Consider the following 57,424-nt stretch of genomic DNA (forward strand, 5'->3'; position numbering starts at 1 on the left):
AGGCTCGTAGAGAGGTTAGAAAGATTTACAAAGAAGCTCTCGGTCTCCTCGATCAAAAGGTCTTCATTGATATCGATCACGATCGCTTGAGTCTCCCCGTCATTCCCAACAAAAGTCAGTGTACCGGAAGCAGCATTGTAATCTCCATCAGCTTCAGCTGATCCATCAGCAGTAGCATAATCCAGGGTGAATCCACCTTGCACCGCACCACTAAGGGTTACGGTAAAAGTAGCCGTACCATCCGCCTCGTTCACGGTTACATCGTCACTGGCAAAATCGATCCCGGTTCCGGCTCCACCATCGTTATCGATGATGTTCCCCTTCGCCTGGTTATCGTTGATAGTGATCAGGGTCGTAGAGAGGTTAGAAAGATTTACAAGGAAATCTTCAGTATTCTCAATTAAAAGGTCTTCGTTAATGTCAATTACAATGTCCTGAGTCTCCCCGTCGTTCCCTGCAAAGGTCAGCGTACCATTCTTGGTGTCATAATCCCCGTTAGCTTCGGCAGAACCATCAGCAGTAGCGTAATCGATGGTGAATCCACCTTGTACCGCACCACTCAGGGTTACAGTAAAAGTAGCCGTACCGGCACCTTCATCTACCGTCACATCATCATTGGCAAAGGTGATCCCTGTAGATCCGCCTCCGTCGTTATCGATGATATTCCCGGTGGCCTGGTTATCATTGATAGTGATCAGGCTCGTAGAGAGGTTAGAAAGATTCACAAAGAAGCTCTCGGACTCCTCGATCAAAACATCTTCGTTGATATCGATCACGATCGCTTGAGTCTCTCCGTCGTTCCCGGCGAAGGTCAGCGTACCATTCTTGGTGTCATAATCCCCGTCAGCTTCGGCCGATCCATCAGCAGTAGCATAGTCGATGGTGAATCCACCTTGTACCGCACCACTAAGGGTTACGGTAAAAGTAGCTGTACCATCAGCCTCGTTCACGATTACATCGTCGTTAGCAAAGGTGATTCCTGTAGATCCACCGCCGTCGTTATCCAGGATATTAACATTAGCACTGGCATCAGCAATACTAAGGTTCCCGCTGCCAACGATATTAGAAAGCAGGACAAAGAAATTCTCGGTGAACTCGATTAAGTTGTCATTGATGATAGGAACAGCAATGGTCATCGCACTTCCATCAGTATCGTTAGCTCCCCAGTTTAATTGGGAATTCATAGCCGTATAATCTACATTCGGCGTAGCAGACGCGTCGCCGCTAGAAGTTTCATAATCGACGGTAAAAGGTTCCTGGACATTACCGGACAGGATCACCTGTACATTAGCAAAGCCGGCAGCTTCATCCACATCGATATCTGAAATACTTATAGTAGCGCTGTCATTATCCATGATAGTAGCAACACCTTCATCGTCATTGATCATTATTGCCGTGGTAGACAGGTTAGAAAGCTGCACTGTGTAGCCCTCTGTCATCTCAACGATGTTGTCATCATTGATGTCTACGATCAGGGTCTTGGTCTCTGCATGATTCCCGTTAAAGAACTGCGAGGTCAAAGGCAATGTCGTGTAATCTGCAGGGGCAACGGCCGTAGCATTTACAGTATTATAATCTACGGTAAAACCACCGCTTACTTCACCAACCAGGGTGATGGTGAATAGGGCAGAACCCACATTTTCATTAACCATCACATCACTGATGCTTAACCCGATCGGGTCTCCGTTCTCTGTTACAAAGATCTTCTGTACATGTTCCGTTGTATTACCAGCACAATCAGAAGCCGTCCATGTGCGTAAAATGGTATAGGTTGTACTGTTATTGTCTCCTATATAACTTTCTACCATATCCACCTGGGGGTTGTTGTCACAACTGTCCGATGCGGTAAGGAAATCTGCAGCAGGGATATTATCAAAAGCGGCTACCGTATCGGCAGGCAGAGTTCCATTGAATAATGGTGCCGTAGTATCTTCAACGGTAATTACCTGGGTGAAAGTTTCACTCTCCCTACCACAAGCATCCGTGAAAACAAAGGTATTCGTATAGGTTCCGATGGCGTCACATCCGGCAGCAGGTACAAAAGCACCGCTGGTTTTCTGTACGGTAAAACTACAATTGGCATAATCCGGTTCCAAGGCTTGGGCAGCATTCAGCCCCGCAGTATCATCACAAGAAACGGTTTGGTTCAGCCCATTGGCTGGGGTTACCCATTCTACCTGGTCCGGGGTGTTAATGGTCACAACGCTGGGGTCATGATTACCAAAACCACATTCGTTTAGAGTTCCGGAACTGTTGGTGGTCTGCAGATCGCCATTGATTTCCCCTGTATAGGTGGCCACCATCTGAATAGAGAAATCCGCGGCACAAGCGCCTTCGAGGAAATAGCATTGGTCTTTGACAACCATGTCAAATTGTATAGTATAAGGATCATCGTTAACGTCTGTATAACCATCTTCTACTTGGAAAAGAATTTCCCTTGACCCGGCATCATAGTCGTATGTGATCCATGAAGGCAGATTGATGGGCTCTACTAAATCGACCTCAGGTGGTACTATACCAACCAATTCCAGGCTTTTAATGTTATCATTCCCTGAATTCTTTACATTAATCTGCATCGTAGCAGTTTCCCCTGCATCATAAGTACTGTTTAAGGGGTTGGTCGTAAAGTCGAGCGAACCCAGGTTGGGCTCATAAACTTCTACCGATAGACCTACCAGGAATAATCCATAAGACTCTGAACCCGAGGTGGCCCTCAGTTCGGTATCAGTCTGGTTGTTCCCGATCAGTGTATTTCCAATATTATTGAGTTTAAAGATAGACGCGTCAAAACCAAGGGTATTCGTACTCGCTGGATTCCGGTCTATAAAATCATCTTCCAGTCCGGTTATAGGATCGGGTTTGGTGATCCTACTGTTAAAGAAATTATCGGCTCCACGTTTCAGTGAACTCAGTTTCTCCCAATTCCCGTCAGGTTTTTTTATCTCAAATTTATCACCGTTAAGCACACGGTCGCCTTCAATGACTCCCAGCACAAAATTGGCTTTCACTTCTCCTAAAGGAATGGTTTGGAAACCGTCTATCTTAAATTTCGTGGTCTGGCCATTCGCCACGTGTGCATAACCATCAAAGAGGGTAATATTACGTCTCAACAAATCTGGCGACTGGTAAACGAAAACGATCTGCCATCCACCGGCAACACCAAAATTTCCCCCATTGTGAGGATTCAGTCCGCCATGTGCAGCTTTAAGGTTACCGACCTGGTATTTACCGTAAGGATTACTAAGTGATGTGACATCGTTAGTAATGTCTTTCATACAGATATAAGGATCATTATAAAAATGTTCATCACGACCCCTGTAGATCACCTGGTCTGCAGTAACAGTAGAATAAGAAGACTGCCCCGGAAGCTGAAGTTTGATCTTGTCAAAATCCCAGCTTTCGTCATTCAAGGTTGAACCACCTGCTTCTTTATCCGAAGCGGCCCAATACAAATATACCTTTACGAACTCTAAACATCCTGCACCCGGTTCCGGGTTTACAAGGTTGGCACTACTCGAGTTAAAGGTAGTAGCATCACCATCAATATCAACATACACCCCGGTTCCGTCCTGGTTGTCTGTATTCCCGTGGTAGGAATTGGTCGGGTGTTGGTTTAATACGTTGTTGGCGATCATCGTTACATCCCCGGTAACAGTTCCGGAGTAACGGGGTTCAAATTTCGTTTTTTCCTGTGCCTGCATTAAAAAGGCGGCACAGAAAAATACCAGGGCGAAAAGAAATCGCACCGGGGCGTAGGTAGTTTTTTGCATGGGTTGGCTTTTAATCCGTACTGGAATTAATTGCGGAGGTCTCCCGATGGAAAAATCCATACGGTGAAAAAGCTTGGAGGATAGCGATTGGAATTGAACCAATAGCCTGTTGATCTTGAAGGTAGTTTTGTAATCCATAGCTTCGTCCGTTTTGGGGTTAGACTTTAAGCGTTAATTTTCAGTAGGTTAAACTGTTCATCAAATAAACGGCGAATAAGTTGCTGTGCTGGAAAACAGGCGATTAAGGCTGTAAATACTCGATATAGGACCAAAGAGTCGTTAAACAGCCTGCTTTTCCCGACATAGGATTTCGGAGATTTGTAAGAAGGTGTCGATTAACAGTCGGTATAACGGGATGAAAGGAAGGAGAGAAATTATGCTCCTGTTAGGTCTGTAGGAATTTGGAAGAATAAATTGGGTGATTTTAGCGGCTGAGAAGCTTGGCAAAATGGGGCTGAATTGTTTACATTTGAAACAAATAAATATCTACGATGAAGAGTAAGAAAAATAAAGTACAGGAAACTATTGACGAAAAATTATTAGAGGATAGAAAAGTGTTTCTCTGGGGAATGGTCAACGACGATTCTGCGAAGCATGTCATAGATCGCCTGCTTTATTTAGATATGCAGAATAACAAGGAGATTCAATTGTTTATCAATAGCCCGGGGGGATATGTAACTTCAGGATTTGCTATCTATGATACAATTACCTCGCTTAAAAGCCCTGTCAGTACCGTTTGCACCGGCCTGGCCGCATCTATGGGGTCTATACTGCTGTCTGTAGGGAAAAAAGGAAGACGGTTCATACAACCGCACGCGAGGGTAATGATCCACCAGCCCAGTGGAGGAGCCCAGGGACAGGCTTCCAATATAGAGATACAGGCGAGGGAGATCCTTAAAACCAAGGAGATCGGGGCACGTATTCTTGCAGAGAACTGTGGGCAGACCTTTGAAAAGATCATGAAAGACTTTAACCGTGATTACTGGATGGACGCCCAGGAATCTATCGAATACGGAATTGTCGACGGTGTCTGGCAAGAATAAGCCACACTGCACTTAATAAATGAAAGTCGGGAATGTCCCGGCTTTTTTTATAGCCCGAAACTACCTTAATAATCTCCCGGGTTAGCAATGATCTTCCGGGCTCGTTCCTGAATCGATTTTAGTTCGTCGGGCTCCATTTTATCGAGCAGGGAAAGCATTAAGGACATTCTCCGGTTATCCTGGAAATAGGATTTTTTTTCTGCGAGGAAGTTCCAGTAAAGGGCATTAAATGGGCAGGCATTTTCCCCGGTTTTCTTAGTATGCGAGTAGGTGCACTCGGAACAATAGTTGCCCATTTTATTGATGTAATTGGCACTACTTACGTAAGGTTTTGTTGCCAGTAAGCCCCCATCTGCAAATTGCGACATCCCCCGGGTGTTGGTCAGCTCTACCCATTCAATAGCATCGATGTAAATACCCAGGTACCACTGGTCTACTTCCGCAGGGTCTGTCTGCGTTAACAGGGCATAATTACCAGTGATCATCAGCCGTTGTATATGATGTGCATAGGCGTCTTCCAGGCTTTGTTTTATAGCGTGATGAAGGCAATTCATCTTGGTTTCGGCATCCCAATAGAATTGGGGCAGGGGATTTTTATTATCCAACTCGTTCTTATTCGCATAAGAGGGCATCTCTTTCCAATAGATCCCGCGCATATATTCACGCCATCCCAGGATTTGGCGTACAAAGCCTTCCACCTGCGATAAATGGACCTCGTTACTGTGTTCCCTGTAATAGTTCACTACCTTTTGCAGGGTTTCCCCGGGGCCGATCATCTTAGTATTTAAAGCAAATGAGATGCGGGAGTGGAAGAGGAATTTTTCCTCGCTGTGCATGGCGTCCTGGTAATCTCCGAAATGAACAAGGAGGTTCTTGCAAAAATAGTTAAGTACAGCAAGTGCGTCTGCCCTGCTGGTCGGCCAATTAAAGGAAGAGGCATTCACGGTCCCTATCGTTTTAATCTCCGCTTCCTCGATTTCGTGCAACAGTCCTGATAGATCTTTTCGAAACCCTCGCTCGTGGGGGATCTCCGGATCTCCCTTCCATTTTTTACGGTTGCTTTTATCGTAATTCCATTGCCCGCCTTCGGGTTCCTTTCCATTCATCAGGATGTTGTGCTTCTTACGCATATACCGATAGAAGCTTTCCATCAGCAACTGTTTTTTTCCTTCGAAAAAATCAGCCAATTCATCCCTGCTGCTCAGGAAATGTTCAGAATCTACCGCTGTGGTTTCAATATCCAGGTTCGCCGTGATCTCTTTCAATTGCCGGTCCAGGCGATATTCATCAGGGAGCTGGTATTGGAAGCATTCGGCATTCACTTCTGCGATGGTGTTGTCAATTATGACTTTAAGGTCTTGGGGATTATCCTGGTCACCAATCCTGAAATATCGAACGTGATGTCCTTTTTCTTCCAATTCCCCGGCAAAATTGCGCATGGATTGGAAGAAACCCAGGACCTTCTGGATATGGTGCTTTACATAGTCTGTTTCTTGCCGCATTTCGGCCATAAGGTAGGTTACATTGCCATCCGGTTTCCCGTGCCAACTGTGATTGAGATTTAACTGGTCTCCCAGGATAAGCCGTAGAATTTTCATATTAACTCTTGGTGTATTGTTGATTTTCCTCCAGGAAATCCTGTTTAAGCCAGAGGTTTCTATAGGATTCGTCCCTGTCATACTGTTCGGCCTGCCGGGCAATATTGAATTTTCGATCCCTGGGATCGTTACCCACCCCGCTATTGTACATCCAGTTCCCCCAGTTGCTGTGCACATCGTAATCGATGAGCATGGATTCAAAATAGGCAGCCCCTATTCTCCAGTCCTGCTGCCATTCCTTAGCCCAGAAACTGGCGACATTTTGCCTGCCACGGTTGCTCATAAAGCCCGTAAGGGCCAGCTCTGTCATATTGGCGTCTATAAAATCGTTCCCGGTATTTCCATTGATCCAGGCCTGCAGTTTTTCCTTATTGTTTCCCCAATCCATTTGGCGATGGTGTATCCCTTCTAAGCTGAAAATACGATTGCCGTGTTTCAGGGATATGTATTTAAAGAAATCCCGCCAGATCAGTTCAAAGATCAGCCAGTAGGTGCTCTGGTTGGCTCCCCGATCCGCTTCATAGGCTTTTACCTCCCAGTATATAGTACGTGGGGAGACGGATCCATTGGCCAGCCATGCTGATAACTTGGAACTGTACTCGGAACCGATAAGGCCGTTCCTCGTTTCCTTATATTGGGAAAGATTCCCTGATTTCCAGAAATAGGCATTGAGCCGCTCCAGGGCTTTGGTCTCCCCTCCATGGAATGGAAAGGCGGATCGCCTGTCATGTTCAAAAGGGGTAACGCCTAGCTGTCTCAGTGATGGAAAAGGGAGTAGGGTATGAACGAGGTTAGTTGCTGGCATTGGCTGGGGCAGGGGAATCTCTTTCCTCACTTCCGTTGTTTTTTCACAATCTTTTCGGAATGGAGTAAAAACGTCTGGAATATCTTTAAATGTTTTATAGGGAATGTCGCCCGGGTGATAGAGAAACTGGTCATAATATTCAATCCATTCGACATCGTCGCGGCTCCATTCCACCGCCCGTTGATAGATATTTTCCTCTTCAGCAGTCCATTCTTTCTGTGAAAATACCTTCTTAACGTCAAATGCCCGGATCAGGTCGGGGATCACATGTTCGGCGGGCTTATGAAATACCAGCAGGCTGATATTGAGATGAGCTAATTGTTGCTGTAGTTCTTTGACAGTCTGCCAGAGAAATTGGCTGCGGAAAGGTCCTGTTTTCGGAAAACCAAACTGGCCTAAAGCCCATTGACGCGGATCAAAACAGTAAACCGCGATCACGCGGTCGCCTTCACAGGCTTTGGAGAGTGAGATATTATCAGTGGTTCTCAGGTCATTCCTGAACCAAACCAAGTTGTTAGGCATAAAGAAGGTTTTTATGGTGATTTACTTCCCCGGCATCGCTTACTGCAATAGACAACCTCATCCCAGTTGCGTTCCCATTTCTTTCTCCATTGAAAGGGTTTTTTGCAAACCGGGCATAGCTTTGAAGGCAGGTTGACTTTAGAGTGCGCCATTTTTGTTTAATAAAAATACCCTTTAACGAAACAAAAAGTTGTTAAGAGTCTCGTAAAATATAGTCGTAATGCCGGGTATCGGCTAAGTTGAAGATGGTTTTACCCACTTTAATTAGTACATTTACCCCTTCACCCTGCTTAATTCATGACACAAACTCCAAAAAACATTGCTATAGCCGGATCTGGCCTTGTAGGCTCCTTACTGGCTATCTTCCTCAGGAGACTCGGACATACCGTTACGGTCTTTGATCGAAGGCCCGATATACGCACGATCAGGTTTTCCGGGAGGTCGATTAATTTAGCGATGAGCAACCGGGGTTGGAAGGCATTACGCGAGGTAGGCCTGGAGGATGCTATCAAACAGATCGCCATCCCACTGGACAAAAGAGCAATGCACCTGCTGGATGAGGATGAGACCTATTACCAGAAGTACGGGAAGGACGGAGAAGCCATCTGGTCAATTTCAAGGGGTGTACTTAATCGAAGGATGATCGACCTGGCCGAAGAAGCCGGGGTGAGTTTTCGTTTTAACGAGAAAGTATGGGATGTTAGTCTTCCTGAGGCCAAGTTATATACCGGGGAAACCGAGAAGGGCCAATGGGAAGAATATGAATTTGATATCATTTTTGGTTGCGACGGAGCATTTTCTCGTATACGGCACAAGATGCAGAGACGTAGCCGCTATGATTATTCCCAGCATTTTATCGATGTGGGCTATAAAGAACTTACTATTCCTGCTAATGAGGACGGGACACATAAACTGGATAAAAATTCTTTCCATATCTGGCCAAGGGGCAAGTTCATGTTTATCGCTATGCCTAACCTGGATGGCAGCTTTACCTGCACCCTTTTCCTGCCTTTTGAAGGAGAGGTATCTTTTGAAAACCTGAAAACAAAGGAAGAAGCACGAGCATTTTTTAAGACCTATTTTCCCAATGTGATGCAGGACATTGAAAACCTGACAGGTGATTTCTTAAGCAACCCTACCAGTGCCATGGTCACTATGAAATGCTTCCCGTGGACCTATTGGGACAAGGTAGCCCTGGTTGGTGATTCTGCACATGCCATTGTACCATTTTACGGGCAGGGAATGAATGCTGGTTTTGAGGACATCTACGTATTGAACCAATTGATACATGAATTGGGAGATGACTGGGAAACGATCTTTAAAACCTACGAAAGAAAACGTAAACCCAATGCTGATGCCATCGCTGAGCTCAGCTACAGGAATTTTATGGAGATGAGCAGTAAGACTGCAGATCCTATGTTCTTACTACAGAAAAAGATTGAAAAGCGATTTTCTGCCAAATACCCTGAAAAATGGATACCCGCCTATTCCAGGGTAACTTTCTCAGACAGGCCCTATGTTGAAGCATTAGAGATAGGAGACAGGCAGGAAGCCATTATGAAGGAGATCATGGCACATCCACGTATCGAGGAGGTATGGGATAGCGAGATGGTAGAAAAGATGATCCTGGAACGCCTGTAAGGCTTAGTCCGGCTTCTTTCTTTTCATTTCAGCCCGTCGCATAGGCATGCCGTCGATAAGCGTAAAAATAGTAGCGGGATCAGTGATGGTCTTCCGTTTTAATTTTACTCCTCCATCTTTTCCTACCAGGACAGTACCACCTGGCATAGGGTAATAATTTTCGGGGATTTCCAGTTCGTATTTCTCACCATTGGCATCATAGACGTGCTGCTCCCTGATATAGAACACCAATAAATCCCTCTCTGCTATGGCATCCGTTTCCAACTTGTATAAGCTGGCGGCTGTACTGGCAGTTAACGGCCCATCTTCGGTCACGGAAAGAAATAATAGCCGGTATTTCCACCGGTAATTCCCAATATGCTGTGCCTGTGTGTGCATACTAAGGAGCAGTAGCCCAAAAACCAGGAGAGTTCTCATCTGTAGAATATAATAAAAAAACCACCCTAGGAGGGTGGTTTTTATATATGATATGCCTGGATATTAGATCTTCCCGAACATCTTCTGCATTTTCTCCTGCTCTTCCTCGGCCAATACCGGGTCTACCAGTATCCTGCCACTGTGCTCGTCAGTAATGATCTTCTTTCTTGAAGCAATTTCAACCTGTACCTGTGGAGGGATGGTAAAGAATGATCCTCCGGAGGCACCACGTTCAATTGGTACAACTGCCAGCCCATTCTTAACATTGTTACGGATACGCTTGTAAGCTTTGATCAGTCTTTCTTCGATCTGCTCCTGGTATTCCTCAGACTTTGCCAGAAGAGATTTCTCTTCTTTTTCAGTTTCGGCAAGGATAGCATCCAATTCGCTCTTCTTGTGCTTCAAGTGTGTCTCCCGCTCACTAAGACGTTCTTTAGTCTCTGAGATCACTTCCTTCTTCTGTTCAATCTGGGCTTTAAACTCTTTTATGTTCTTTTCGGCCAATTGAATTTCCAGTTCCTGGAATTCAACTTCCTTAGCCAGGGAATTGAATTCCCTGCTGTTACGCACATTTTTTTGCTGGTCCGCATATTTCTTGATCAGCGTTTTAGATTCCTCGATGAGGTTCTTCTTGGCGGTAATCTCGTAGTTGATCGTTTCTACATCGGTCTTCAGCTTGTCGATCCTGGTTTTGAGGCCCAGTACTTCATCTTCGAGATCTTCTACTTCCAGTGGCAATTCGCCCCTTACATTCCTTATCTCGTCAACGCGGGAATCAATTAGTTGCAGATCATATAGTGCCCTTAATTTTTCCTCTACTGTCGCTTCTGTCTTTGTTGCCATACTTTAAAAATACTTGATGGGATTTGTTATACTCTCGGATAAAGAGATTGCAAAATTAGGAATTTTTTTTGTAAGATAGTCAACCAAGAGGGTTTTTGTAAACTGCTCAGATTCAAAGTGTCCGATATCGGCCAGCAAGATCTTTTTTTCCGCTTCGTAAAACTGGTGATATTTAAGGTCTGAAGTAACCAATACGTCTGCACCCGCAGCCTTGGCAGCTCCTATAGCGAAGGCGCCACTGCCCCCTAGCACTGCCACTTTCCTGATTTTTTTACCCATAAATTCTGTATGTCTCACGACCTTAGCGTGCATACGGTCTTTAAGTAGCTGTAAAAAAGCCTCTTCTTCCATATCTCTTTCCAACTCGCCTATCATTCCCATGCCCATTTCCTGGTGCAGGTTTTCTGTAAGGAGTACTTCGTAGGCTACTTCTTCATAGGGGTGGTTTTCTTTTAGTGCGGTTATGATACGCTCCTGCAGGTTGTCCTGGAATACCACCTGTACCTGAACTTCTTCTTCAAGATGCGTTGATCCAATTTCTCCCAAGGTAGGGTTGCTTCCTTCTTCGGCCCTGAAACTCCCGGTTCCATGGATGTTAAAACTGCAATGACTGTATTTCCCGATATGCCCGGCACCGGCTGCGAAAAGAGCTTGACGAACGCCCTCTGCACTGTCTTTGGGTACATAGGTCATCAGCTTACGAATGCTTCCTTTCTTAGGGATGAGTATGGCTCTTTCACCAAGGCCAAGTACCTCGCATATCTTGGCATTAACACCTTCCCAGGCATTGTCTAGTGCCGTGTGGATCGCATATATATTAATGTCATTGGCAATGGCTTTCATCACCACACGCTCTACATAGGTCTTACCGGTCAGCTTTTTTAATCCCCCGAAAATGATGGGGTGAAAACTTACTACCAGGTTGCACGACTTTTCAATAGCTTCGTCAATAACGTTCTCTAAAGTGTCCAGGGTTACAAGGATCCCGGTGACTTCGGCCTTGGCATCGCCGACCAGCAGACCGACGTTGTCAAAGTCCTCCGCCTGCGACAGGGGGGCGAGTTCCTCCAGAATATCAGTTACATCTTTTACAATCATTTGAGGATTTTAAGGCCTTCAAAGATAAAATATTATAATTTCGCTGACGATGCAACTGCTCAGAAAAATAGCGTTTCCCATCTCCCTGCTGTATGCATTGGTGGTGATCCTACGAAATTTTCTCTTCGATATCGGTGTTTTTCCTTCGGTCCGATTTAGGACCCCTACCATCTGCGTGGGCAACCTCAGTGTTGGGGGGAGTGGTAAAACTCCTATGACAGAGCTCCTAATCCGCATGTTGCAGCCCTCAGTGCGACTGGCAGTACTCAGCCGAGGTTATAAGCGGAAGACCAAGGGTTTTATACTGGCTGACCGTAACAGCACAGCCGCTGATATCGGGGATGAACCCATGCAAATTCATAAAAAATTCCCGGACATCCATGTAGCTGTGGATGCAGATCGCCGAAGGGGAATCCGAATATTGGAAACCCTGGTAAAGCCCGATATGATCATCCTGGACGACGCTTTCCAGCACAGGCGTGTAACTCCGGACATGTCAATATTACTCACACCCCATGATCAATTGTATGTCGATGACTGGTACTTGCCTACAGGGGATCTTCGCGATAGTAAATCAGAGGCTAAAAGAGCCGATGTGATCATAGTAACCAAATGTCCGCCTGGGCTGAATGCTGAGGCACAGCATGAAATAAAAGATAAGCTGGCCCCCGCTGAGAACCAATTGCTTTTATTCACCTGCCTGGAATACGATACCCGATTAAAGGGAGGTGAGAAGGACTTAATACTGGATGATCTGGCGGATACAGAGGTTACCCTGCTTACCGGGATCGCCAAACCGGAACCGCTTATGGAATACCTGGGCCAAAACGGGATAAGATTTAAACACCTGAGATACCCGGATCACCATAATTTCAGCGAGGTAGAACTAACTCCCCTCAGGGAAGCATCTGTAGTGCTGACTACGGAGAAAGACTATATGCGAATAGGTGATAGGATTCCGGCTATGTACTTTATAGCCGTAAAGCATCGTTTTTTGTCCGGTGGGGAGGAATTGCTTAAAAGTAAGCTAATGCCTTTATGAGGCGGGATTATTCAGTTTCTTATCCAGGATATTCTCACCGATCTTCTGATAGAATACTTCGGGCTTAAAGGGTTTAGTCACCACATCATTACAGCCGGCTGCATAGAAGGTTTCCAGGCTGTCATCCAAAGAAATAGCAGTTAAGGCTATTATAGGAATATCCGGGTTGAATTTCCGGATTTGTATGGTGGCTTCCACACCGCTGATCCCGGGCATATGTATGTCCATCAGGATTCCGTCGTATGTATTGCTTTCAGCCATGGCTACAGCATCGGTACCATTTGAGGCGATATCGCAATCAACACCCCTCTTATTCAGCATTTTCTTGGTGATCACCTGGTTGATCTTATTATCCTCTACGACGAGCAAATGCAATCCATCCAGGTCGTAGTCTTTCTGAGAAGGTTCTAGTGCCAATTCTTCTACTACGCTGTCCTTACTCTTCATTTCCAGTTCAAAGAAGAAGGAACTTCCTTTACCTTGTTGACTTTCCAGGTAGATCTTACTGCCAAACAGGCCTAACAAACTCTTCACAATGGTAAGTCCAAGCCCTGTTCCACCGTATTCCCTGTTGATCTGAACCGATCCCTGTTCAAAACTATCAAAGATATTTTCCTGTTGTTCCGGAGATATGCCGATCCCGGTATCACGCACTTCAAAATAGACCCTGACATCCTCTTCGGACTTTTCTTTTAGTTTGGCGATAACCGTTACCTCACCATCTTTAGTGAATTTAAGGGCGTTACCTACCAGGTTCATAAAGACCTGTGATAATTTGATCGGGTCACTGAGCAGGGTAGGAGGGATCTCGGGATCAAAATCCAGGATCAGTTTGGTCTTATTGGCTTTAGCGGACTGCTGAAGCGAGTTGAGCACTTCGTTCAGTACTTTCTTAAGATTGAATTCAATATGCAATGCTTCCAACTTATCGGCATCGATCTTATTGATCTGTAGTATGTCATTGATAAAATTCAGCAGGTAATCCCCGGAGAATTTCAGGGATTTAAGATGTTCTTTCTGGCTTTCTGTTGGATTTTCCTCCAATAGTAAGTGGGTGAGTCCGGTTACTGCATAGAGCGGTGTCCGCAATTCATGGCTAACCGTAGAAAGGAAATTGGTCTTAGCTTCCATGGCGGATACTGCGGCGTCCCTGGCCGACTGCAATTCTTTATTCTTGGTGTGCAGCAGGTCATTGGTCTTTAATTTTATCTGGTTGTTCCTGTACAGGGATACCGCCAATAAAGAGATGATGGTCAGGAATGCAGAGGTAAGAATGGCCGTGATCTCTGATCTGTTAGCGGAGGCACTCAGATCTTCGATCTTGGCATCCTGCCTTTTGATCTCTTCGTTCATGAAATCGAACTGTATCCGGTCTGCCGTCCTTGTCTCGGCCTGTAATTTATTGACGCTAAAGATAGAATCGCGGATCTGTAATAAGTTCTGGTTATGAACCAGGGCCATATCGTATTGTCCTCCTGCTTCGTATGCCCGACCCAGTAATTCGTTCGCAGATACGATTTCCTTGCCAAATTTATTGTCGACGGCCAGCTGCAAAGCCTCTTTCCCGTTCTTGATGCTTTCTTCGTAAGCTTCCTGCTCCAGGAACATGCGTGCAAGACTCATATGAGCCCTCATTTTCAGGTATTGCTTCTCGTAGAGGTCATTGTTTACAATCAGTGCATTCAGGTTGGTGGCAGCTTGCTCATAGCGTTTCATACTGACCAGGATATCCGCTTCAAGCAGCAGGATATGGTTGAGTAAATTCCGGTCATTGCTCAGTTTTTTAGCCTCTATCAATGCATCGATGGCCTGGAAGCTGTTTCCATTATTGAATTTAAGCAAGGCATCGATGTATTCATGAACCGCTTGCCCGTAAGGGTATGAGCTATTTTTCAGTGTAACCGCTGCGCGCTGCCAGAAGAAGGTGGCATTTTCAGTTTTATCCAGATCCAGGTACAGGAGGGCAGATTGGTGAAAGGCGTCTACCAGGGATTTAAAATCTTCCTGGGATTCGGCCAGTAGTGCTGCCTCGTTCAGTGCTTCAAGAGCTACGTCCAGTTTGTTCTGGTTCTTAAGGCTTTTAGATTTGAGAAAAAAGGAATCTATATCCTTATCAGGGAGGGTATCCTCCTGTGACAGGACTGTACATGCAAACAACAATGCAAAGACCACAGTAAGTAAGGGGCGCATTGGTCTATGTAGGTTAATGTATCTCAAATGTAATTTTTCTGCATCAAATATTTGATAACATCGATCAGGCGACTGCTGTAGCCGGTCTCGTTATCGTACCAGCCGATAATCTTGACCATTTTGCCAATTACTGATGTCATCTGAGAATCAAACGTACAAGAGTGATAACTATTGTTTATATCGATAGAAACTATCGGATCTTCAGTGTAAAATAAGATATTTTTCAGAGAATTATCTGATGCATCCTGGAAAGCGCGATTCACTTCCGCTATACTGGTCGATTTTTTGACATTCAGGGTAATATCGGTCAGGGAACCATTAGGTACCGGGACGCGTATCCCGCAACCCCCGATAACAGGGGCAAGGTGTGGGAAGACCCTGGTGAGCGCCTTAGCCGCACCCGTGGTGGTAGGAACAATAGATTGTCCTGCAGCCCTGGCGCGCCGAAGATCCCTGTGAGGTTGGTCGTGCAAGCTCTGGTCAGAGGTATAAGAATGTATAGTCGTGATATAGGCCTGCTCTATCCCGCATAATTCGTCCATGACCTTCAGCATTGGAGCTGCATTATTGGTCGTACAGGAAGCAGCAGAAATAATATGGTCTTCCGCTTTTAATTCCGATTCATTGACGCCGAAGACGGTCATCGGGATATCGTCATCCGCAGGGGGAGCAGAAAGGATCACCTTCTCAGGGCCGTTGAGCAGGTGTGCTTGTAATTCATCTGCAGTTTTGAATTTCCCACTGCACTCCACAACCAGCCTGACGCCATGTGAGCCCCAGTTGATCGCGGCAGGGTTTGTTTCGTGCAAAACGGCAAATCGATGTCCTGCCGCTGTGATGGAGTCGGCATCGTGAATTATGGTGTCGTGGAAGGGGCCGTGGATACTGTCGTACTTTAGTAAATGGGCTAGGGTAGGGGTCTCTGCCGGATCATTTATCGCGACAACCTCTATACCGGGCTCCTTTTCCAATAAACGAAATAAAGTACGGCCAATCCGCCCAAATCCGTTAATTCCTATTTTTAGTGATTCCATCTATAAAAAACCCGCTAAAACGGGAATCAGACTTTGTTGATCGGGTTAGTTGATGTGCTTATGAGCTTTATATGAAGAACGTACCAGGGCGCCACTTTCTACGTGCCTGAAGCCCATTTCCAGGCCAAGGGTCTCGTATTTTTTAAACTGCTCCGGGGTTATAAACTCTTTCACCGGAAGGTGCTTCTTGGAAGGCTGCAGGTATTGTCCTATGGTGATCACATCGACCCCGGCATTCCGAAGGTCCTGCATGGTCTCTATAACTTCTTCTTCCAGCTCCCCGAGGCCTAACATGATGCCTGATTTGGTGCGTTTGGCTCCGTTTCTTTTCAGGTAGGCGAGTACTTCCAGACTTCGGTCATATTTAGCCTGTATACGGACCTCGCGGGTCAGGCGCCTGACGGTTTCCATATTATGAGAAACCACTTCCGGAGCTACTTCGATGATCCTGTCCAGGTGTGCCTCTATTCCCTGGAAATCCGGGATTAGAGTTTCCATAGTGGTACCCGGGTTCATCCTGCGTATGGCTTTTACCGTTTCTGCCCAGATAATGGAACCCATATCTTTAAGGTCGTCTCTGTCTACTGAGGTTACCACGGCATGTTTAATTCCCATGATCTTTATAGACCTAGCTACTTTTTCAGGTTCTGCCCAGTCTACCATCTGGGGCCGCCCCGTTTTTACACCACAAAAACCACAAGAACGTGTACATACATTGCCCAGGATCATGAAGGTGGCGGTACCTTCACCCCAGCATTCCCCCATGTTGGGACAACTCCCGGAGGTGCAGATGGTATGCAAATCATATTTCTCTACCAGGCCACGGATTTGAGTGTATTTCTTCCCTGTTGGGAGCTTAACCCGTAACCATTTTGGTTTCTTTTTATGCGGTTCGGCAGTTGCCGGACTGGCAGTGGCTGTACTCATAAGCAAAATTTAGAGCAAATATACAAACAAATACTGGGGATAAATAACGGTAGACCTCCTCAGATTTTTTGGATGGAGAGGTGATTATCGACAACACCCGAGCGGAATAATCACGGCTGATTCTTGATGCTTTCGGCAAGCAGTTTTTTGGCCCTGAGCAACTTTACTTTAACATTATTGATGGGTTCTCCTAACTTATCGGCAATTTCGGCATAAGGGAGTTCGTGAAAGTAGCGGAGGTTGATAACTTCCTGGTAATGTGGCTTAAGAGATTTAATGTGCTGTAGCAGGTTGGCTAATTGCTGTTCGGTTATGAGACGATCCTCCGCACTTGGTGCATCGTCCAGCACACTCTTGACAGCGTCGTGGTTAGCATAGCTCGAATTTTCAAAAATGTTCCGTTTCTGCTTTCTCAGCAGGTCTACATGCAGATTTTTGGAAATGGTAAAAAGCCAGGTTTTAAACTCGAAATTCTCCTTGTAGGTGTCTATTTTATCAAAAGCTTTGGAAAAAGTCTGTATGGTGATGTCCTCGGCATCATTCTCATTTTTAGTTCTTTGCAGCTGGAATCCATAGACCTCGTTCCAGAATCTATCCAATAGTTGGCTGAAGGCCTTTTGGTTGCCCGATTTGGCCTCTTGGATAATCGATTTTAATGACTTCTCTGTATACTGCAAATTGTTGTTTTCGAAGCTGTGGACAGGAGGGTTTTCCTAATCCAGGACGGTATCTTTTTTGCATTCCTGTTCTTCGGGAAGTTTTCCGCAAAAACCACAGGCTTCACCATCCTTGTTAAGGAATGGGCTCTGGCTGGCACAGGTGCCTGCGAATTCACCGTCTTTTTTTGACCATATCTTAATGGCTATACCTGCAAATGCTACTGCTAACAGGCCTATAGTAAGAAATATCAATTCCATAGTCAGACTTTATGCAAAGATATAAAATAAAAGGCCCCTTGCGGGGCCTGTAAATTCATTATTGTTGCCTTAATAACTAATATTGGCAACGATATTCTGTACGGTTGGGGCAATATTCCCGCCTTCCGGCTCTATAGTGATATAGCTTACCGCATTTTCCGCATAGGGAAGGGCTCTTAATTTTTCTTTGTCATCTGCACTTTCAATAACCCCCAGGTTCAGCATCTCGCCATTTACCTCGGCCCACATCTGGTAGCACTGGTTCTCAGGGAGTTGCGGAAGACTCTGTACATTGATGTACGAGAGTTTTTTTACCGGGTTAATATAAGCCATGGCCTTCAGGTCTTTGGCCTTTTTGTTACCCTTGATAGAAACCTTGCGTGTCTGTGGATTGTTGAGAACGATGAATTGGTTCCGCACATCTTCCAGTTGCTGTTTCATATCGGCTTCCAGGTCCTGGATCTTGGTGTTCACGATCGCATTTTCCTGGTGTAAGTTCTGGTTCTGGTTGTAGAAGAAATAAGCAGAGGCTGCGAACATCACGGCAGATATACTGGCTGCGATTGCGAATCTCCTGAATTTTCTCCTGCCTGCATCCTGGGCTTTGATTTTCTGTAAGATCCGGGCTTTTAAGCCTTCCGGAGCCTTTAATGCATGCATTTTGGCGTATGCCTCTAAATTGCTCTGCAATTCAGCATAAGTCTCCCTTACTTCCGGGTACATGGCGATGTACCGCTCTACTTGTAAAGTCTCCTCTGTGGTGGTGTTGCCAAGGAGGTAACTTTCCAGTAGGTCAGTTTCCAGGAAAAGGCGAATTTTCTCTTTCATCAAATTGGTTTTAAAACGTACTACATATAACTATGATCAGGGCCATGCTGGTACCGTACAACTTCTTAAGTTCTCTTAAGCCGATCTTAAGCCTGGACTTGATCGTACCTAGTGGAATATCCAATTCGTCACTGGCTTCCTGTTGGGTCATACCTTGAAAAAACAAGGCATCCAGTACGATCTGGTATTTGCTTTCGATTTTGTCAAGATTCTCACGGACATCCATGAGATCGGGGCGTAAGCTGTGGACTCCTAGGTTATATACGTCAGAAACATCAATTTGGATCTCCTTATCATTTTTTGTGTTTACGCTCCTCAGTTTATCGATGGCCGTGTTACGTGTAATCCGGAATAGCCAGGTGAAGAGTTTGGCTTTAGAGGCATCATAGGAGTCTGCTTTTTTCCAGATTTTCACAAAACTTTCCTGTACAACGTCCTGTGCCATTTCTTCGTCACGTACTACCTTGTGAGCAACTCCGTAAAGGGTATCACCATAGTGTTCATACAACAGGGAGATGGCTTTATCGTTGCGCTCCTGCAGTAGTTCTACAATATGTTTTTCCAGTAGTGTGCTCATTCCTCGGTACGGTCTCTAAAAAAAATGCCAGAGATGGCATCCAATATCATCTTTGGCGTCGTATATAGGGTAACGCTAATTTATAAAATTGATTGTTATTAAACTGATATCTCAATTTTTAATTAGAAGAATGTGCAACTGGTAATTGTACATTTAGTTTTTGGTTAGTTTGGTTTGGTATAACCCCCGGAAGATAATTTCGGGGGTTATTTTGTTTATACCGTAGCCATACCTCCTACTTATGATATTGCTGTTCCCGGGCTAAGGTCAGCATCAGTCACCAATAATATTGACTTCCGGACTTATGCAGATACCAAAACGGTCTTTGACGGTGTCTTGTATCTTATGGGCCAGGTCTATGATCTCTTTACCGCTGGCATTACCATGGTTCACCAGGACCAGTGCCTGGTTCTTATGAACCCCGGCATCCCCATATCGCTTCCCTTTAAAACCACACTGCTCTATCAGCCACCCGGCAGGAATTTTATAGGCGGTTTCTGAAACTTTGTAGAAAGGCGCATCCGGGTGCTTTTGATGAAAGCCCTTAAAAACATCCGCGTCAATGACCGGGTTCTTAAAAAAACTTCCGCTATTGCCTAATTCTGCAGGATCGGGTAGCTTCTTACGCCTGATGGCGATAACGGCCCTGGAAATGTCCTGTATACTGGGATCAGTAATACCCATAGCCTCTAACTCGGCCTCTATGGCCCCGTAAGAAGTATTTAAGCGGTGGTTGCGAACGCTCAGCTCAAAATTAACCGAGGTGATCACAAATTTTCCTTTGGCTTTATTCTTAAAGATAGATTCCCTGTAGCCAAACTCGCAATCTTCTTTTGAAAATCGCTGAAGTTTCCCCGTCTCTATTTCTATGGCTTCACAGCTGTGAAAGACATCCTTCAATTCTACCCCGTAGGCGCCGATATTCTGGATGGGCGCCGTTCCTGTATTGCCGGGAATCAGCGAGAGGTTCTCAAGGCCGCCCAGATCGTGCTGCATGGTCCACAACACCAGATCATGCCAGTTCTCGCCCGCCATGACCTTTAGGACCAGCCGATCTCCTTGTCGTTCAACTTCGCTAACACCCTTCAGGTTTATATGCAGGACCAGGGCCTCCACATCAGAGACCAGCAGCATATTACTGCCTCCCCCGAGAATGAATTTATCAGGATATTCGTCCAGTGCCAGGGCAAGTTGTAATTCCTCGACAGAATTGACCGAGATAAAATACCTGGCCTTGGCATCTATCCCGAAGGTATTGTATGGTCGCAGGGATATGTTTTCTTGTGGTCTCAAGATTTTTTATAAACGTTCAGAGCCTCTTTCAGAATGTTGACCGCCTTGAGCAGCTGTTCCTTTTCCAGGACATAAGCGATCCTGATCTGGTTCTTGCCAAGGCCCGGGGTCGCATAGAACCCGGCTGCCGGGGCCACCATAACGGTTTCCCCACTTAACTGGAAAGATTCCAGTAGCCATTGGGCAAAATCGTCAGCATCCGCTATAGGCAATTCGGCTATACAGTAAAATGCACCCTGTGGTTTTGCTACCTTGATACCCTCTATATCTTTCAGGGCATCCAGCAATAGGTCACGGCGTTCTACGTATTCTTCGATCACATCATCAAAATAGCTTTGAGGTGTATCTAAAGCTGCCTCGCTGGCTATCAACGCAAAAGTTGGCGGGGATAACCTGGCCTGGGCAAATTTCATTGCAGTTTTAATGACCATGGTATTCTGGGAGATCAGGCATCCTATCCTGGCGCCGCACATACTGTATCTTTTAGACACAGAGTCGACCACTATAGCATGCTCCTCCAGCCCTTTTTCCTGTAGTATGGAATGATGCTTTTTACCCTCATAGGTAAACTCCCTGTAAACTTCATCTGCGATGAGATAAAGGTCGTGTTTCTTGACCAGGGCAGCCAATTGTTCAATTTCTTCCTTGCTGTAGAGATAACCGGTAGGGTTACCCGGGTTGCAGATCAGAATGGCCTTGGTCTTCGGTCCTATCGCTTCTTCAAAAGCCTGGATAGGAGGTAGAGCGAAATTGGTGTCTATCCCTGATACAACGGGAACAACTTTGACCCCGTTAGCCGTTGCGAAACCATTATAATTGGCATAAAACGGCTCGGGGATGATGATTTCATCACCCATATCAGTGACTGTTCCCAAGGCAAAGGCTAAAGCTTCAGAGCCCCCGGTGGTCACAATGATCTCCGAAGCATTAATATGTACTCCTTGTTTCTTATAATACCCTGCCAATTTTTCCCTGTAGGTGTCCGAGCCTTCTGTCCGGCTGTATTCCAGCACTTCAAGGGTATTATTCTTTACAGCATCTAGTGCAACTTTGGGCGTCTTGATATCTGGTTGACCGATGTTGAGGTGTATCACCTTGACCCCCTTCTTTTTAGCGTTTTCCGCGTATGGGACCAATTTACGTATAGGGGATTCCGGCATAGACTGCCCTTTCCTGGAGATGGAAGGCATAGGTATATATTTTAGGCAAAAATGAGAAATCATTACCTAATGGGCAACAGTACCTCCCAATAATTTGACCATTCATCCGGAATGTTAAATGTCTACCCTTCGTGAGCGTAAATTGCTTATATTTAGTATGTAACACCCTAATATTTAAACGGTTGCGATATTTTTCTCTATCTGGACTGCTGATGGCACTTCTGCTCCCGATCCTGGTTTTCGGGCAGATTTTTTCTTTGCCTGATGGGGACCAATCGTCAAAGGTGAAATTTGAACTGATCAACAATCTTATTGTCGTTCCTGTCGAAGTAAACGGTACCCCCTTGTCCTTTATCCTGGACACAGGGGTGAACAAGCCAATTATATTCAGTATTACGGACCAGGATTCCGTTTCCTTGAATAACGTTCGTGCCATCACCATCAGGGGGCTTGGCGAAGGTGAGCCCATCGAGGCACTGAGTTCTGTCGGGAATGAATTTCGCATAAAAGACATAGTAAATCCCAATCAGCAGGTCTACGTTGTCCTGGATCGCGACCTCAATTTTAGTACAAGCCTTGGGATCAATGTACACGGGATCATAGGTTATGATCTTTTCCGTGATTTTGTGGTGGAGATCAATTACTCGGCACAACATATAAAATTCCACGATCCCAGGTATTACCAAAAAAAGAAGTCGAAAAGAAGCGAAACACTTCCGCTGACCATTATAGATAATAAAGCCTACCTGGATGGGGCAGTTGTTTTTGCCAATGATAAGGAGGTTGCTGTCAATTTGCTGGTAGATACCGGGAGTAGTGATGCCGTATGGTTATTCCAGGACCTGGAAAAGGGCCTTGGAGTGCCCGACTCATATTACGAGGATTTCCTGGGTAAAGGTCTGAATGGAGATATTTTTGGCAAAAGGACTAAGGTAGAGAAGGTGAGAATCGGGAGTTTTGTACTGGCAGATGCTAAGGCGGCTTTCCCGGAAATGAATTCCTTTTCTTCGATCAAAGATCTCGGCAACAGGAACGGCAGCCTGGGAGGAGAGATCCTCAGGCGTTTTAACGTGGTATTCGATTACCGGGCCGGGGAAGTGACCCTGAAAAAAAACAACCTGTTCCGGGAACCCTTCCGCTATAACTTAAGCGGTATAGAAGTGCAGCATAACGGTATGCGCTATGTAGCCGAAAGCCTGGCAGATGCCAGTGGTGTCGCATACCAGGAAGACGATTCTTTTGGAAATGTACAGTTATTGCTGGAAAACAGGACACGACTGAGCCTGGTTCCGGAAATTATTGTTTCCACCATTCGTGCAGGTAGTCCTGCCGCTGAAGCGGGGTTGCAAGAAGGAGATGTCATACTGGCCGTGAATGGAAAACCGGTGCACCGGTATAAGATACAGGAGATTATACAAATGCTGAATGAAAGAGAAGGAAAACAAGTGCGTGTACTCATAGAACGATACAATAAAGACCTGCTATTCTCCTTTGTTTTAAAAAAGTTGTTTGAATAGAAAAACCGGCCCAATGGCCGGTTTCGTTTTATATATATAATTGTAAGTTTACTTGCTGCCTTCAGGCATAACTTCCCCTTTGATCTTCAGAACTTTTGTGGGGGTGTCTGCATTAGAAATCACCGTTACAGCTTTCCTGATAGGGCCTACACGGTTTGTGTCGTACTTCACCTGGATCTCTCCTGTTTTCCCTGGCATAATTGGTGCTTCGGGTTTCTTTGGGATAGTACATCCGCAACTGGAACTCACTTTAGAGATGATCAGTGGAGCCTCTCCTGTATTGGTGAATTCGAACACTCGGATCCCATCACTGCCTTTTGCGATTTGGCCATAATCCACAGTCTCGGCTTTAAATTCGATTTTTGCGGTTTTTTCCTGCGCCTGAACGGCAAAGGTAAGTAGGCTGACAAAGGCAAGAATAACTACTTTTTTCATCATATTTCGTTTTGGGTGAATTTCAAATGTATATGTTTTGCTATGAACATCCAAAATTCTTTTGTTATCTACTAACGTTACTTATTTTTGTTTCGTATTTCAAAAATGGGATAATTCCCATGTTTTCCCGCCATCCTTGCGATGAAACGGAAAATTTTGCGTCATACGCAGGTCATTAAAACAAAAACCATACCGTAAACATGGATATCCCTTCAAAATATGAGCCGCAGCAGGTAGAAAATCGCTGGTACGACTACTGGATGCAGCATCGATTCTTTCATTCAGAACCGGATGAAAGAGAACCTTATACCATTGTAATTCCCCCTCCTAATGTTACAGGCGTGCTGCACATGGGGCACATGCTCAATAATACCATACAGGATGTGTTGATCAGGCGGGCCCGCCTGCAAGGCAAGAATGCTTGCTGGGTCCCGGGGACAGACCACGCCTCTATTGCTACGGAAGCTAAGGTAGTGGCCAGGCTGAAAGAACAGGGAATTCCCAAATCCAGTTTAAGTAGGGAGGAGTTTCTTGAACACGCCTGGGATTGGACCCACGAGTACGGGGGAGTCATCCTTGAGCAGCTAAAAAAACTGGGCTGTTCCTGTGATTGGGAACGAACCCGGTTTACTATGGATGACGATATGTCAGCATCGGTGATTAAGGTGTTTGTCGAGTTATATGACAAAGGATTGATTTACAGGGGTCACCGGATGGTGAACTGGGATCCCGAGGCCCAGACTACGCTGTCTGACGAGGAAGTAATTCACGAAGAAAAGCAGGGGTTGCTGTATTACCTGGCATACCCAATAGAAGGTTCGGATGAGAAGGTGACCATTGCTACAACACGGCCCGAAACCATCCTGGGAGATACGGCGGTATGTGTGCATCCGGAGGACGAACGCTATACCCACATGATCGGTAAGCAGGTGATAGTTCCTATATGCAACAGGAAAATCCCTGTAATTGCCGACGAATACGTCGACATGGAATTCGGTACCGGCTGCCTGAAAATCACACCGGCACATGATGTCAATGATCAGCAGATTGGGCAGAAGCACGGGCTGGATATTATCGATATCTTTAATCCGGATGCTACTCTAAATGCCTATGGGTTGCACTACGAGGGCCAGGACCGATTTGCAGCGCGCAAAGCGATCTCAAAGGAACTTGAAGAAAAAGGCTTCCTGGTAAAGACCGAAACTCACATGAATAAGGTGGGAACCTCGGAGCGAACCAAGGCAATTATTGAACCACGCCTTTCAGAGCAGTGGTTCCTTAAAATGAAAGACCTGGCACAACCCGCCCTGGATGCTGTCCTGGAAACCGGGGATGTAGTGATCTTTCCCAATAAGTTCATCAATACCTATAAGCATTGGCTGGAGAACATAAGAGACTGGAACATATCCAGGCAGCTATGGTGGGGTCAGCAGATCCCGGCCTATTATTACGGCGAAGGACAGGGCGACTTCGTAGTGGCGGAGAGCCCGGAAGAGGCCCTGGAAAAAGCAAATAAACGCCTGCAGGGTAAACATGTACTCACTGCAGCAGATCTGAAGCAAGACGAAGATGTCCTGGATACCTGGTTTTCTTCCTGGTTATGGCCGATGAGTGTCTTTGGAGGCATCCTGGAGCCCGAAAACGAAGAGATCAATTATTACTATCCGACCAGTGACCTGGTGACTGCGCCGGACATCATGTTTTTCTGGGTAGCCCGTATGATTATGGCCGGATACGAATTCCGGGATAAAAGACCTTTTAAGAATGTATATTTCACCGGCCTGGTACGAGACGGACAAAGGCGTAAAATGTCTAAATCCCTGGGGAATTCGCCGGATGCCCTTAAGCTGATCGAAGAATACGGTGCCGATGGTGTCCGTGTTGGCCTGCTCTTGAGCTCGGCAGCGGGGAACGACCTGCTTTTTGATGAAAACCTTTGCCAGCAAGGAAAGAACTTTGCCAATAAAATTTGGAATGCATTCCGTCTTGTAAAAGGTTGGGAAGTGGCCGAATTTGAGCAGCCCGAATCTGCGGCTAAAGGAATACAGTGGTATGACGCAAAATTCCAGCAGACCCTAGAACAGATAGAAGATCACTTTTCCAAGTACAGGATCTCTGATGCGCTGATGGCCATCTATAAGTTGGTTTGGGACGATTTCTGTTCCTGGCTACTGGAGATCGTAAAACCTCCATACCAACAACCGGTAGATGCCAAGACGCTGAAAGAGGTTAGCCGTCAGTTTGAAGAGACCCTGAAATTACTTCACCCGTTTATGCCATTCCTCACCGAAGAGATCTGGCAGCATATGGCAGAGCGCAAGACAGATGAAGCCCTGATCGTTGCACGCTGGCCGGAATTCGGGGGAGCTGATACGGCGCTGACAGGTGGATTTGAATTTGCTGCAGAGGTGATCTCCGGTATTCGGACCATCCGGAAAGAAAAGAATATCCCGATGAAGGAATCTCTGGTATTACAGCTGATCGATACCGAAAAAACAGGTGATTTCTGGAATGGGATCATTGCTAAGCTGACCAACGTATCATCGATCAAAACTATTGATAAGGCCCCTGAAGGTGCCCTGTCTTTCCGGGTAAAAAGTAATGAATACTTTATTCCTGTAAGTGGAAAAGTGGATATTGCCGCCGAGATCGAGAAAATACAGGAAGAACTGGCCTATACCAAGGGTTTCCTTAAGTCGGTTCAGAAGAAATTGTCCAACGATCGATTTGTGAATAATGCCCCGGAGCAGGTGGTGGCGATGGAGAAGAAGAAAGCTGCCGACGCTGAAGCCAAGATTGAAACTTTGGAAAAAAGCCTGTCTAGCCTGGAATAAAGAATCAGGATTGACCATACATTGAAAAGGGTGCCTGTCAAGGCACCCTTTTTTTGTCAATTAGAGGCTGGGACTATTACCATTTAGCTCAGATTCTTATCTTTATGAAAAGAACCATCCCATGAGATATATAATCACCATATGTTTAGGACTTTTATCCTGGGTGGGCTGTGCCCAATCCGAGGAAAGTAAAATCTTGTCTAAAGAGATACAGATTAAAACAGCTGTTCTGCCCCTTCCGGACGGGGAGAAAGAGGGCGCAATGGTCTATGGCTATAACGAGGAGGGATCCTTGGTGGTGTTCCGTGAGGGCACTAACAATATGGTTTGCCTGGCCGATGATCCCACAAAGGAAGGCATAAGTGTATCTTGCTATTCCAAAGCCCTGGAACCGTTTATGGCAAGGGGCAGGGAACTCAGTGCCCAGGGTGCCGATTTTAATGAAAAGACAGAGATAAGGGGAAAAGAGGTGGCTGAAGGAAAACTTAAAATGCCTGAAGCTCCAAGCATGACCTATATTTATTACGGGAAAGACGAGGATTATGACAAGAGTACCGGTGAATTGGCCAATGGAAAATTCCGATACGTGATCTATATCCCGTTTGCCACGACAGAATCTACTGGTTTGCCGGATAAGCCACATGCCCCGGGAATGCCATGGTTGATGGATCCGGGCACACACCGGGCTCATATCATGGTAGGACCATTCTGAAAACCGATTTAATCTGCAAATAAGACCTGCAATACAGTAATATGGAGCAATATGCCAATGCCTTACTCTACGCCATCCCTTTCTTTATAGTTTTACTTTTAATAGAAATTGGGTACGGTCATTTTGTGAAGGACCAGAAACACAAAATCCTGGATAGCGTCAGCAGTATCAGTTCCGGGCTTACCAATGTAATCAAGGATTCCCTGGGACTTGGACTGATCATTTTTTCCTACCCTTTCTTATTGAATGCCCTCGCGCTCACGGAAATAAAAGCGACATGGGCAGTCTGGCTCATTGCTTTTATCGCTATTGATTTTGCAGGCTACTGGAACCACCGCCTAAGTCATCATATTAATGTTTTCTGGAACCAGCACGTCATCCACCATTCCAGCGAAGAGTTTAACCTGGCTTGCGCATTAAGACAGCCTATTTCTAACTTGTTGGGTTATTTTGCCCTGCTTTTGGTTCCTGCAGCGGTACTGGGAGTGCCTGCGCAAGTGATCGCCATTCTTGCGCCCATCCACCTGTTTGCACAATTCTGGTACCATACCCAGCATATTGGCAAGCTAGGTTGGTTTGAATATGTTTTTGTCACCCCCTCACAACACCGCGTACACCACGCGATCAACCCGGAATACATTGATAAGAACCTGGGGCAGATACTGTCTGTATGGGACCGTTGGTTTGGAACATTCCAGGAAGAGTTAGCCGAGGTACCCCCGCAGTACGGGGTGCTTAAACCGGCCGGCACATGGAACCCCTTCCTGATCAATTTTCAGCACTTCTGGAGGTTGACCCAGGATGCCTGGAGGACCAAAAATGCCTGGGATAAAATCCGGATCTGGTTTATGCCTACAGGCTGGCGCCCCGCAGATGTCCGGGAGAAGTATCCTTATACGGTAATTAAGGATGTTTACAATTACGACAAATATGAAACCGAAGCCTCGTCCTGGTTTAAGGGATATATCCTCCTGCAGATGCTGGTAACTCTCGGCTTGCTCTTGTTTATGTTCTACAATTTTTCGGCCATAGGGTATGAAGGTCTGCTGGTTTATGGAGGATTTCTGTTCCTGGCCGTTTTTGGTTACAGCAGCTTGATGGACCGGCAGCGATACGCGCTGTATGTAGAAGCTTTCAGGGCTGTAGCAGGTGGGGTATTCATACACCTCAATGGGGACTGGTTTGGGATAAACACTTATTATGAGCAGGCAGGCTTGTTTCTGCAATGCTATTTTCTGATTACACTTTTTGCCGCAGTATACTTCACCTTTTTCGAAAAAGAAACCGTTTCTTCTAATCTTGCTGTCTGATATATGGAACCTAGGCCTTATGTACTCGCCGAGACGAATTATAAATTATTAAAGGATCAGAAAATTGAATTGGCAGTGCTCCCCTGGGGGGCAACTGAAGCCCATAATTACCATTTGCCGTACGGCACGGATAATTACCAGGCTGAAGCTATCGCTGCCGAAGCTGCGAAAATAGCCTGGTCTGAAGGGGGGAAGGTGATGGTACTCCCCGCTGTCCCCTTTGGTGTTAATACCGGGCAACACGATATTTACCTGGATATTAACCTGAATCCATCTACCCAGCTTGCTATATTGAAGGATGTAGCGGCCACGCTGAAAAGACAGGGCATACCCAAATTATTGATCTTTAACGGTCATGGGGGTAATAATTTTAAACCCCTGGTAAGGGAACTGGGCCTGGAATTCCCGGAACTCTTTATTTGCTACGCAGACAGTTTCAGAGCCCTGGATAAAACCCTTTATTTTGATAATGAGGGTGACCATGCCGATGAAATGGAAACATCGCTAATGCTCTATTTACAAGGAGGGCTGGTCTTGCCAAAGGAAGAGTGGGGGAGTGGAGCACACCGGCAATTCAGGATAAGTTCCTTTTCTGAGGGTTGGGCCTGGGCAGAACGTAAATGGAGCGCAGTTTCGGAAGATACCGGTATCGGGGATCCGTCTATGGCCACCGAGGAAAAAGGGGAGCGGTATTTTAAGGATATCAGCGAAAAAATGGGGGCCTTCATGCTAGAGCTATGCCAGGCGGACCCAAAAGATATGTATACCGGTAAATAAGCTTCTTAAAGGTTGGGGTGGATTTCACTTTTCACCAGGTCTACATAGAGCTTCATGGCATCTTCACTAGTGATATCCCTGGCCTGTATAAGTGCATTGGCCTTAAACGCATTGATCAACGGGGTCTTACTCCCAGGATGGTCAAAATTGCGATTGGCTATCTTGTAGTAGGCATAGAGTTTAAGAAGGAGATCGGCAGGTAGGGGATCGTTGAAATTGTTGACGATCTCAACGGCTTTAGTGAATTTCATATGTAATTGCTCAGTCTTCATCCTTCTTAGGTGTGGTGGCAATACAGGTCTTTGCTCCTTTTACTTTCTGGTTAAGCTTTACCGTGACAACACTGTTCAGCGGTAGGAAAAGATCTACCCTCGACCCAAATTTGATAAAACCGGCGTCTTCACCTTGTACCACACTTTCACCAACTTCGGCATAGTTAACAATCCGCCTTGCCATGGCTCCGGCAATTTGCCTGTAAAGGACATCGCCGAATTTCGGCGTATTGATAACCACGGTGGTCCGTTCGTTCTCTTCGCTGGATTTAGGGTGCCAGGCCACCAGGTATTTACCGGGATGGTATTTAGAAAACTTTATCTGGCCACTGGCCGGGTACCGGGTAACGTGTACGTTTACCGGGGACATGAAAATGGATACCTGCAATCGCTTATCCTTAAAGTATTCATTTTCTTCCACTTCCTCGATTACCACCACCTTTCCGTCTACCGGGGCAAGGATCTCATCGAAGTTTTTAACCGCCACCCTCTTTGGGTTCCTGAAAAATTGTAAAATCGCCACCAGGAGAACAAGGGAAGCTAACTGAACTGCTGTTTTTACCCAGGAAATGCCCACGTAAAAATGTGCTAACACGATAATGGTGCTCAGCAGGAAAAAAGTGATCAATATTATTTTCTGGCCCTCTTTATGAAACATTGGTCAAAAGGTTAAGTGTTAAGTAGGCAAATGGTGCAGCAAATATAAGACTATCCAACCTATCTAACATGCCACCGTGACCAGGAAGTATAGCTCCACTGTCCTTGACCCCTGCTTCACGTTTCAGTTTAGATTCCACCAAATCGCCCAAACCACCAGCAATTACAATAACTACGGCAAGGATCACCCATTGAGCTGGGTTAACAATAGGCTCATATCTGGCCATAAAATATGCAGCGGCCACGGTAAAAACCAATCCACCTAAACTTCCTTCTACCGTTTTTTTTGGAGAAATGGCGGGGTATAATTTTGTTCTGCCGATCGTTTTTCCTACCAGGTAAGCAAAGGAGTCATTCACCCAGATAAGAATAAAAATACCCATGATCAGGAATTTGGCGAAGGCGTCGTCCTTATAAGGGATCATCGTTAAGAAGATACAGCCGCCTCCTATATAGAAAAGGCCTATCAGGAATTTCATCACACCGTTATCCTTAGGTTTCTTATTGCAGAACAGGTAATACAACAAAACAATGTTAATGGAAATGGTGACAAACATTAGGATGTTGATCAGCATTTTGTCATGTATGAGGTAGATAAACGCCCACCATAGCACCAGGTACGCCATAAAGATGTAATACCCTTTTAGCGCCGTAAGCCTCTTGTATTCATAAAGACAGGCAAGGCCAAATATCATGAAAAGGAAATCGAAGGCATCCGTGCTAAGGAAGACAGCCGATAACAATAGTGCCACATACACTAGCCCGGTAATGGATCTCCTGAGAACTTCCTTCATAATTACAGGTCTTCCAGTAATAATAAGTACAGATGCTTGGAGCTACTGCCATAAGTTAGGAAATCATCCTTGTTTTCTGCGGAAGCCTGAAAATGTTTAATGGTGGTAATATTGGCAGGAATGCCTTGTTTATATTTTTTCTTGATGAGCTTAAGTCCTTCCCCAATCGATTCGACCAGTTGGCTGGTCGTTGCAAAAACAATTACGTTATCGGGTACTTCGTGAAGCTTCTTCTCCTGAAGTTGGTTAGAACAGACCAGGATAGAACCGTTCTGCGCTATCAGGTGTTCACAGGTCGTAAAGAATACTTCACTCTCCTTGGATTTATCAGTAAAGCTAAGACCCTCCTTTTTAAAGCGTTCTTCCAGCTGGGGATTCATGCTGAAGAAAGGCTCCTGTTGCCAGTTATTCTCCAGTATGATATTCTTCAGTGCTTCGGAGACCTCCCCGAAGGAATCACAGTATAGGAATTTCCCCCCGTTCTTTTTAAAGTGTATGGTGAATTTTTCATCAACCGGAATATTCAGGTCAGGCATATGAACGCCACGGGTTTCCGCAGTTTCTTTGGAAACCTTTTTCTTGCCCCCCCCGAAGAGTTTGTCTAAGAGACCCATGAATATCTTTGTGATTCAAAAACATGTCCGGTTGCTACATGGACAACGTTTAAATTCGATTATTTATTTTCCTCGGTCGATTCTTCTGAAGCGAGTTTCTCAGTGGCGACCTCTTCCTGCCCCTGCTCATCGAACTTTTCCTCGAAAGGACGCTTACCGAAAATCTTCTCTAAATCTTCCTTAAAGATAACTTCTTTGTCCAATAATCGTTCAGCTAATTCAGAAAGTTTGTCCTTGTTCTTCTGAAGCACATCGATAGCCCTCTTGTATTCGGTTTCGATGATCTTGGAGATCTCTTCATCTATCCGCTGTGCAGTCTCCTCGCTGTAAGGCTTAGTAAAGCCGTACTCGTTCTGACCGGAAGAATCATAATAGGTAAGGTTTCCTATAGATTCGTTCAGACCATAGATTGTTACCATGGCTCGCGCCTGTTTGGTTACTTTTTCCAGGTCACTGAGTGCACCGGTAGAGATCTTGTTAAAAATGACCTTCTCTGCGGCCCTACCTCCAAGGGTAGCGCACATTTCGTCCAGCATCTGTTCCGGACGTACGATCAGTCTTTCCTCCGGCAGGTACCATGCAGCACCCAGGGATTGCCCCCTTGGTACAATAGTAACTTTAACTAGTGGAGCCGCGTGTTCCAGCATCCAGCTTACCGTGGCATGCCCTGCTTCGTGGTACGCAATAGTCTTTTTCTCTTCCGGGGTGATGATCTTATTCTTTTTCTCCAGACCCCCGACGATACGGTCTACTGCATCCAGGAAGTCCTGTTTAGTAACAGCTTTCTTTTCTTTCCTGGCTGCGATAAGTGCTGCTTCGTTACATACGTTGGCAATATCAGCCCCCGAGAAACCGGGAGTCTGCCTGGCAAGGAATTCCAGGTCCAGCGTTTCTGCAGTTTTTATCGGGCGTAAATGCACCTCGAAGATCTCTTTTCTTTCCCTGATATCCGGCAAATCCACATAGATCTGGCGGTCAAACCTTCCGGCTCTCATCAGTGCTTTATCCAGTACATCGGCCCGGTTGGTGGCTGCCAATACGATCACGTTGGTATTGGTGCCAAAACCGTCCATCTCTGTCAGCAACTGGTTCAATGTATTCTCACGTTCGTCGTTAGAGCCCGTGAAGTTGTTCTTACCCCTTGCACGCCCAATGGCATCGATCTCATCAATAAATATAATGGCAGGAGATTTATCCTTAGCTTGTTTAAACAAGTCCCTAACCCTGGATGCACCAACACCGACAAACATTTCTACGAAGTCTGAACCGGAGAGCGAGAAGAACGGAACCTTGGCCTCTCCTGCTACTGCTTTGGCAAGGAGGGTTTTACCGGTACCCGGAGGTCCTACAAGAAGGGCTCCTTTAGGGATTTTACCTCCTAATGAAGTATATTTTTCAGGATGTTTCAGGAATTCTACGATCTCTTCCACTTCTTCCTTAGCACCTTCTAAACCGGCTACGTCCTTAAAAGAAGTCCTGGTATCTGTCTTTTCGTCAAAGAGTTTAGCCTTAGATTTCCCAATATTAAAAATCTGGCCTCCTGCGCCTCCTCCGGCTCCTCCAGACATTCTGCGCATCAGGTAAATCCAGATCCCTATGATCAATACAAATGGGAGTATGGTTAGCAGTAACTCCATGAACACGTTAGACTCCGTATCGTAATCCACGATAGTGTCCAGGTTATTCTCCTGCTTTATCTTCTTGATATCATTCTCAAAGTTCTGCAAGTCACCGTAGTCCAACACATATTGGGGAACCATGCCTGTTGAAGGGATCAGTGGCTGATCTACCACATCCTTATGCACATCCTTACTCATGGCTTCCTCGGTAAGGAATACCTTGGCCTGGCGTGTATTGGTGATGATGAGGATCTTATTGATGTCCCCGTTTCGCAGGTATTCCTGCAACTCGGATGTTGTGGTCTTCTGTGTTGTTGAAAGGCTTCCCGATCCGAAGAACTGGAACCCGATTAACAGAATTGCGATCAGTCCGTAGATCCACCATGAACTGAACTTAGGTTTTTTTTGGGGTGTTTTGTTATCTTTTGACATTGTCCTTTTTTACTGATTAAAGCTACTTTCTACCAAGGTTACCTTGGCATCGCCCCAAAGTCCTTCAATATCATAAAACTCTCTGGTTTGCTTCTGGAAAACATGAACTACAACATTGACATAGTCCATAAGGATCCACTCTGCATTATCGGATCCCTCAACATGCCAGGGCTTGTCCTGGCTTGCTTTACTAACGGTTTTTTGGATGGAATTCACAATGGCATTCACGTGAGTATTGGAAGTACCATTACAAATTATAAAGTAGTCACAAACAGTATTTTCTATATCTCTGAGGTCCAGTAAGTTAATCTCCAGACCCTTTACTTCTTCAATTCCGTGTAAGATTAAGGCAATCAATTCATCTGCGCTCGTTTCCCTTTTCTGCATTCAATTGTTTTAGTTTTTACAAAGTTATTGTTTTTTTGTTTTTTTTGCTAATGGTTTTAACATAACATTGTACATCAAATACCTAGGCTTCACCATGCATTTAATCAAACTTGATGCCACGGATTCTACCAATACTTACTTAAAAGAAATCCTGGCGCATGGCCACCCGGAGGATATGACGGTCGTGCAGGCTGATCGGCAGACGATGGGCAGGGGGCAAATGGGGACTAGCTGGACATCAGAGCCTTATAAAAACCTGACTATAAGTGTGTTAAAGAGATTTGACGCGTTGCCGGCAGGGCAGCAATTCCGTGTCAATATCGCTACCTCCCTGGCGGTATATCGTACCCTGAAAAACTTTATGATTCCCGATCTGCATATCAAATGGCCTAACGACATTCTGTCAGGAACCAAGAAGATTTGTGGAATCCTCATAGAAAATTTGGTTGCAGGGAGCGGCATATCTGCCTCTGTGATCGGTATAGGACTGAATATTAACCAAGTTAATTTTGACGGACTCCCCCAGGTTACCTCCTTAAAACTTGAAAGTGGTCGGGATCACGATATTGGAGAGGTCCTTAACAGCCTTATGAATTCCTTAGAAACAGCTTTCCGTGAGCTATCAGACATGGAGGAAGGAGAACTTTTCGCGAATTACGAGAAGCATTTGTTCCGCAAGGATAAACCTTCAACTTTTGAAGATGAAGAGGGAAAGATGTTTATGGGATTTATCAGGGGGGTTACCCGTGATGGTCAACTCCGGGTAGAACTTGAAGACCGGGTAGAACAGCATTATGGTCTAAAAGAGGTAAAGCTGTTATATTGAGTAATACGGCCTATAGTTCTCCCAGGTTCTTTGAAAGTGTATTCAAAAAATTGGTGATCGGTCCTTTGATCATCATCGCCATCATGGCGTTGAAATCTCCATCAAAAGCCAGGGATATTTCACTTTGGTTCTCGTCAACTGCGGTAATGTGAGCAGTCAGGGTAAAAGGTAATTTGTCGCTGGCAGCACCGAGCACAAGTTTTTGATTAGGCAACTGTTCCTTTCTTTCCAGGACAATTTCCGGCATTCCCTTCAGCCCGAAAAGAAAGCGGTTTTCGTTGATGAGCTGAAATTTATCCAGGTTATCGGGCATGATCTCCTCAAAATTTTCCAGCTTGGTGAGAAAATCATAGAGTTCTTTTGCACTTTTGTTTACGGTTGTAGGTGTAGTGTTTATCTGCATATGCTAAGAGGGCCATTTGGAAGGAGCAGTTCTCCATTCCATAAGCAAGTTTTGTTGTTCTTCTTTTATATAATTGGTTTCCGAGGCCTGTTCTATCAGGTGTTGGTAATCGCTCAGGGTGTGTAATTCGACCCCTTTTTCTTCAAACGCCTTCTCGGCTTGCTCAAATCCATAAGTGAAAATGGCGAGCATTCCCTTCACCTGTGCACCTGCCTTAAGTAGTCCATCTACGGCATTCAGGCTGCTTTTTCCGGTGCTGATCAGGTCTTCAATCACAACGACAGTCTGCCCGGCTTCGAGTTGTCCTTCCACCTGGTTCTGCCTTCCGTGTGCCTTAGGCTCAGGACGAACGTAAATAAATGGAAGTCCCAACTGCTCGGCAACCAGCATCCCAATACCGATAGCCCCGGTGGCTACACCTGCAATGACATCTGGTTTCCCATAGAGGGATTCCAGCTGTTTGGCGATTTCCTGCCTTACAAAATTCCTGATTACAGGGTAGGACAGAATAATGCGGTTATCACAGTAAATCGGTGATTTCCACCCGGAAGCCCACGTAAATGGATTTTCTGGTTTCAACTTAATTGCATTAATTTGCAGCAATAGCTCGGCCGTTTTCTTTGCGGTATCTTTGTCTAAAACCATGGCGCAAATGTATAAAGTTTTTGTTAATGATTCGCCTCTGATTTTAACGAACACCTTAACAGAAACGGTGAACGGAAATTACTTCTTGCTAAATGGGAGATCAATTAAGAGCGCCATCAAGGCATTGTCCAAGAAGGAGCTAAGTGAAGCCTATATCTACCATCCCAATACCGAGGAAATCCTTAAAAAGTTTGCCAAGAAGATTCCGCTCGTAGTAGCCGCCGGTGGTGTGGTCACCAATAAAAAAGGAAAAGTACTGTTTATCTACAGGAATGATAAGTGGGACCTTCCCAAAGGAAAACTTGACAAAGGGGAAACGATAGAAGAATGTGCCCTCCGCGAGGTGGAAGAGGAGACCGGGGTACAGGGACTCGTCATCGAAAACTACCTGAAGACTACTTACCATGTGTTTAAACGGAAAGGGAAATTTAAGCTAAAAGAGGTGCACTGGTATGCCATGAAAACCAACTACAAGGGTCCTCTGAAGGCAGAAAAGAGCGAGGGAATTAAGAAGGTTAAGTGGAAGAACCCTGCACAGATCTCTGAAGCACTACAAAACTCCTACGCCAACATTACCCTGCTTTTTGAGCAATAATCTCCTATTTTAACAACCTATATATGGGGTACTGCAGGTGTGCAGCTTCGTAGTTCGGAGACCTTTCATATATCCACTCCAGTTGCGCATACGGGTTAGCAGCGAATTCCTGGTCAGATTGCTGCTTTTCGCGGAAATCAGCCGCAAGTTCGGGGTTTTCTTCCAATAGCTCAATCGCAGCATCTTCAAAAACATAAGAGGAAAACCCTTCTTTCCGTTGTAGAACCGTATCAAAAAAGTTCCAGTTAAAAAAAGAATCTACGGCAGTCGGCTCCAGGGTTTCCATCAGGTACCGCATTGCGGGTTGTGCCGTTGGTATCAAAAGATCCCCTTCACCAAAGGTCCTAGTGATAATTCGAGATTCTGTACGGGTATCAAAGTGAGGGTAGTGACCTTCATAGGCCGATGTACCGGTCTTGTAATCAGTAATACGATATGATGCAACTGTCATGGTAGTGTCTCTTTGCAAGACGGTATAGGTCACATTATTCAGGTCTAGCTTTTCTTTCACATTATCCCACGACCTGGGGACCAGGTAAGCTTTGGGGATACTGACCGAATCCGAGGCGATATAGTGGTCCCGGTAAGGCAGCTGCTTTGTAAAAGGCTTTTCCCTGTTATACTTTAAACGGGGAAGCCCGGTGATTTGACTTTCTAAGGTATCTGCCTGGTAGCCCCGGAACTCCAGCATCCTGTTGCGTGTGGTGTCCAGTTCCCAGCGGATTGGGTAGTTCTTAAGTTGCAGTTGTTCTTCGAAAGCTTTGTTCCTGAGCTCTTTTATAGTGGTCGACTCCGATGCGGAGTACTCTATAATGGTTTTTAACATCAGATAAGTTGCCGCTACCCGGTCTTTGTAAGGCTTCAGCATATGGGTCTCTATCATCAGGCCCAGGGTATTCCATAGAGAGGTGTAGCCGGTAGAATACCTTGGATGATCCATGAATTGAGAAAATCCGTTATCCGGAGGGCGGTTATAAACATTAACATAGGGGGTTATAGCTTCGCCTGAAGCTTCTAAAGTCTTTTCTATCCCCGGTCGCCATTGCTTATCCAGGTAGCGTCCCAGGGGTGCCGCCATTTTATCGTGTTGAGAGAAAAGATGTGTCAGAGTGTATTGGTAATCTGCGCCGTTACTTACATGGGTATCAATGAAGATATCCGGTTTAACCAATTGAAAAATCTGCGCGAATGTTTTAGCATTCTTTGAATCATTCTTGATAAAATCTCTGTTCAGGTCATAATTTTTGGCATTTCCCCGGAACCCGTATGATGCGGGCCCTTCCTGGTTTGCCCTGCTACTGCTGTTTCGGTTAAGGGCACCACCTACGTTGTATACCGGAATAGTGACAATTACCGTGTTTTCGGGAAGTTCAATTTTACCGGTTGCGTAATCGCGGAACAACATCATGCTGGCGTCAATACCATCGCTTTCTCCTGGGTGGATACCGTTGTTGATAAAGATGACCAGTTTCTCCTGCCGTATCTTCTGGAAATTGAAGTCGCTTTCCGGGTTAAGGGTAACCAGGTGTAATGGCCTGCCGCTGTCTGTCTCCCCTATGGTCTGAATATTAACCTGTGGAAATTCTTTGGCGATACGGATGTAGAAATCGATAACCTGCAGGTAGGTTGCTGTTTCTGCTCCTTTGGTATTTTCAAAGTGTGTGGAAAAATTACCGGTCTTAGCTTCCTTTTTAGTCTCGCAAGACCATAGGAAGATCAATAATACAGGGAATAAAAGGTACCTCATGGTTGTTTAAGCTTGAAAAGAGCGTACCCAAATGTAAATAAAATTAAGACTGCTTTACCGCTTCGGTGATCAAAGCAACCTCATCCCTGGTCATAGGTTTGTTCATGAATTCTATCTGGTGATGAGTCCTGTTCTTGAAATCTTCCCAGTTCTGTCGATCTACCGGGTCTATAGAAGAGGTAACAATGTTTATCCTGATAGTTTGTGATATTTTCAAAGCGATAAATTCTTCGAGAAACTGCCAACCATCCATGATGGGCATATTGATGTCAAGAAAGATAACCTCCGGAATATCCTCCTGACTCTTGATCTGGTCACGAATCGCCCGTATAGCCTGCTCGCCATTCATATAGGTTTCTATATGATCGCAACAGTCCAGGGCATTGAGCATTTTTGTGATACCAAAAATAGTTATCGGGTCATCATCAATAATGCTGACGGTACTAATCTTTGTCATTGAAATGTATTTTAAATGTAGTGCCTTTTCCTACTTCGCTACTCGTTGTGATAAAGCCTCCCATGGCTTCTACCTGGTTTTTCGTGATATATAGACCAATCCCCCTGGCTTCGTCATTCTCATGGAAGGTCTTATACATTCCGAAGAGTTTTTCTCCGTAACGCTTCAGGTCTATTCCCAGGCCATTATCCGAAATGCTCAGAACCGTAAAATTATTGGTTTTTTCAGTACTCAGGGTGATGACAGGAATGCGAGAGGGGTCTCTGTATTTTACGGCGTTGGTAATAAAATTCATCAGTATGCTGTCTAGGTAAGCCGGTACCACTTTTACCTTCTGGTCCGGGCTGATCAGGTTTTGAATCTTGGCATCTGAGTCCTTTAAAAATCCTGACAGGCTATCCACGATAGTATTCGCTTTTTCGTAGAGCTTGACAGGTTTTTTATCGAGGTTGACATTAGTGTTTATGGAAACTACCTCGTTCAGGTTTTCAAGCGTTTCCAAGAGGTTGTTTGATGCGGCAATCAGCATCCTGAGGATGTTATCTTTTTCTGCTTCATCTTTTTCGTCCTTGAGAAAATCGAGTAACATGGAGAAGTTGGCCGTATGCGATCTCAGGTTGTGAGATACTATATGGGCAAAATTCACCAGTTTCTTATTCTGTAAAGAGGTTACGTTGATAAGGTTTCTCAGTTCACTTTCCTGCTTTTTCAGGTTACTGATATCAAGGCTTATCCCCATAAGGCCGGTGGCACGACCGTCATTCCCTATCAAGGGGATCTTTGAGGTTAAGAAGGTCGTAGCGTTGCCATTCGGGGTCACATTAAGCGTTTCTTTACCGTAGATCGGTGTCAGGCTTCGCATAACCGCAAGATCTTCTTGTCTTGAAATATCGGCAACTTCTTTATCATACAGTTCGTGATCGCTCTTTCCCAGGATCTCATTTGGGTCCGAAACACCAAGGTATTCACATTCTGAACGGTTGACCAGGGTTTTTCGGGAATCAATATCCTTTATGTATAAGTTGAGGGGAAGATTATCTATTACTGTTCGTAGCAGGGATTCACTTTCTTTAATTTTATTCTCAGAATTTACATGATCCGTGATCTCCTGCAGCGTGCCCAGCAATCCAATGTATTTCCCGTCCCTGTAGAGTGGTTTCCCGGCGGCAATGACCCAGATGTCTCTGCCGTCAGCCGTAGTCATTTCCAATTTTTCATGCCAGGGAGTACCATTTTTTTTGGCGTTTTCTACGGCCATGGCTATGGTATTGCGGCTGAATCCTTCTTTATAGAATTCTATTGCTGATTCTGCGGTAGGTATGTAATCGTCAGCAACCCCTTTAATTTTTTTAATGGTCGGGCACCAATGCAGGGTCTGACGGAATGTATCATATTCCCAGCTACCGATACCGGCGACTTCTGATTTATTCTGTAGCAGGAGCTCCAGCTTTCTCAGTTTTTCGGCCTGGAGAACGCGCTGCGTTACTTCTTCTGCCTGTATGATGATACCGATAATATTCTCCCTGTCGTCAAACCAGGGAATATTGGTCCATTCAAACCAACGTTCTTTCTGAGAGCGGTCTGTAAAACGCTCTACGCCCGAATCTCCCCCGGAACCTATTAAGCAGGATTCCAGCAGATCTTTCAGGTCATCGCTTACCGTATCGAACAGGTCAAATATAGATTTGCCTAACACATTCCTCTTACCAAAATCAAAATCGGTGATCCACCGATCAGAGACATAGACCACTTCAAATTTAGTATTGATAAAAGCAGTAGCCTTTGGCAGCTGTTTGATCAGGTAATTGGCAGCAGTGGTGGGGGTGCCTTGCAGCATAGTGTTGAAATTTCTTACTAATGTATAAGCCTTTAAGGCATCTCAACAAACATTGTTGTGAATAGCTGGGTTTTTGTGGTGTGTCAGTATTTGGCCGATAAAAACTGCATTTAATTCCGGGGAATCAGAGTTTATGTTTAATGTTCTAGTAATTATATTCTACAAATGGGTGTTGGGAGGATTATGGGAGTCTTACCGTATCCGGTACCAGGCCGGTAAAATCACCCCCGTGCCGGATGACGTCCCGGACGATTGAGGAACTGATATACGACTTGCCCGAGGAGGTAAGCAGGAAAACGGTTTCTATTTCTGATAGTTTTCTGTTCGTATGTGCAATGGCCTTTTCAAATTCGAAATCTCCCGGATTGCGCAATCCCCGGAGAATAAATCCTGCATCGACTTTTTTACAGAAATCAACAGTAAGTCCCTCGTAGGTCAGGACACGGATCTTTGGTTCATCGCGAAATGCCTCTTCAATAAATCGAAGCCTGTCTTCCAGGGAAAACATGTATTTTTTTTCCGCATTGATGCCTATGGCAATGATGAGTTCATCAAACAGGGTGATTCCTCTCTGGATAATATCAAAATGTCCCAGTGTGATAGGGTCAAAGGATCCAGGAAAAATGGCTCGTCTCATACTGTATTGTTTCTACTTTCCAAGGTACTCAAATTACTTTAAAGCTTCGGTAATCGCATTTTCAAACAGCTGCGGCAGTGAAATGCCTGCTGCTCTTGCCTGCTGGGGGAGAATGCTTTCTTCCGTAAGACCAGGTGTGGTGTTCATTTCCAGCATATAGGGTTCGTCATTGACAAAAATGAATTCACTCCTGGAGAAGCCCTTCATTTTTAAAAGGTCGTATACCTTCCGGGCTACCTCGGTTACCCTCCGTTCCTGCTGTACACTGAGCCTGGCCGGGGTGATCTCCTGTGCTTTGCCTTCGTACTTGGCGGCAAAATCAAAGAAATCGTTCTCGGATACAATTTCCGTGATAGGCAATACCGTGGTCTTCCCTTTGTAGTTGATAACTCCGACAGAGACTTCGGTCCCGTCCAGGAATGCCTCGATCAGTATCTCGTTATCCTCGGCGAATGCTTTCTCAATAGCATCGGCAAATTCTTCCTTCTTATATACTTTAGTGATACCGAAACTGCTGCCGGCTTTGTTGGCCTTAACAAAGCAGGGAAGTCCCACTTTGCCGATGATCTCGTCTTCTTCGTAGGTATCCCCCATGTTCAGGTAAAAGGAAGCGGCAGATTTGATTCCGTAGGGTTTCAATACGCTGAGCAGGTCTCTTTTATTAAAGGTCAGTGCCGCCTGGTAGTGGTTGCAGGAGGTCTGTGGAACACCTATGAGTTCAAAATAAGCTGCCAAGTACCCGTCTTCCCCTGGATTACCGTGAATAGCGTTGAATACACAGTCAAAATGCAGCGGCTTATCCTCCATGGTAACACTGAAATCATGGCGGTTTACCGGGAATTCATTGTCTTGCTCATCAATGCAGACCCATTTATCTTTCCGGATCAGGATACGGTAACGATTAAATTTTTTCGGATCCAGGTATTTATAGACGACACTTCCGCTTTTCAGGGAGATCTGGTACTCGCTGGAATACCCTCCCATTACTATCGCAATATTTTTTCTCATAGAAACATTCACTTCCCGGGAAATCCCGTAAAATATCCATTTTTCAAAGTAAAGAAAAAAGGTGTGGGTTTCCTATCTTTGCTGGGTTAATAAATCGGACCTATGAAGGATTTCATCAAGTTCCTGGGAAGCAGGACATTTCTTATCAACCTCGGGCTTGCAGCGGTCAGTGTGGTACTGCTCACTATCCTGGCCATGCAGTGGCTGCGTTCATCAACCAATCACGGGGAACACGTAGAGGTCCCGGACCTGTCCAAGCTTTCGGTGACAGACATGAGAAAGAAGATTGAAGAAGCAGGCCTGCGCTACGAAGTGATGGATTCTGCCAATTTTAACCCGGATTATCCGAGGTTCTCCATCATAGAACAGACGCCTAAAGGCGGTAGCAAGGTAAAAGAGAACAGGAAAATCTATGTTACGGTTAATCCCTCGGGTTATAAGCAGGTTAGCGTTCCCAACATTATACAGGTTACCCAGCGAAATGCCGAATCTATGCTCAGGGCTGTCGGCCTGGAGGTGGAAAGGGTCACATACATTGATCAATTGGGAAAAAACATGGTTTATTACATCAGGCATAAAGGCAAACAAGTAAAACCGGGGGATAAACTCCCTAAAAAATCTGAGATCGAATTGGTTTGCGGAAACGGAACTATTCCGGGGAGCGCCCAGGTACAATCAGATTCTGAATAATAAATGGATACAGCAGAGGAAAATATAGAATTAGGGGACGGGGAATTATTTGAACATTATAAGTTTAAAGCATCAAAAGGACAAGACCCGTTAAGGGTGGATAAATTCCTGATGAACTTTATAGAGAATGCTACCCGGAACAAGATACAGCAGGCGGCCAAATCCGGCCATATCTGGGTGAATGATAACATAGTTAAGCAGAATTATAAAGTGAAAGCAGGGGATGAGGTAAAAGTGCTCTTTGAGCATCCCCCGCACGAATTTTTGCTGACCCCTGAGGATATCCCCCTGGAGATCGTTTACGAGGACGATGTTCTGTTAGTGGTCAATAAGCCCGCCGGAATGGTGGTGCACCCGGGGCATGGTAATTATTCGGGAACCTTGATCAACGCCCTGTTACATCACATAGAGCAACTTCCGATGAACAGCAACGAACGCCCGGGACTTGTTCACCGTATCGATAAGGATACTTCCGGCCTGCTGGTGGTTGCCAAGACAGAGGCGGCGATGACCCATCTTGCCCAGCAGTTTTTTGATAAAAGCAGCGAAAGGGAATATATCGCCCTGGTATGGGGAAATGTTGTAGAGGATGAAGGAACCATAGAAGGCCATATCGGGAGAAATCCCAAGAACCGCCTGCAAATGCAGGTTTTCCCGGAAGGCGAACAGGGAAAAGAAGCCGTTACCCATTACAAGGTAATAGAAAGATTAGGTTACGTTACCCTGATCTCCTGCAAGCTGGAAACCGGGCGTACCCACCAGATCAGGGTTCACCTGAAGCATATCGGTCATACCCTGTTTAACGATGAGCGCTATGGTGGAGAACGCATACTGAAAGGAACCACTTTTACCAAATACAGGCAGTTTGTGGATAACGCCTTCAAGATTCTTCCGCGGCAGGCACTGCACGCCAAGACGCTCGGGTTTAAGCACCCGGTCAGTGGAGAGCACAAGCGATTTGACTCTGAGATCCCTGAAGACATGCAGGCATGTATTGATAAATGGCGCGAATATGCCAAACATACAAGTAAATAAAAAATATAACCAATGCTGATAGTGGCATTGAATATCTCTAGTGAAACTACTGTTCTACACTGATTTACTTTTTTATTTTTAGACAAAATTGATACTATGAAAATTGTTATTTCCCCTGCTAAATCTATGGATTACGAGAGGGAATTACCCATACAGACCCATACACAAGCCCGGTTTTTGCAAGAGGCAGAAAGGCTGAATAAGATCCTGGCAAAAAAAAGCCCTAAGTCCCTTTCTAAATTAATGGATATTTCGGCAGACCTCGCCGACCTCAATTGGCAGCGCAACCAGGATTTCCGGCTACCATTCAGCACTGATAATGCTCGGCCGGCGGTATTCGCTTTTGATGGTGATGTTTACCAAGGGCTTGATGCCTATACCCTTGATGAAGGGAAATTAGAGCGTTTGCAGGGGTCACTGCGCATTCTTTCCGGCTTATACGGAATTTTGAAGCCTTTAGACCTGATACAACCATACCGACTGGAGATGGGCACTTCATTGAAAGTTGGAAGAAAAAAGAACCTGTACGAGTTCTGGAAAGAAAATATCACCCAGGCGCTTAACGATGAGCTTGAAGAAGGTGAGCTTTTTGTGAATTTAGCCAGTAACGAGTATTTCAATGCTGTGGGTGCTAAAAAACTGAAGACGCCAGTAATTACACCAGTTTTTAAGGATTGGAAAAATGACAATCTGAAAGTCATTAGTTTTTTTGCCAAGAAGGCCAGGGGTGCGATGGTTCGTTATATCGTGGATAAAGATGCCCGGACACTGGACGATCTTAAAGGGTTTGATTACCTCGATTACTGCTATAGTAAGGAACATACCCTAAAGGAGAATAATCCTGTTTTTGTTCGGTAGAATAAATTGCTCCTGCCTGCGTTGTAAAGTATAGCACCAAAATGATATTCTGATGAAATACCTGTCTATACTGCTATTTTGTATTTGTCTTGGGATGGTATCCTGTACAGACCGTGATGATGAACTTCAGCAGGTGCAGATAAGGGTCAGGAATATGAATACATTCCAGTATGACCAAGTGATCGTCGGAGACCAGGAATCTGTGCACGAATCAGTGCCTCCGGGTGAATATTCCGAATACCTCCCGTATGATACAGCGTACCGGTATGCTTACGTGGAAATTATTTCCGGGGACTCAACGTTTATCGCCCAGCCCATAGATTTTGTAGGGGAGACTCCCCTTCCGATGGGGTTTTACACCTATGAACTTACCGCAACCGGAGACCGTACGGTAGAGATCAACTTTGTTCTGGACTAAGCCTTATTCTTAATATTAATTTTCTCTTCTACGGATGGCTTGCGTTTAATTTTGCGTGCTCTCCTGGCGCCGAACGATTTATTGGCAATCTTCCCTCGCTTTGTTTTTTTATCACCTTTACCCATAGCTCATTTCTTTTATGTGCTATAAAGATACCCAAGATCTCGATGTAAATCAAGTTCAGATATTGCACAAGGCTCCAAATCTGGGCAAGGTATTATAAGCGTTTGCGTATTCTAAAAGAAAACGTTTGAAACTCGGAATTTAATTGATGAAAACAGGCTTTTTCACTGCAATATTGTAACAAAATGCGTCCTTTTTATAAGGATATCGCATTGCTTTCTTAGGTCAAAAAGCCTAAGTTTGTTTTCATAACAGTAAAGCATTTTCAGTGGAAATTAAGAAGGTTTTAGTAGCGAACAGAGGAGAGATAGCCATCCGGATTTTCCGGGCATGTGTAGAGATAGGGGTGCGAACAGTAGGAATCTATACCTACGAAGACCGGTATTCCCTCCACCGCTATAAAGCGGATGAATGCTACCAGATAGGAGGGGAAGGGGAGCCATTAAAGCCTTACCTGGATATAGATGCCATTATCCAGGTTGCAAAAGACAACCAGGTAGATGCTATACATCCGGGCTACGGATTTCTTTCTGAAAACGCCACATTTGCCCGTAAATGCGAGGAAAATGGCATAATATTTATTGGCCCTAAAGTATCTGTTCTTAAGGCTCTCGGGGATAAGATCACGGCCAAAGAAGTTGCCGTGGCTAATAAAGTCCCTGTAATTGAAAGCAGTAAGAAAGATTTAGACGATGTAAATATCGCGATAGCTGAAGCCAACAGGATAGGGTACCCTGTGATGCTGAAGGCGGCTTCCGGGGGAGGTGGCCGGGGAATGCGGGTCATCAGGACGGAAGACGAACTAAGAAAGGCCTACCCCGAAGCCAGGAGAGAATCGCTCAATGCCTTCGGGGATGATACCGTTTTCTTGGAAAAGTTTGTAGAAAATCCAAAGCATATAGAAGTACAGATTGTTGCAGATACCCACGGTAATATAGTTCACTTATATGAGCGTGACTGTTCAGTACAAAGAAGATACCAGAAGGTTATAGAGTTTGCACCGTCTGTTGGCCTGAGCGATGAAACCAAAAATAAACTCTACACCTACGCCATAGATATCTGTAAAGCCGTTAATTACAACAATATCGGGACGGTAGAATTCCTGGTAGATGATGATGGCAGCATTTATTTTATAGAGGTCAACCCGAGGATACAGGTAGAACATACGGTTACTGAAATGGTGACCAATATAGACCTGGTCAAGGCCCAGCTGTTTATCGCCGGGGGCTATCGCCTTTCAGATAAACAGATCAAGATCCCGGACCAGGCCTCGGTAAAGGTGACGGGGTATGCCTTGCAATGCCGGGTAACTACAGAAGATCCCGGGAACGATTTTAAGCCCGATTACGGGGTGGTCACCACCTACCGGAGTGCTTCCGGATTTGGAATCCGCCTGGACGCGGGTAGTATCTACCAGGGAGTAGTTATTTCTCCCTTCTTTGACTCCATGCTGGTTAAAGTTTCCGCGATCAGTCGAACCCTGGACGGATCTTGCAGAAAGATGCGGAGAGCCCTGGCCGAATTCAGGATACGGGGTGTAAAAACCAATATGGCTTTCCTGGATAATATCCTGAAACATCCTTCTTTCAGGGAAGGCAAAGTGACGGTCAACTTTATCAAGAATGAACCCAAGCTGTTCGAGTTCACCGAGCCGCGCAACAGGGCGAATAAACTTTTAGAGTTTCTCGGTGAGAATATCGTTAACGGGAATCCGGAAGTTAAGAATGTTGATCCCAACCGGGTATTTTCTAAACCAAAAGTTCCCTCTTATCCTTCAAGGGAGCCATACCCAAAAGGAACCAAAGACCTGCTCACAGAATTAGGTCCCGAAGGTTTGGCCAACTGGCTTAAATCTGAGAAAAAAATTCATTTTACTGATACGACCATGCGCGATGCACACCAGAGCTTACTGGCTACCAGGATGCGGACCGCGGATATGCTGAAAGTAGCCGAGGGATATGCGAAGAACCATCCGGAAATATTCAGCCTGGAAGTCTGGGGAGGGGCAACTTTTGATGTTTGCCTAAGGTTTTTACAGGAAAATCCATGGGAGCGTTTGGAATTATTACGGGAAGCAATGCCCAATATTCTATTGCAAATGTTGATCAGGGGTTCTAACGGGGTAGGTTATACCGCATACCCGGATAATGTGATCGCTAAATTTGTCGAACAATCGTGGGAAAGCGGGATCGACCTCTTCAGGATCTTTGACTCTTTGAACTGGATGAAGTCCCTGGCTCCTTGTATAGATCATGTAAGAACCAGGACCAATGGAATTGCCGAAGGCTCTATCTGTTATACCGGTGATATCCTGGATCTAGCAAAGACAAAATATGACCTGAAATACTACATACAGTTGGCCAAGGACCTGGAGAATGCAGGGGCACATATCCTTGGAATTAAGGATATGGCAGGCCTACTTAAGCCCAATGCGGCTTATGAACTGGTATCGGCCCTTAAATCTGAGATCAATATCCCCATCCACTTGCATACCCATGATACCTCCTCTATTCAGCCAGCTACGTATCTCAAGGCGGTTGAGGCCGGTGTTGATGTGATCGATGTAGCGCTTGGAGGCTTGTCCGGACTTACCTCTCAGCCTAATTTTAATTCGGTGGTTGAGATGCTGCGTTTCCACGAACGGGAAAACCTGCTGGACCGCAAAAAATTAGCAGAATATTCCAATTACTGGGAGACGGTCAGGAATTATTACTATCCCTTTGAATCCGGATTAAAATCAGGGTCCGGGGATGTGTACACCCACGAGATTCCCGGCGGACAGTATTCTAACCTGAAAGGACAGGCCATTGCCCTTGGATTGGAGAATAAATTCCCGGAGATCACAAAAATGTACGCGGAGGTCAACGAGATGTTCGGTGACATCATTAAAGTTACCCCGAGCTCTAAGGTAGTAGGGGATATGGCCCAATTTATGATCAGTAATGGGTATACCGTAGAGGATATTATGGAAAGAGGAGAAAACTTTTCTTACCCCAGTTCCGTGGTGAGCTTCTTCAGGGGAGACCTGGGGCAACCGGTGGGCGGATTCCCGGAAAAACTACAAAAGATCATTCTTAAAGGAGAAGAGCCTTACACCGATCGGCCGAATGCGCATTTGGAGCCGGTCGACTTTGATAAAGAATTTGAAGATTTCAAGAAAAAATTCGGTTCAGGCATGGGTCGTGAACTGAAGATGACTGATTTCCTTTCTTACCTGCTCTATCCTAAAGTATTCACGGAAGCCCATGAAAAGCACCTGAAATATGGAAATGTCATGAATATCCCGACCAAGAATTTCTTCTTCGGGATGGAAGTTGGTGAGGAAATCATGGTAGAACTGGACAGGGGTAAGAATATTTTGATCTCCCTGATGTTAAAAGGAGAACCCGATGAGGAGGGGAATGTCAATATTTTCTTTAAGATCAACGGGCAGTTGAGGAATGTCTTCATCAAGGATAAGTCGGTTAAGGTAGAGCGGCAGCGCAATAAAAAGGCCGAGGCCGATGATCCCAAACAAATTGGAGCGCCATTACAGGGAATGCTGTCTAATGTGCTGGTCAAAAAAGGGCAGGAGGTACAGAAGAACCAGCCGCTTTTCGTGATAGAGGCCATGAAAATGGAAACTACGGTAACCGCGAACGAAGAGGGAGTAATAGACCGGGTAGAATTAGGAAACGGGACCTTGGTACATTCTGATGATCTTGTGCTGGTTTTAAAATAGACCTATTAAAAAACCCTTTGTACATACCCACCCCTTTGAACCTTTTCTTTTTGAAGAGGCTACACGCTGGATTGTCGGAACCCTGCCCCCGCCCAGGTTTACCACGGGTGATCTGAAACCCGGAGATGTCAATTTCTGTTACGGCAGCAGGGACGGGCAGCTGTGGAATATCCTGGACAGGATGTATGAGCTTCAATTGCTTTACGAGGATTCTGTAGAAGCAGTACGGCAACGCAAAGAATTCTTAAGGCGGGAAAAGATCGGGATATTTGATATCGTAGACAGTGCAGAACGCCTGAAGGTTGATGCCACGGACCTTGGAATGAACGGGGTATGCTTACGCGACCTGCTTGGCGGCTTATACCAATATCCCAAGGTGGATACCCTGATTTTTACTGGTGGGAATAGCAAGAACGGACCTGAATATTTCTTCAGGCGCCTTGCCAGGGATCACGGTATCAAATTAATTCCGGTACATACAGAAGTCCCCCGTATCCACGAATTTATGCTGCCCGGAGATACCGAAAACAGGCGCATACGGACGGTTTCACTTACCGCTCCCAGTGGAAGCGCAAACCGGGCAGTTGGGAGTATGCAGGAATACAAAAACCTGAAAATGCATAAGCCGGGTTTTACAACCCTTGATTTCCGTATACAGCAATACAGCCCATTTTTTAAAGATCCTTTGTACATCCGCGAATTTTGACAAAAAAAAGAACCCGGGACGTTTAACTTCCCGGGTTCTTCCAGATCAATAACGATAATAGATAGCGTTATTATTTGTTCTGCTGATCCTTAATAGTATCCTTTTCAATATCAAATTTATTGGTATCTATATCGGTATTCCCCGTAGGATTGTTCGGGGTAGTTTGTTCTTTAGTTCTTTCAAATTTTTTATCTATAGTTCCCATGCTGTGTTATCTTTTTTGATTCACAATCAATATAAGAAACGAAGGATGGAATACCCGTTAAGACCCTTATAAACCTATGTTATTGAATGTTAAGTCTCGTGAAGGTCAATCCATAGGCGGAGCGCTGCTGAGCAGTGAATAGAATACCTGTAAGCCATAGTCTATTTTTCCGATCTCCAGATTTTCATTGGGGCTGTGTTGATTGTTATCAGGGTTCACCATAGGAACAATAAAGGCAGGAATGGCCAGCTCATTCACAAAAGGTGAAATAGGTACAGTACCTCCCATAATTCTGATCTGAACCACTTGTTCCCCGAATTTCTCTCCGAGGGTGTTAACCAGGTATGTGCCATAGGGATTGTCCAGGGGAGTCTGGAATGCATCCGTGACCGGGCGCTCCGTGACGGTTGCGATCCGATCGTATTTCAGTCGGTCCTCGGCCGAAGGCACCTCTGTCATTAAGTGGTATCCCTTCTCCCTGATATAGGTTTTGATCAGCTCTTTAAGCCGGGTACCATCGGACTCCGGGACCAGTCGAAGGTCTAACTCGGCAGTGGCCGATTCAGGGACAATAGTCCTGGCTTTGTCTCCTACCCAGCCGGAAGACAGACCTCGTATATTTAAAGACGGGTATTGCAGGGATTCCTGGTAGAATGATCCCACTTTTTCCGGTTTACGAATTGCCAGGTTGCGGTTAATGGCTTCACTGTCATCGGGCACACTGCGAAGAACATCCATTGCTTGCTCATCAATACTGATGCCGTCGTAGTATCCTTTGATTGTTACCCGGCCTTCTTCGTCTTTCATTCCTGCAAGCAGTTGTGCCAACTGTAAACCGGGATTAGGTGCGTAATTGCCGTAATGGCCGCTGTGCTGAGGTTTTATCGGTCCGTAAGTTGTGATGCTCATGGTGGTAATACCCCGGCAACCGTACACTACGGTAGGTAAGCCTGAGGCGTGAACCGGGCCATCATTTATGATCAGTAGGTCGGCTGCCAATAATTCCCGGTATTGCTTTACGGCATCCGGTAACGGTTTGCTGCCTTTTTCCTCTTCACTGTCCAGGATTACCTTTACATTAAAGGGGATGGACTGATTATTTTTCCGGAGTAGGTCTATGGCATTCAGGAACATGACGATAGGTCCTTTATCGTCAGAGACAGACCTTCCGAACAGGCGCCAGTCATAATTGATATCTTCGGTCAGCGAATCAAATGGAATTTGTTTCCATCCGTCCCCGGACCTCTCTTTCAATACGACTTCGTAAGGACTTTTCTGATTCCACTTGGATGGATCTACAGCCTGCCCGTCAAAATGCATATAGAAAAGCACCGTGGGTTTTTGATCTTCCATAGGCAGAGCCGCAAAAAAAAGAGATTCACCGGCAGTTGGAAGTACACTGGTATTAAATCCACGCTCGTTGAATTTATTAGTAAGCCAGGTGATGTTCCTGTTCATACTGGCGTGGTCCAGGGCATCGTTTGGAATACTGATAAATTCGCGTAATTCGTCTATAGTGTGCCGGACCTGGGATTTCAGTTGGGATTGGTCTTGCGCCTGCAGGGATACTCCAGCGGCCAGTAAGATAATTAAGTATAGGTTTTTCATATAATTCGGGCTGATAGCTGTGTAAATCTAGCGAATTCTTTTAACAAAATCACCTGCAGAATCCGCACCGTTTTCCGTAAGATACTTGATAAAAGCCGAGCCGATTATAGCACCTTTTGTATGCTCCGTTGCCTGGGCGAAGGTCTCTGCGTTGCTGATTCCGAAGCCGGCAATCAATGGATTACGAAGTCCCATAGCAGCAATTCGCTTAAAATAATCCTGCTGATCCTGTCCAAAACCGGACTTAGCTCCCGTAGTACTCGCGGAACTGACCAGGTATAAAAAGCCATTGGAGGCGGCATCAATCTCCCTGATACGTTCATCACTTGTCTGGGGGGTGATCAGGAATATGTTGAGTAATCCGTAAGCATCAAAAATCTCTTTGTATTGTAATTGGTATTCCCGGAGTGGAAGATCCGGTAAAATAAGCCCGTCTATACCGATCTCCCGGCACTTCTTACAAAACGCTTCCACACCGTATTGCAATACCGGGTTAAAGTAGCCCATGATAATCAGGGGGATAGACACCTTTTCGCGAATGCCCTGCAACTGGGAGAACAGCTTTTCCGTGGTCATACCATGTGTCAGGGCATGGGTAGAGCTTTCCTGTATCGTAGGCCCATCCGCAAGCGGATCGCTGAAGGGGAGTCCTATCTCTATCATATCTACCCCGTGTTCTTCCAGGGATTGGATGATTTTTACCGTATCACCATGTTGCGGGTAGCCCGCGGTAAAATATATGGATAGAAGCTTTTTATCTTCCTGGAGTTTTGTCTGTATCCTGTTCATCATACTCAATGCAAAAATCTTTATAGTTTAAAATAGTCGATATAGGTTTGCAGGTCCTTGTCTCCACGCCCGGATAGGTTGATCACGACAAGGTCATCGGCCTTGAATTTCCTTTTCTCAAATATGGCAAAGGCGTGTGCAGTTTCAATAGCGGGAATAATACCTTCTAAACGGGCCAGCATACGCCCTGCTTTCATGGCTTCATCATCGGTAATGGAAATAAATTCTCCCCTCCCGGAGGCGTAGAGATGTGCATGCATAGGTCCCACTCCCGGGTAATCCAGTCCGGCAGAAATGGAATAGGGTTCAGTGATTTGCCCGTCAGGAGTCTGCATCAGCAAGGTCTTACTGCCATGGATGATGCCGGTTTTCCCAAGGTAAGAAGTTGCCGCACTTTCCCCTGAATCCACTCCTTTCCCTGCCGCTTCTACAGCGATCAGTCCTACTTGGGTATCATCGAGGTAGTGGTAATAGGCTCCGGCTGCATTACTGCCTCCGCCTACACAGGCAACTACGTAGTCCGGACGCGACCGGCCTTCCTTTTCCTGAAGTTGTGCCTTGATCTCGGCAGAGATCACCGACTGGAATCGCGCCACCATATCGGGGTAGGGGTGAGGTCCGACCACAGAGCCGATAATATAATGGGTGTCTACTGGGTTGTTGATCCAGTCCCTGATGGCTTCGTTGGTGGCATCCTTAAGGGTCTTGCTACCCGAATTCGCCGCTCTTACCGTCGCTCCAAGCATTTTCATACGGGCGACATTAGGGGCCTGCCTTTCAATATCTACGGTACCCATATAAACGATGCACTCCATGCCCATTAAAGCGCAGACGGTGGCGGTTGCTACCCCGTGCTGGCCCGCACCTGTTTCTGCAATGATCCGCTGTTTGCCAAGGCGCTTTGCAAGTAATATCTGCCCAATGGTATTATTTACCTTATGAGCCCCGGTGTGGCATAGGTCTTCTCGTTTCAGATATATCCGGGTGCCACAATGTTCGGAAAGCCTGCTCGCATAGTACAAGGGGGTAGGCCTGCCTACATAGTCTCTCAGGAGATCGTTAAATTCTTTCTCAAAGACAGGGTCTTGCATGATCTGTAGGTATTGCTGCCTGATCTCCTCCGTATTCGGGTATAACATTTCCGGGATATATGCTCCCCCGAACTCCCCGTAATAACCATTCTCATCTACATTGTAAGTCATCGTAAAATAGTTTTATTGCCCTGAGGCGAGTACTCCTTTAAATTTTATTAAATCAGCTATATTCTTTTCACCCGGCCTGGTTTCAAACCTGCTGTTCACATCCAGGGCATGGCAGTTTTTTGCTTCCGGTTTCTGCAGGAAATCACGAACGGATTCCATATCTCCCGGCCCTATTCCACCGGACAGGAAAAAAGGCTTCTTTGATGGGTACCCTCGCAGTAATGTCCAGTCAAAGGAATAACTGTTTCCCCCGGGAAGTTTACCCTTGGTATCAAAAAGATAAAAATCACATATTTCTTCAAAAGGCGACAATTGTTCAAAATTAAAAGAAGTTCCCACCGAAAAAACTTTTATGATCTTCACATTATTTTCAAGAGCTGTAAAAGCTTCTTGTAATGCGCTGCAGAAAGCAGGACTCTCACCGCCGTGAAGTTGTACCAGCTGCAGCCCAAATTCGTTTACCCTTTTAACAACCTCTTCGATGGACGCGTTAACAAAAACACCAACTTTCTCTATTCCCGTCGATAATTTGGGCATATCGCCCTGGAAGTAGCGGCTGGATGGCTCCCAGAAAATAAACCCGAGATAATCGGGTTGTAAGGTGGCAACCTCGGCCGTATTATAATTCATCCCGCAGACTTTCAGTTTCATGAGTTCAATTCTTTTATAAAAGAAGATGCAGCCCCACCGGGATCTGCTGTTTTCATAAAATTTTCACCTACCAGGAAACCCTTATACCCATAGTCTCTTAATTCTTTGATAGCGTCAGTATTGCTGATGCCGCTTTCAGATACCTTGACAAAATCATTGGGGATATGTACTGCGAGTTCCTTGCTGGTCTCAAGGCTGACCTCAAAGTTCTTTAAATCCCGGTTGTTAACTCCCAGCATATCAAGGCTGGGCATCAATGATTTTTCCAGCTCCTCCCGGTTATGGACCTCCAGGAGTACTTCCAGACCAAGTTCTTTGGCAAACCGGGATAACTCGGCAATCCGGGTCCTGCTGAGCACTGCCGCGATAAGCAGGATTACATCTGCCCCGAAAGCCTTGGCTTCCAGCAGCTGGTATTCATCCACGATAAATTCTTTTCGCAGCAGGGGAGTCTCCACAGAAGCGCGTGCCACAAGCAGGTCTTCCAGGGATCCGCCAAAATAAGGGGTGTCTGTTAACACTGAAATACCGCAGACTCCTGCATGCTCGTATCCCTTGACCACATCCCATACCTTGAGGTCATTGTTGATGACCGATTTGGAAGGAGATCTGCGTTTGTGTTCCGCAATGATCCCGCTGCTGCTTTTACGCAAGGCAGCCGCCATTGAAAATACAGGCCTCGCAAACAACATGGCCTGTTCCAGTTGCACCGGTGGCACCAGGCTTTTCTTAAATGCCAGTTCACGTTTTTTGTCGACAATTATCTTATCCAATATGTTCATCGCTTACTTACTTCTTGTAGTTTTCTAAGTGCTTCCAATGCTTTACCGCTCATCAAGGATTCCTTTGCCTTTTCAAAACCCTCAAGCGGGCTGATACCTTCTACGGTTGCAATGGCAATCCCTGCATTGGCACAGACCACGTTATTCTGTTCTTCCGATCCCTTAGCTTGTAGAATATCGAGGAAGATACGGGCAGATCCGGCAATATCTTCGCCTCCTTCGATCGCTTTGGCAGATACCGGGTTTACCCCGAAATCTGCAGGTTCCAGCATAGCTTCGGTGCGGTTAGAAATAGTTTTGGTGGTGCCGGTCAGGGAAATTTCATCATAACCATCCAGGGCGTGGAGGACGGTGAAATTCTTATCGGTATTCTGGTAAAGGTATCCATACATCCTCGCCAGTTCCAAGTTAAATACCCCGACAATCTGGTTCCTCGGAAAAGCGGGGTTCACCATAGGCCCCAGCATATTAAAAAAGGTTTTTACCGCAAGCTCACGGCGGATAGGAGCTACATTTTTCATTGCCGGGTGAAAGAGCGGTGCATGTAAGACACAGATTCCGGCTTCGTCCATAGATCTCTTCAGAAAATCCTTTTCGCTGCTGAATTTAATGCCCAGGTATTCCATCACATTACTGCTGCCACAGGTTGAGGAAACTCCGTAGTTACCGTGTTTTGTCACCGGGATACCGGTTCCTGCAGTAACAAACGAAGCCAGGGTAGAAATGTTGAAAGTATCTTTACCGTCACCCCCGGTTCCGCAGAGGTCTATAGGGTCGTATTCGGACAGGTCTACCGAATGACAGAGGTCCAAAAGAGCATCACGGAAACCCTCCAATTCGTCTATGGTGACACTGCGCATCATATAAACCGTCAGGAATGCGGCGATCTGGCTTGAGTTGTAGGCGCCATTCGCAATATTCACCAATACCTGCCGGGCATCGTCCTTGGAGAGAACATCGTAATTAATTAACCTGTTGAGGATCGTTTTCATAGTAAGGACTATTTATGAGTTGCCGCAGGAGTTTTCCCGGCCTTTACCCAGTTCTCTATTAATTTTTTACCGTGGGGTGTCAGAACAGATTCCGGATGGAACTGAACTGCCCTAACATCGTATTCTCTATGCCTGAGGGACATCACCTGCCCATCTTCGGCCACGGATGTAGCTTCCAGGCAGTCCGGTAGATCGGGATTCACTACCCACGAATGATAGCGGCCCACCTCCAGGGTTTCCGGAAGCCCATTAAAAAGTACCTCTTCACAGAGTACCCTGATCTTAGTGGCTACGCCGTGGTATACCTGGTCCAGGTTGATAAGGCTGCCGCCAAAGACCTCTCCTATGGCTTGCTGGCCCAGGCAAACCCCGAAAATACTTTTGGTGGGAGCGTAAGTGGCGATGATCTCCTTTAATAGACCGGCTTCTTCCGGTATTCCGGGACCCGGAGAAAGGACGATCTTATCAAAAGCCGCAACCTCTTCCAGTTTCAGCTGATCATTCCGTTTAACGATCACTTCACAATCCATAGCTTCCAGGTAGTGCACCAGGTTATAAGTGAAACTATCGTAATTATCGATGACTAATATTCTGTTCATTTTTACGGCTGCTATAATTGTTATATGGTTTCAGCTATTTCCATCGCCTTATTCAGTGCCCCCAGCTTGTTGTAGACCTCCTGCAGCTCTGATGCCGGTTCCGAGGCTGCTACCAAACCTGCTCCGGCCTGGTAATGTAACTCGTGGTTCTTACTCAGGAAGGTGCGGATCATGATCGCATGGTTAAAATTGCCATTAAAGTCCATAAACCCGATGGCTCCCCCGTAATAAGCACGGTTTGTGGGTTCGTAATCCTCAATCAGCTGCATGGCCCTGTGCTTCGGAGCTCCACTAAGGGTGCCGGCAGGGAAAGTGTCTGCAACCACATCCATTGTAGGGGTGTCCTTTTTCTTTTGCCCGGTGACCTTGGAAACCAAGTGGATAACATGAGAGAAATATTGTACTTCCCTGTAATTTTCTACAATGACATTATTGCCGTGCCTGCTGAGGTCATTTCGGGCAAGATCTACCAGCATGACATGTTCACTGTTTTCCTTGGCATCTTCGGTGAGTTTCTTGGCCAGCCTTGCATCTTCTTCGTCATTCCCGGTACGCTTAAAAGTTCCTGCAATCGGGTGTATCTCGGCCTTCCCTTCCTTGACCACCAACTGTGCCTCCGGTGAACTGCCAAATATCTTGAAGTTCCCATAATCAAAATAAAAGAGGTAAGGAGAGGGGTTAACGGATCTCAATGCCCGGTACACATTAAACTCGTCACCCTTAAATTTCTGGGAAAACCTTTTAGAGAGTACCAATTGGAAAACGTCGCCCCGACCACAGTGTTTTTTAGCAATTTCTACCTTCTCCATATAGGCCTCATCACTG

The 57,424-nt window shown here is 45.6% G+C and carries 56 protein-coding genes (1 of these 56 cut by a window edge); 16 read left to right on the plus strand and 40 right to left on the minus strand.

Going from position 1 to position 57,424, the window contains the following annotated elements:
* A partial coding sequence (locus tag PP178_RS09455; protein WP_272594106.1) for a Calx-beta domain-containing protein occupies positions 1–3,908 on the minus strand: 3,908 nt, incomplete at its 3' end.
* Positions 3,909–4,261: 353 nt separating this feature from the next.
* On the opposite strand from PP178_RS09455, the gene PP178_RS09460 reads away from it, so the two are divergent.
* Positions 4,262–4,813: a ClpP family protease gene (locus PP178_RS09460; RefSeq protein WP_272594107.1), complete on the plus strand. Its 552-nt coding sequence runs from the start codon at positions 4,262–4,264 to the stop codon at positions 4,811–4,813.
* Positions 4,814–4,878: 65 nt separating this feature from the next.
* Here PP178_RS09460 and PP178_RS09465 read toward each other — a convergent pair whose 3' ends face one another.
* The 3 genes from PP178_RS09465 to PP178_RS09475 are packed head-to-tail and all read right to left on the minus strand — an operon-like array spanning position 4,879 to position 7,890.
* Positions 4,879–6,411, minus strand: a complete 1,533-nt coding sequence (locus PP178_RS09465) for a cryptochrome/photolyase family protein (protein ID WP_272594108.1) — start codon at positions 6,409–6,411, stop codon at positions 4,879–4,881.
* A 1-nt stretch (position 6,412) separates the two neighbouring features.
* Positions 6,413–7,738 carry a DASH family cryptochrome gene (locus tag PP178_RS09470; protein ID WP_272594109.1) on the minus strand — a complete coding sequence of 442 codons (1,326 nt, stop codon included), beginning with the start codon at positions 7,736–7,738 and terminating at the stop codon, positions 6,413–6,415.
* 11 nt (positions 7,739–7,749) lie between these two features.
* Positions 7,750–7,890, minus strand: a complete 141-nt coding sequence (locus PP178_RS09475; RefSeq protein WP_272594110.1) for a DUF2256 domain-containing protein — start codon at positions 7,888–7,890, stop codon at positions 7,750–7,752.
* A gap of 145 nt (positions 7,891–8,035) precedes the next feature.
* Between PP178_RS09475 and PP178_RS09480 the strand changes: the two genes are divergently transcribed.
* Complete coding sequence (locus PP178_RS09480) at positions 8,036–9,379, plus strand: FAD-dependent oxidoreductase (RefSeq protein ID WP_272594111.1); 1,344 nt, start codon at positions 8,036–8,038, stop codon at positions 9,377–9,379.
* 3 nt (positions 9,380–9,382) lie between these two features.
* Here the strand turns inward: PP178_RS09480 and PP178_RS09485 are convergent, their stop codons facing one another.
* The 3 genes from PP178_RS09485 to PP178_RS09495 all read right to left on the minus strand — a co-directional run bounded on the left by PP178_RS09485 (position 9,383) and on the right by PP178_RS09495 (position 11,737).
* Entirely contained in the window at positions 9,383–9,796 is a 414-nt protein-coding gene (locus PP178_RS09485) for a DUF4174 domain-containing protein (protein ID WP_272594112.1), read from the minus strand.
* Positions 9,797–9,859: 63 nt separating this feature from the next.
* On the minus strand, positions 9,860–10,639 hold the full coding sequence (locus PP178_RS09490; RefSeq protein ID WP_272594113.1) for a zinc ribbon domain-containing protein: 780 nt from the start codon (positions 10,637–10,639) through the stop codon (positions 9,860–9,862).
* A 3-nt stretch (positions 10,640–10,642) separates the two neighbouring features.
* Complete coding sequence (locus PP178_RS09495; protein ID WP_272594114.1) at positions 10,643–11,737, minus strand: Nif3-like dinuclear metal center hexameric protein; 1,095 nt, start codon at positions 11,735–11,737, stop codon at positions 10,643–10,645.
* Between the two features lie 49 nt (positions 11,738–11,786).
* Here PP178_RS09495 and lpxK point away from each other — a divergent pair, with 49 nt between their 5' ends.
* Positions 11,787–12,779: a tetraacyldisaccharide 4'-kinase gene (gene lpxK, locus PP178_RS09500; RefSeq protein ID WP_272594115.1), complete on the plus strand. Its 993-nt coding sequence runs from the start codon at positions 11,787–11,789 to the stop codon at positions 12,777–12,779.
* Here the strand turns inward: lpxK and PP178_RS09505 are convergent.
* From PP178_RS09505 to PP178_RS09545, 9 genes are all read right to left on the minus strand, one after another.
* On the minus strand, positions 12,774–14,969 hold the full coding sequence (locus tag PP178_RS09505; protein ID WP_272594116.1) for a hybrid sensor histidine kinase/response regulator: 2,196 nt from the start codon (positions 14,967–14,969) through the stop codon (positions 12,774–12,776). The genes lpxK and PP178_RS09505 overlap by 6 nt on opposite strands.
* A 23-nt stretch (positions 14,970–14,992) precedes the next feature.
* On the minus strand, positions 14,993–16,003 hold the full coding sequence (gene gap, locus PP178_RS09510; RefSeq protein WP_272594117.1) for a type I glyceraldehyde-3-phosphate dehydrogenase: 1,011 nt from the start codon (positions 16,001–16,003) through the stop codon (positions 14,993–14,995).
* A gap of 45 nt (positions 16,004–16,048) precedes the next feature.
* The gene (gene lipA, locus PP178_RS09515; protein WP_272594118.1) at positions 16,049–16,930 is read right to left on the minus strand and encodes a lipoyl synthase; all 882 of its coding nucleotides are present in this window, start codon (positions 16,928–16,930) and stop codon (positions 16,049–16,051) included.
* A 110-nt stretch (positions 16,931–17,040) separates the two neighbouring features.
* Positions 17,041–17,607: an RNA polymerase sigma factor gene (locus tag PP178_RS09520; protein ID WP_272594119.1), complete on the minus strand. Its 567-nt coding sequence runs from the start codon at positions 17,605–17,607 to the stop codon at positions 17,041–17,043.
* Positions 17,608–17,643: 36 nt separating this feature from the next.
* Positions 17,644–17,847: a membrane or secreted protein gene (locus PP178_RS09525; RefSeq protein WP_272594120.1), complete on the minus strand. Its 204-nt coding sequence runs from the start codon at positions 17,845–17,847 to the stop codon at positions 17,644–17,646.
* A gap of 69 nt (positions 17,848–17,916) precedes the next feature.
* Entirely contained in the window at positions 17,917–18,675 is a 759-nt protein-coding gene (locus PP178_RS09530) for an anti-sigma factor (RefSeq protein WP_272594121.1), read from the minus strand.
* A gap of 10 nt (positions 18,676–18,685) precedes the next feature.
* The gene (locus PP178_RS09535) at positions 18,686–19,252 is read right to left on the minus strand and encodes an RNA polymerase sigma factor (protein ID WP_272594122.1); all 567 of its coding nucleotides are present in this window, start codon (positions 19,250–19,252) and stop codon (positions 18,686–18,688) included.
* A 273-nt stretch (positions 19,253–19,525) separates the two neighbouring features.
* The gene (murB, locus tag PP178_RS09540) at positions 19,526–20,545 is read right to left on the minus strand and encodes a UDP-N-acetylmuramate dehydrogenase (RefSeq protein WP_272594123.1); all 1,020 of its coding nucleotides are present in this window, start codon (positions 20,543–20,545) and stop codon (positions 19,526–19,528) included.
* Positions 20,542–21,735, minus strand: coding sequence for a pyridoxal phosphate-dependent aminotransferase (locus PP178_RS09545; RefSeq protein ID WP_272594124.1), 1,194 nt, complete (start codon positions 21,733–21,735; stop codon positions 20,542–20,544). The genes murB and PP178_RS09545 overlap by 4 nt, the downstream gene beginning before the upstream one ends.
* Before the next feature lie 182 nt (positions 21,736–21,917).
* On the opposite strand from PP178_RS09545, the gene PP178_RS09550 reads away from it, so the two are divergent.
* Complete coding sequence (locus PP178_RS09550; RefSeq protein ID WP_272594125.1) at positions 21,918–23,222, plus strand: aspartyl protease family protein; 1,305 nt, start codon at positions 21,918–21,920, stop codon at positions 23,220–23,222.
* Between the two features lie 48 nt (positions 23,223–23,270).
* Here PP178_RS09550 and PP178_RS09555 read toward each other — a convergent pair whose 3' ends face one another.
* Positions 23,271–23,660, minus strand: coding sequence for a DUF1573 domain-containing protein (locus PP178_RS09555; RefSeq protein ID WP_430974712.1), 390 nt, complete (start codon positions 23,658–23,660; stop codon positions 23,271–23,273).
* Between the two features lie 197 nt (positions 23,661–23,857).
* Here PP178_RS09555 and PP178_RS09560 point away from each other — a divergent pair, with 197 nt between their 5' ends.
* From PP178_RS09560 to PP178_RS09575, 4 genes are all read left to right on the plus strand, one after another.
* The gene (locus PP178_RS09560; protein ID WP_272594126.1) at positions 23,858–26,491 is read left to right on the plus strand and encodes a valine--tRNA ligase; all 2,634 of its coding nucleotides are present in this window, start codon (positions 23,858–23,860) and stop codon (positions 26,489–26,491) included.
* 121 nt (positions 26,492–26,612) lie between these two features.
* Positions 26,613–27,203, plus strand: a complete 591-nt coding sequence (locus PP178_RS09565) for a hypothetical protein (RefSeq protein ID WP_272594127.1) — start codon at positions 26,613–26,615, stop codon at positions 27,201–27,203.
* 41 nt (positions 27,204–27,244) lie between these two features.
* Complete coding sequence (locus PP178_RS09570; RefSeq protein ID WP_272594128.1) at positions 27,245–28,513, plus strand: sterol desaturase family protein; 1,269 nt, start codon at positions 27,245–27,247, stop codon at positions 28,511–28,513.
* A gap of 3 nt (positions 28,514–28,516) precedes the next feature.
* Positions 28,517–29,290, plus strand: a complete 774-nt coding sequence (locus tag PP178_RS09575; protein WP_272594129.1) for a creatininase family protein — start codon at positions 28,517–28,519, stop codon at positions 29,288–29,290.
* Positions 29,291–29,295: 5 nt separating this feature from the next.
* Here PP178_RS09575 and PP178_RS09580 read toward each other — a convergent pair whose 3' ends face one another.
* The 6 genes from PP178_RS09580 to rsfS are packed head-to-tail and all read right to left on the minus strand — an operon-like array spanning position 29,296 to position 34,065.
* Positions 29,296–29,562 (minus strand): acyl-CoA-binding protein, encoded by a 267-nt coding sequence (locus PP178_RS09580; RefSeq protein ID WP_272594130.1) that lies wholly within the window; start codon positions 29,560–29,562, stop codon positions 29,296–29,298.
* Positions 29,552–30,220, minus strand: a complete 669-nt coding sequence (locus tag PP178_RS09585) for a phosphatidylserine decarboxylase family protein (protein WP_272594131.1) — start codon at positions 30,218–30,220, stop codon at positions 29,552–29,554. The genes PP178_RS09580 and PP178_RS09585 overlap by 11 nt, the downstream gene beginning before the upstream one ends.
* Positions 30,210–31,013 carry a phosphatidate cytidylyltransferase gene (locus PP178_RS09590; protein WP_272594132.1) on the minus strand — a complete coding sequence of 268 codons (804 nt, stop codon included), beginning with the start codon at positions 31,011–31,013 and terminating at the stop codon, positions 30,210–30,212. The genes PP178_RS09585 and PP178_RS09590 overlap by 11 nt, the downstream gene beginning before the upstream one ends.
* A 2-nt stretch (positions 31,014–31,015) precedes the next feature.
* A complete protein-coding gene (locus tag PP178_RS09595; RefSeq protein WP_272594133.1) occupies positions 31,016–31,627 on the minus strand; it encodes an LUD domain-containing protein in 612 nt (203 codons plus the stop codon).
* A 59-nt stretch (positions 31,628–31,686) separates the two neighbouring features.
* The gene (gene ftsH, locus PP178_RS09600; RefSeq protein WP_272594134.1) at positions 31,687–33,678 is read right to left on the minus strand and encodes an ATP-dependent zinc metalloprotease FtsH; all 1,992 of its coding nucleotides are present in this window, start codon (positions 33,676–33,678) and stop codon (positions 31,687–31,689) included.
* A 9-nt stretch (positions 33,679–33,687) separates the two neighbouring features.
* Positions 33,688–34,065 carry a ribosome silencing factor gene (gene rsfS, locus PP178_RS09605; RefSeq protein WP_272594135.1) on the minus strand — a complete coding sequence of 126 codons (378 nt, stop codon included), beginning with the start codon at positions 34,063–34,065 and terminating at the stop codon, positions 33,688–33,690.
* A gap of 94 nt (positions 34,066–34,159) precedes the next feature.
* Here rsfS and PP178_RS09610 point away from each other — a divergent pair, with 94 nt between their 5' ends.
* Positions 34,160–34,891: a biotin--[acetyl-CoA-carboxylase] ligase gene (locus PP178_RS09610; RefSeq protein WP_272594136.1), complete on the plus strand. Its 732-nt coding sequence runs from the start codon at positions 34,160–34,162 to the stop codon at positions 34,889–34,891.
* A gap of 10 nt (positions 34,892–34,901) precedes the next feature.
* Here PP178_RS09610 and PP178_RS09615 read toward each other — a convergent pair whose 3' ends face one another.
* On the minus strand, positions 34,902–35,294 hold the full coding sequence (locus PP178_RS09615) for an SRPBCC family protein (protein ID WP_272594137.1): 393 nt from the start codon (positions 35,292–35,294) through the stop codon (positions 34,902–34,904).
* A gap of 3 nt (positions 35,295–35,297) precedes the next feature.
* The gene (pyrE, locus tag PP178_RS09620; protein ID WP_272594138.1) at positions 35,298–35,939 is read right to left on the minus strand and encodes an orotate phosphoribosyltransferase; all 642 of its coding nucleotides are present in this window, start codon (positions 35,937–35,939) and stop codon (positions 35,298–35,300) included.
* A gap of 7 nt (positions 35,940–35,946) precedes the next feature.
* On the opposite strand from pyrE, the gene PP178_RS09625 reads away from it, so the two are divergent.
* Positions 35,947–36,534, plus strand: a complete 588-nt coding sequence (locus tag PP178_RS09625; RefSeq protein ID WP_272594139.1) for an NUDIX hydrolase — start codon at positions 35,947–35,949, stop codon at positions 36,532–36,534.
* A 4-nt stretch (positions 36,535–36,538) separates the two neighbouring features.
* On the opposite strand, the gene PP178_RS09630 is transcribed toward PP178_RS09625, so the two are convergent.
* The 5 genes from PP178_RS09630 to PP178_RS09650 form a co-directional block, all read right to left on the minus strand.
* Positions 36,539–38,281 (minus strand): M14 family metallopeptidase, encoded by a 1,743-nt coding sequence (locus tag PP178_RS09630; protein WP_272594140.1) that lies wholly within the window; start codon positions 38,279–38,281, stop codon positions 36,539–36,541.
* A gap of 43 nt (positions 38,282–38,324) precedes the next feature.
* Positions 38,325–38,738 carry a response regulator gene (locus tag PP178_RS09635; protein ID WP_272594141.1) on the minus strand — a complete coding sequence of 138 codons (414 nt, stop codon included), beginning with the start codon at positions 38,736–38,738 and terminating at the stop codon, positions 38,325–38,327.
* Positions 38,725–40,575, minus strand: a complete 1,851-nt coding sequence (locus PP178_RS09640; RefSeq protein ID WP_272594142.1) for a PAS domain-containing sensor histidine kinase — start codon at positions 40,573–40,575, stop codon at positions 38,725–38,727. Before PP178_RS09640 ends, PP178_RS09635 begins: the two co-directional genes overlap by 14 nt.
* A 181-nt stretch (positions 40,576–40,756) precedes the next feature.
* Entirely contained in the window at positions 40,757–41,212 is a 456-nt protein-coding gene (coaD, locus tag PP178_RS09645) for a pantetheine-phosphate adenylyltransferase (RefSeq protein ID WP_272594143.1), read from the minus strand.
* A 33-nt stretch (positions 41,213–41,245) separates the two neighbouring features.
* Positions 41,246–42,220, minus strand: a complete 975-nt coding sequence (locus PP178_RS09650; protein WP_272594144.1) for a D-alanine--D-alanine ligase — start codon at positions 42,218–42,220, stop codon at positions 41,246–41,248.
* A 102-nt stretch (positions 42,221–42,322) separates the two neighbouring features.
* Here PP178_RS09650 and PP178_RS09655 point away from each other — a divergent pair, with 102 nt between their 5' ends.
* From PP178_RS09655 to PP178_RS09670, 4 genes are all read left to right on the plus strand, one after another.
* Positions 42,323–42,910 carry a PASTA domain-containing protein gene (locus tag PP178_RS09655; protein WP_272594145.1) on the plus strand — a complete coding sequence of 196 codons (588 nt, stop codon included), beginning with the start codon at positions 42,323–42,325 and terminating at the stop codon, positions 42,908–42,910.
* 3 nt (positions 42,911–42,913) lie between these two features.
* On the plus strand, positions 42,914–43,945 hold the full coding sequence (locus tag PP178_RS09660) for an RluA family pseudouridine synthase (protein ID WP_272594146.1): 1,032 nt from the start codon (positions 42,914–42,916) through the stop codon (positions 43,943–43,945).
* 96 nt (positions 43,946–44,041) lie between these two features.
* Positions 44,042–44,803, plus strand: coding sequence for a peroxide stress protein YaaA (gene yaaA, locus PP178_RS09665; RefSeq protein ID WP_272594147.1), 762 nt, complete (start codon positions 44,042–44,044; stop codon positions 44,801–44,803).
* 52 nt (positions 44,804–44,855) lie between these two features.
* Positions 44,856–45,221, plus strand: coding sequence for a hypothetical protein (locus PP178_RS09670; protein ID WP_272594148.1), 366 nt, complete (start codon positions 44,856–44,858; stop codon positions 45,219–45,221).
* On the opposite strand, the gene PP178_RS09675 is transcribed toward PP178_RS09670, so the two are convergent.
* Entirely contained in the window at positions 45,218–45,346 is a 129-nt protein-coding gene (locus tag PP178_RS09675; protein WP_272594149.1) for a 30S ribosomal protein THX, read from the minus strand. The genes PP178_RS09670 and PP178_RS09675 overlap by 4 nt on opposite strands.
* Positions 45,347–45,612: 266 nt before the next feature.
* Here PP178_RS09675 and PP178_RS09680 point away from each other — a divergent pair, with 266 nt between their 5' ends.
* Positions 45,613–49,065, plus strand: a complete 3,453-nt coding sequence (locus PP178_RS09680; protein ID WP_272594150.1) for a pyruvate carboxylase — start codon at positions 45,613–45,615, stop codon at positions 49,063–49,065.
* A gap of 181 nt (positions 49,066–49,246) precedes the next feature.
* Positions 49,247–49,771 carry a uracil-DNA glycosylase family protein gene (locus PP178_RS09685; RefSeq protein ID WP_336298531.1) on the plus strand — a complete coding sequence of 175 codons (525 nt, stop codon included), beginning with the start codon at positions 49,247–49,249 and terminating at the stop codon, positions 49,769–49,771.
* A gap of 70 nt (positions 49,772–49,841) precedes the next feature.
* Here PP178_RS09685 and PP178_RS09690 read toward each other — a convergent pair whose 3' ends face one another.
* The 9 genes from PP178_RS09690 to PP178_RS09730 form a co-directional block, all read right to left on the minus strand.
* Positions 49,842–49,976 carry a hypothetical protein gene (locus tag PP178_RS09690; protein ID WP_272594151.1) on the minus strand — a complete coding sequence of 45 codons (135 nt, stop codon included), beginning with the start codon at positions 49,974–49,976 and terminating at the stop codon, positions 49,842–49,844.
* A gap of 105 nt (positions 49,977–50,081) precedes the next feature.
* Entirely contained in the window at positions 50,082–51,584 is a 1,503-nt protein-coding gene (locus PP178_RS09695) for a M20/M25/M40 family metallo-hydrolase (protein WP_272594152.1), read from the minus strand.
* Positions 51,585–51,611: 27 nt separating this feature from the next.
* The gene (gene trpA, locus PP178_RS09700) at positions 51,612–52,373 is read right to left on the minus strand and encodes a tryptophan synthase subunit alpha (protein WP_272594421.1); all 762 of its coding nucleotides are present in this window, start codon (positions 52,371–52,373) and stop codon (positions 51,612–51,614) included.
* Between the two features lie 20 nt (positions 52,374–52,393).
* A complete protein-coding gene (gene trpB, locus PP178_RS09705; protein ID WP_272594153.1) occupies positions 52,394–53,575 on the minus strand; it encodes a tryptophan synthase subunit beta in 1,182 nt (393 codons plus the stop codon).
* Between the two features lie 12 nt (positions 53,576–53,587).
* The gene (locus tag PP178_RS09710; protein WP_272594154.1) at positions 53,588–54,226 is read right to left on the minus strand and encodes a phosphoribosylanthranilate isomerase; all 639 of its coding nucleotides are present in this window, start codon (positions 54,224–54,226) and stop codon (positions 53,588–53,590) included.
* On the minus strand, positions 54,223–55,008 hold the full coding sequence (gene trpC, locus PP178_RS09715) for an indole-3-glycerol phosphate synthase TrpC (RefSeq protein ID WP_272594155.1): 786 nt from the start codon (positions 55,006–55,008) through the stop codon (positions 54,223–54,225). Before trpC ends, PP178_RS09710 begins: the two co-directional genes overlap by 4 nt.
* Complete coding sequence (gene trpD / locus PP178_RS09720) at positions 55,005–56,000, minus strand: anthranilate phosphoribosyltransferase (RefSeq protein ID WP_272594156.1); 996 nt, start codon at positions 55,998–56,000, stop codon at positions 55,005–55,007. The genes trpC and trpD overlap by 4 nt, the downstream gene beginning before the upstream one ends.
* Before the next feature lie 8 nt (positions 56,001–56,008).
* Positions 56,009–56,599, minus strand: a complete 591-nt coding sequence (locus PP178_RS09725) for an anthranilate synthase component II (RefSeq protein ID WP_272594157.1) — start codon at positions 56,597–56,599, stop codon at positions 56,009–56,011.
* 20 nt (positions 56,600–56,619) lie between these two features.
* On the minus strand, positions 56,620–57,424 hold the 3' portion of the coding sequence (locus PP178_RS09730; protein WP_272594158.1) for an anthranilate synthase component I family protein. 593 nt of this gene lie beyond the right edge of the window; only the last 805 of its 1,398 coding nucleotides appear in the window; its start codon lies off the right edge, out of view — the gene reads right to left on this strand; the stop codon is at positions 56,620–56,622.

Origin of the sequence: Zeaxanthinibacter sp. PT1 (genome assembly GCF_028464225.1) — a bacterium.
Taxonomy (GTDB): domain Bacteria; phylum Bacteroidota; class Bacteroidia; order Flavobacteriales; family Flavobacteriaceae; genus Zeaxanthinibacter.

Excerpts from the sequence above, each read along its gene's own strand:
- PP178_RS09460 (WP_272594107.1), top strand. The coding sequence starts at position 4,262 with ATGAAGAGTAAGAAAAATAAAGTACAGGAAACTATTGACGAAAAATTA.
- PP178_RS09465 (WP_272594108.1), bottom strand. The coding sequence starts at position 6,411 with ATGAAAATTCTACGGCTTATCCTGGGAGACCAGTTAAATCTCAATCAC.
- PP178_RS09470 (WP_272594109.1), bottom strand. The coding sequence starts at position 7,738 with ATGCCTAACAACTTGGTTTGGTTCAGGAATGACCTGAGAACCACTGAT.
- PP178_RS09475 (WP_272594110.1), bottom strand. The coding sequence starts at position 7,890 with ATGGCGCACTCTAAAGTCAACCTGCCTTCAAAGCTATGCCCGGTTTGC.
- PP178_RS09480 (WP_272594111.1), top strand. The coding sequence starts at position 8,036 with ATGACACAAACTCCAAAAAACATTGCTATAGCCGGATCTGGCCTTGTA.
- PP178_RS09485 (WP_272594112.1), bottom strand. The coding sequence starts at position 9,796 with ATGAGAACTCTCCTGGTTTTTGGGCTACTGCTCCTTAGTATGCACACA.
- PP178_RS09490 (WP_272594113.1), bottom strand. The coding sequence starts at position 10,639 with ATGGCAACAAAGACAGAAGCGACAGTAGAGGAAAAATTAAGGGCACTA.
- PP178_RS09495 (WP_272594114.1), bottom strand. The coding sequence starts at position 11,737 with ATGATTGTAAAAGATGTAACTGATATTCTGGAGGAACTCGCCCCCCTG.
- lpxK (WP_272594115.1), top strand. The coding sequence starts at position 11,787 with ATGCAACTGCTCAGAAAAATAGCGTTTCCCATCTCCCTGCTGTATGCA.
- PP178_RS09505 (WP_272594116.1), bottom strand. The coding sequence starts at position 14,969 with ATGCGCCCCTTACTTACTGTGGTCTTTGCATTGTTGTTTGCATGTACA.
- gap (WP_272594117.1), bottom strand. The coding sequence starts at position 16,003 with ATGGAATCACTAAAAATAGGAATTAACGGATTTGGGCGGATTGGCCGT.
- lipA (WP_272594118.1), bottom strand. The coding sequence starts at position 16,930 with ATGAGTACAGCCACTGCCAGTCCGGCAACTGCCGAACCGCATAAAAAG.
- PP178_RS09525 (WP_272594120.1), bottom strand. The coding sequence starts at position 17,847 with ATGGAATTGATATTTCTTACTATAGGCCTGTTAGCAGTAGCATTTGCA.
- PP178_RS09530 (WP_272594121.1), bottom strand. The coding sequence starts at position 18,675 with ATGAAAGAGAAAATTCGCCTTTTCCTGGAAACTGACCTACTGGAAAGT.
- PP178_RS09535 (WP_272594122.1), bottom strand. The coding sequence starts at position 19,252 with ATGAGCACACTACTGGAAAAACATATTGTAGAACTACTGCAGGAGCGC.
- PP178_RS09545 (WP_272594124.1), bottom strand. The coding sequence starts at position 21,735 with ATGCCTTCCATCTCCAGGAAAGGGCAGTCTATGCCGGAATCCCCTATA.
- PP178_RS09550 (WP_272594125.1), top strand. The coding sequence starts at position 21,918 with ATGGCACTTCTGCTCCCGATCCTGGTTTTCGGGCAGATTTTTTCTTTG.
- PP178_RS09555 (WP_430974712.1), bottom strand. The coding sequence starts at position 23,660 with ATGATGAAAAAAGTAGTTATTCTTGCCTTTGTCAGCCTACTTACCTTT.
- PP178_RS09560 (WP_272594126.1), top strand. The coding sequence starts at position 23,858 with ATGGATATCCCTTCAAAATATGAGCCGCAGCAGGTAGAAAATCGCTGG.
- PP178_RS09565 (WP_272594127.1), top strand. The coding sequence starts at position 26,613 with ATGAGATATATAATCACCATATGTTTAGGACTTTTATCCTGGGTGGGC.
- PP178_RS09570 (WP_272594128.1), top strand. The coding sequence starts at position 27,245 with ATGGAGCAATATGCCAATGCCTTACTCTACGCCATCCCTTTCTTTATA.
- PP178_RS09575 (WP_272594129.1), top strand. The coding sequence starts at position 28,517 with ATGGAACCTAGGCCTTATGTACTCGCCGAGACGAATTATAAATTATTA.
- PP178_RS09580 (WP_272594130.1), bottom strand. The coding sequence starts at position 29,562 with ATGAAGACTGAGCAATTACATATGAAATTCACTAAAGCCGTTGAGATC.
- PP178_RS09585 (WP_272594131.1), bottom strand. The coding sequence starts at position 30,220 with ATGTTTCATAAAGAGGGCCAGAAAATAATATTGATCACTTTTTTCCTG.
- PP178_RS09590 (WP_272594132.1), bottom strand. The coding sequence starts at position 31,013 with ATGAAGGAAGTTCTCAGGAGATCCATTACCGGGCTAGTGTATGTGGCA.
- PP178_RS09595 (WP_272594133.1), bottom strand. The coding sequence starts at position 31,627 with ATGGGTCTCTTAGACAAACTCTTCGGGGGGGGCAAGAAAAAGGTTTCC.
- ftsH (WP_272594134.1), bottom strand. The coding sequence starts at position 33,678 with ATGTCAAAAGATAACAAAACACCCCAAAAAAAACCTAAGTTCAGTTCA.
- rsfS (WP_272594135.1), bottom strand. The coding sequence starts at position 34,065 with ATGCAGAAAAGGGAAACGAGCGCAGATGAATTGATTGCCTTAATCTTA.
- PP178_RS09610 (WP_272594136.1), top strand. The coding sequence starts at position 34,160 with ATGCATTTAATCAAACTTGATGCCACGGATTCTACCAATACTTACTTA.
- PP178_RS09615 (WP_272594137.1), bottom strand. The coding sequence starts at position 35,294 with ATGCAGATAAACACTACACCTACAACCGTAAACAAAAGTGCAAAAGAA.
- pyrE (WP_272594138.1), bottom strand. The coding sequence starts at position 35,939 with ATGGTTTTAGACAAAGATACCGCAAAGAAAACGGCCGAGCTATTGCTG.
- PP178_RS09625 (WP_272594139.1), top strand. The coding sequence starts at position 35,947 with ATGTATAAAGTTTTTGTTAATGATTCGCCTCTGATTTTAACGAACACC.
- PP178_RS09630 (WP_272594140.1), bottom strand. The coding sequence starts at position 38,281 with ATGAGGTACCTTTTATTCCCTGTATTATTGATCTTCCTATGGTCTTGC.
- PP178_RS09635 (WP_272594141.1), bottom strand. The coding sequence starts at position 38,738 with ATGACAAAGATTAGTACCGTCAGCATTATTGATGATGACCCGATAACT.
- PP178_RS09640 (WP_272594142.1), bottom strand. The coding sequence starts at position 40,575 with ATGCTGCAAGGCACCCCCACCACTGCTGCCAATTACCTGATCAAACAG.
- coaD (WP_272594143.1), bottom strand. The coding sequence starts at position 41,212 with ATGAGACGAGCCATTTTTCCTGGATCCTTTGACCCTATCACACTGGGA.
- PP178_RS09650 (WP_272594144.1), bottom strand. The coding sequence starts at position 42,220 with ATGAGAAAAAATATTGCGATAGTAATGGGAGGGTATTCCAGCGAGTAC.
- PP178_RS09655 (WP_272594145.1), top strand. The coding sequence starts at position 42,323 with ATGAAGGATTTCATCAAGTTCCTGGGAAGCAGGACATTTCTTATCAAC.
- PP178_RS09660 (WP_272594146.1), top strand. The coding sequence starts at position 42,914 with ATGGATACAGCAGAGGAAAATATAGAATTAGGGGACGGGGAATTATTT.
- yaaA (WP_272594147.1), top strand. The coding sequence starts at position 44,042 with ATGAAAATTGTTATTTCCCCTGCTAAATCTATGGATTACGAGAGGGAA.
- PP178_RS09670 (WP_272594148.1), top strand. The coding sequence starts at position 44,856 with ATGAAATACCTGTCTATACTGCTATTTTGTATTTGTCTTGGGATGGTA.
- PP178_RS09675 (WP_272594149.1), bottom strand. The coding sequence starts at position 45,346 with ATGGGTAAAGGTGATAAAAAAACAAAGCGAGGGAAGATTGCCAATAAA.
- PP178_RS09685 (WP_336298531.1), top strand. The coding sequence starts at position 49,247 with ATGTATGAGCTTCAATTGCTTTACGAGGATTCTGTAGAAGCAGTACGG.
- PP178_RS09690 (WP_272594151.1), bottom strand. The coding sequence starts at position 49,976 with ATGGGAACTATAGATAAAAAATTTGAAAGAACTAAAGAACAAACTACC.
- PP178_RS09695 (WP_272594152.1), bottom strand. The coding sequence starts at position 51,584 with ATGAAAAACCTATACTTAATTATCTTACTGGCCGCTGGAGTATCCCTG.
- trpA (WP_272594421.1), bottom strand. The coding sequence starts at position 52,373 with ATGAACAGGATACAGACAAAACTCCAGGAAGATAAAAAGCTTCTATCC.
- trpB (WP_272594153.1), bottom strand. The coding sequence starts at position 53,575 with ATGACTTACAATGTAGATGAGAATGGTTATTACGGGGAGTTCGGGGGA.
- PP178_RS09710 (WP_272594154.1), bottom strand. The coding sequence starts at position 54,226 with ATGAAACTGAAAGTCTGCGGGATGAATTATAATACGGCCGAGGTTGCC.
- trpC (WP_272594155.1), bottom strand. The coding sequence starts at position 55,008 with ATGAACATATTGGATAAGATAATTGTCGACAAAAAACGTGAACTGGCA.
- trpD (WP_272594156.1), bottom strand. The coding sequence starts at position 56,000 with ATGAAAACGATCCTCAACAGGTTAATTAATTACGATGTTCTCTCCAAG.
- PP178_RS09725 (WP_272594157.1), bottom strand. The coding sequence starts at position 56,599 with ATGAACAGAATATTAGTCATCGATAATTACGATAGTTTCACTTATAAC.